At 71.8% G+C, this 56862-nt stretch carries 48 protein-coding genes and 2 tRNA genes (1 of these 50 only partly in view); 36 read left to right on the top strand and 14 right to left on the bottom strand.

The annotated features are described in order from the left end of the window. Positions 1-86 precede the first annotated feature (86 nt). The 7 genes from CBF90_RS08750 to CBF90_RS08780 all read left to right on the top strand — a co-directional run bounded on the left by CBF90_RS08750 (position 87) and on the right by CBF90_RS08780 (position 8537). Positions 87-1367 carry an ABC transporter substrate-binding protein gene (locus tag CBF90_RS08750; RefSeq protein WP_023952476.1) on the top strand — a complete coding sequence of 427 codons (1281 nt, stop codon included), beginning with the start codon at positions 87-89 and terminating at the stop codon, positions 1365-1367. Positions 1368-1433: 66 nt separating this feature from the next. After that, positions 1434-2957, top strand: coding sequence for an alpha-N-arabinofuranosidase (locus CBF90_RS08755; protein ID WP_023952475.1), 1524 nt, complete (start codon positions 1434-1436; stop codon positions 2955-2957). A gap of 185 nt (positions 2958-3142) precedes the next feature. Continuing rightward, positions 3143-4267, top strand: a complete 1125-nt coding sequence (locus CBF90_RS08760) for a Gfo/Idh/MocA family protein (protein WP_064956238.1) — start codon at positions 3143-3145, stop codon at positions 4265-4267. Positions 4268-4277: 10 nt separating this feature from the next. Beyond that, complete coding sequence (locus tag CBF90_RS08765; protein ID WP_088380397.1) at positions 4278-5480, top strand: dihydrodipicolinate synthase family protein; 1203 nt, start codon at positions 4278-4280, stop codon at positions 5478-5480. After that, positions 5477-6364, top strand: coding sequence for a sugar phosphate isomerase/epimerase (locus CBF90_RS08770; protein WP_023952472.1), 888 nt, complete (start codon positions 5477-5479; stop codon positions 6362-6364). Before CBF90_RS08765 ends, CBF90_RS08770 begins: the two co-directional genes overlap by 4 nt. A gap of 9 nt (positions 6365-6373) precedes the next feature. After that, positions 6374-7405 (top strand): LacI family DNA-binding transcriptional regulator, encoded by a 1032-nt coding sequence (locus CBF90_RS08775; RefSeq protein WP_242435634.1) that lies wholly within the window; start codon positions 6374-6376, stop codon positions 7403-7405. A 1-nt stretch (position 7406) separates the two neighbouring features. After that, the gene (locus tag CBF90_RS08780; RefSeq protein ID WP_088380399.1) at positions 7407-8537 is read left to right on the top strand and encodes a glycerate kinase; all 1131 of its coding nucleotides are present in this window, start codon (positions 7407-7409) and stop codon (positions 8535-8537) included. A 58-nt stretch (positions 8538-8595) separates the two neighbouring features. On the opposite strand, the gene CBF90_RS08785 is transcribed toward CBF90_RS08780, so the two are convergent. From CBF90_RS08785 to CBF90_RS08795, 3 genes are read right to left on the bottom strand one after another with little or no spacing between them, the layout of a single operon-like run. Further along, positions 8596-10245, bottom strand: coding sequence for a DapH/DapD/GlmU-related protein (locus CBF90_RS08785; RefSeq protein ID WP_088380400.1), 1650 nt, complete (start codon positions 10243-10245; stop codon positions 8596-8598). Then, positions 10242-11357 carry a substrate-binding domain-containing protein gene (locus CBF90_RS08790; RefSeq protein WP_088380401.1) on the bottom strand — a complete coding sequence of 372 codons (1116 nt, stop codon included), beginning with the start codon at positions 11355-11357 and terminating at the stop codon, positions 10242-10244. Before CBF90_RS08790 ends, CBF90_RS08785 begins: the two co-directional genes overlap by 4 nt. Then, the gene (locus CBF90_RS08795) at positions 11354-13237 is read right to left on the bottom strand and encodes a heparinase II/III family protein (RefSeq protein ID WP_242435635.1); all 1884 of its coding nucleotides are present in this window, start codon (positions 13235-13237) and stop codon (positions 11354-11356) included. The genes CBF90_RS08790 and CBF90_RS08795 overlap by 4 nt, the downstream gene beginning before the upstream one ends. A gap of 137 nt (positions 13238-13374) precedes the next feature. Between CBF90_RS08795 and CBF90_RS08800 the strand changes: the two genes are divergently transcribed. The 11 genes from CBF90_RS08800 to CBF90_RS08850 all read left to right on the top strand — a co-directional run bounded on the left by CBF90_RS08800 (position 13375) and on the right by CBF90_RS08850 (position 24658). Beyond that, a complete protein-coding gene (locus CBF90_RS08800; protein ID WP_242435636.1) occupies positions 13375-15393 on the top strand; it encodes a DUF2264 domain-containing protein in 2019 nt (672 codons plus the stop codon). Beyond that, entirely contained in the window at positions 15390-16673 is a 1284-nt protein-coding gene (locus CBF90_RS08805) for an ABC transporter substrate-binding protein (protein WP_023952462.1), read from the top strand. The genes CBF90_RS08800 and CBF90_RS08805 overlap by 4 nt, the downstream gene beginning before the upstream one ends. A gap of 93 nt (positions 16674-16766) precedes the next feature. Beyond that, positions 16767-17702 (top strand): carbohydrate ABC transporter permease, encoded by a 936-nt coding sequence (locus tag CBF90_RS08810; RefSeq protein ID WP_023952460.1) that lies wholly within the window; start codon positions 16767-16769, stop codon positions 17700-17702. Continuing rightward, positions 17702-18622 carry a carbohydrate ABC transporter permease gene (locus CBF90_RS08815; protein WP_023952458.1) on the top strand — a complete coding sequence of 307 codons (921 nt, stop codon included), beginning with the start codon at positions 17702-17704 and terminating at the stop codon, positions 18620-18622. The genes CBF90_RS08810 and CBF90_RS08815 overlap by 1 nt, the downstream gene beginning before the upstream one ends. A gap of 4 nt (positions 18623-18626) precedes the next feature. After that, positions 18627-19298 (top strand): DUF624 domain-containing protein, encoded by a 672-nt coding sequence (locus CBF90_RS08820; RefSeq protein ID WP_088380404.1) that lies wholly within the window; start codon positions 18627-18629, stop codon positions 19296-19298. Positions 19299-19319: 21 nt separating this feature from the next. Next, positions 19320-20534 (top strand): glycoside hydrolase family 88 protein, encoded by a 1215-nt coding sequence (locus CBF90_RS08825; RefSeq protein WP_088380405.1) that lies wholly within the window; start codon positions 19320-19322, stop codon positions 20532-20534. Beyond that, positions 20531-21403, top strand: coding sequence for a fumarylacetoacetate hydrolase family protein (locus CBF90_RS08830; RefSeq protein ID WP_088380406.1), 873 nt, complete (start codon positions 20531-20533; stop codon positions 21401-21403). The genes CBF90_RS08825 and CBF90_RS08830 overlap by 4 nt, the downstream gene beginning before the upstream one ends. Next, on the top strand, positions 21400-22164 hold the full coding sequence (gene kduD, locus CBF90_RS08835) for a 2-dehydro-3-deoxy-D-gluconate 5-dehydrogenase KduD (RefSeq protein WP_023952449.1): 765 nt from the start codon (positions 21400-21402) through the stop codon (positions 22162-22164). Before CBF90_RS08830 ends, kduD begins: the two co-directional genes overlap by 4 nt. Before the next feature lie 66 nt (positions 22165-22230). Next, on the top strand, positions 22231-23079 hold the full coding sequence (gene kduI / locus CBF90_RS08840; RefSeq protein WP_088380407.1) for a 5-dehydro-4-deoxy-D-glucuronate isomerase: 849 nt from the start codon (positions 22231-22233) through the stop codon (positions 23077-23079). An 8-nt stretch (positions 23080-23087) separates the two neighbouring features. Next, on the top strand, positions 23088-24026 hold the full coding sequence (locus CBF90_RS08845; protein ID WP_023952446.1) for a sugar kinase: 939 nt from the start codon (positions 23088-23090) through the stop codon (positions 24024-24026). After that, the gene (locus tag CBF90_RS08850; RefSeq protein ID WP_064956182.1) at positions 24023-24658 is read left to right on the top strand and encodes a bifunctional 4-hydroxy-2-oxoglutarate aldolase/2-dehydro-3-deoxy-phosphogluconate aldolase; all 636 of its coding nucleotides are present in this window, start codon (positions 24023-24025) and stop codon (positions 24656-24658) included. Before CBF90_RS08845 ends, CBF90_RS08850 begins: the two co-directional genes overlap by 4 nt. Before the next feature lie 128 nt (positions 24659-24786). On the opposite strand, the gene CBF90_RS08855 is transcribed toward CBF90_RS08850, so the two are convergent. Beyond that, positions 24787-25716, bottom strand: coding sequence for an NADP-dependent oxidoreductase (locus CBF90_RS08855; protein ID WP_088380499.1), 930 nt, complete (start codon positions 25714-25716; stop codon positions 24787-24789). Between the two features lie 94 nt (positions 25717-25810). On the opposite strand from CBF90_RS08855, the gene CBF90_RS08860 reads away from it, so the two are divergent. Beyond that, positions 25811-26305: a MarR family winged helix-turn-helix transcriptional regulator gene (locus CBF90_RS08860; RefSeq protein ID WP_064956181.1), complete on the top strand. Its 495-nt coding sequence runs from the start codon at positions 25811-25813 to the stop codon at positions 26303-26305. A 112-nt stretch (positions 26306-26417) separates the two neighbouring features. On the opposite strand, the gene pgm is transcribed toward CBF90_RS08860, so the two are convergent. After that, positions 26418-28058: a phosphoglucomutase (alpha-D-glucose-1,6-bisphosphate-dependent) gene (pgm, locus tag CBF90_RS08865; RefSeq protein ID WP_088380408.1), complete on the bottom strand. Its 1641-nt coding sequence runs from the start codon at positions 28056-28058 to the stop codon at positions 26418-26420. Positions 28059-28110: 52 nt separating this feature from the next. Beyond that, positions 28111-29037: a LysR family transcriptional regulator gene (locus CBF90_RS08870; RefSeq protein WP_088380409.1), complete on the bottom strand. Its 927-nt coding sequence runs from the start codon at positions 29035-29037 to the stop codon at positions 28111-28113. A 73-nt stretch (positions 29038-29110) separates the two neighbouring features. Here CBF90_RS08870 and CBF90_RS08875 point away from each other — a divergent pair, with 73 nt between their 5' ends. Both CBF90_RS08875 and pheA read left to right on the top strand, forming a co-directional pair. Then, a complete protein-coding gene (locus tag CBF90_RS08875; protein ID WP_088380500.1) occupies positions 29111-30007 on the top strand; it encodes an EamA family transporter in 897 nt (298 codons plus the stop codon). After that, positions 30004-30966 carry a prephenate dehydratase gene (gene pheA / locus CBF90_RS08880; RefSeq protein WP_023952439.1) on the top strand — a complete coding sequence of 321 codons (963 nt, stop codon included), beginning with the start codon at positions 30004-30006 and terminating at the stop codon, positions 30964-30966. Before CBF90_RS08875 ends, pheA begins: the two co-directional genes overlap by 4 nt. Positions 30967-31148: 182 nt before the next feature. On the opposite strand, the gene CBF90_RS08885 is transcribed toward pheA, so the two are convergent. From CBF90_RS08885 to CBF90_RS08895, 3 genes are read right to left on the bottom strand one after another with little or no spacing between them, the layout of a single operon-like run. Then, entirely contained in the window at positions 31149-32195 is a 1047-nt protein-coding gene (locus tag CBF90_RS08885) for an LLM class flavin-dependent oxidoreductase (RefSeq protein ID WP_088380410.1), read from the bottom strand. A gap of 48 nt (positions 32196-32243) precedes the next feature. Then, complete coding sequence (locus tag CBF90_RS08890) at positions 32244-33608, bottom strand: deoxyribodipyrimidine photo-lyase (protein ID WP_088380411.1); 1365 nt, start codon at positions 33606-33608, stop codon at positions 32244-32246. Between the two features lie 60 nt (positions 33609-33668). Then, complete coding sequence (locus CBF90_RS08895) at positions 33669-34859, bottom strand: diacylglycerol kinase family protein (protein ID WP_088380412.1); 1191 nt, start codon at positions 34857-34859, stop codon at positions 33669-33671. 115 nt (positions 34860-34974) lie between these two features. Between CBF90_RS08895 and serS the strand changes: the two genes are divergently transcribed. From serS to CBF90_RS08910, 3 genes are all read left to right on the top strand, one after another. Beyond that, on the top strand, positions 34975-36240 hold the full coding sequence (gene serS, locus CBF90_RS08900) for a serine--tRNA ligase (protein WP_088380413.1): 1266 nt from the start codon (positions 34975-34977) through the stop codon (positions 36238-36240). Beyond that, positions 36237-37178 carry an HAD family hydrolase gene (locus CBF90_RS08905; protein ID WP_023952434.1) on the top strand — a complete coding sequence of 314 codons (942 nt, stop codon included), beginning with the start codon at positions 36237-36239 and terminating at the stop codon, positions 37176-37178. Before serS ends, CBF90_RS08905 begins: the two co-directional genes overlap by 4 nt. Positions 37179-37226: 48 nt before the next feature. Continuing rightward, positions 37227-37314, top strand: a tRNA-Ser gene (locus CBF90_RS08910). A 37-nt stretch (positions 37315-37351) separates the two neighbouring features. Here the strand turns inward: CBF90_RS08910 and CBF90_RS08915 are convergent. Further along, a complete protein-coding gene (locus CBF90_RS08915) occupies positions 37352-39778 on the bottom strand; it encodes an acyltransferase family protein (RefSeq protein WP_088380414.1) in 2427 nt (808 codons plus the stop codon). Between the two features lie 131 nt (positions 39779-39909). Here CBF90_RS08915 and CBF90_RS18785 point away from each other — a divergent pair, with 131 nt between their 5' ends. The 5 genes from CBF90_RS18785 to CBF90_RS08935 all read left to right on the top strand — a co-directional run bounded on the left by CBF90_RS18785 (position 39910) and on the right by CBF90_RS08935 (position 44985). Next, the gene (locus tag CBF90_RS18785; RefSeq protein WP_242435637.1) at positions 39910-40671 is read left to right on the top strand and encodes a hypothetical protein; all 762 of its coding nucleotides are present in this window, start codon (positions 39910-39912) and stop codon (positions 40669-40671) included. A gap of 4 nt (positions 40672-40675) precedes the next feature. Further along, positions 40676-42316 carry a RecQ family ATP-dependent DNA helicase gene (locus CBF90_RS08920; RefSeq protein ID WP_242435638.1) on the top strand — a complete coding sequence of 547 codons (1641 nt, stop codon included), beginning with the start codon at positions 40676-40678 and terminating at the stop codon, positions 42314-42316. 273 nt (positions 42317-42589) lie between these two features. Beyond that, positions 42590-43900 carry an LCP family protein gene (locus CBF90_RS08925; protein ID WP_023952429.1) on the top strand — a complete coding sequence of 437 codons (1311 nt, stop codon included), beginning with the start codon at positions 42590-42592 and terminating at the stop codon, positions 43898-43900. A 93-nt stretch (positions 43901-43993) separates the two neighbouring features. Continuing rightward, positions 43994-44085: transfer RNA gene (locus CBF90_RS08930), tRNA-Ser, on the top strand. A 93-nt stretch (positions 44086-44178) separates the two neighbouring features. Then, entirely contained in the window at positions 44179-44985 is an 807-nt protein-coding gene (locus tag CBF90_RS08935; RefSeq protein ID WP_088380415.1) for a sugar nucleotide-binding protein, read from the top strand. 165 nt (positions 44986-45150) lie between these two features. Here the strand turns inward: CBF90_RS08935 and CBF90_RS08940 are convergent, their stop codons facing one another. Next, positions 45151-45747, bottom strand: a complete 597-nt coding sequence (locus CBF90_RS08940) for a TetR/AcrR family transcriptional regulator (RefSeq protein WP_064956233.1) — start codon at positions 45745-45747, stop codon at positions 45151-45153. Between the two features lie 62 nt (positions 45748-45809). On the opposite strand from CBF90_RS08940, the gene CBF90_RS08945 reads away from it, so the two are divergent. The 3 genes from CBF90_RS08945 (at position 45810) to CBF90_RS08955 (ending at position 49563) form a co-directional block, all read left to right on the top strand. Further along, positions 45810-47864, top strand: coding sequence for a beta-galactosidase (locus CBF90_RS08945; protein ID WP_088380416.1), 2055 nt, complete (start codon positions 45810-45812; stop codon positions 47862-47864). Positions 47865-47883: 19 nt separating this feature from the next. Beyond that, positions 47884-48858: a squalene cyclase gene (locus tag CBF90_RS08950; RefSeq protein ID WP_088380417.1), complete on the top strand. Its 975-nt coding sequence runs from the start codon at positions 47884-47886 to the stop codon at positions 48856-48858. A 72-nt stretch (positions 48859-48930) separates the two neighbouring features. After that, positions 48931-49563 carry a flavodoxin family protein gene (locus tag CBF90_RS08955; RefSeq protein WP_088380418.1) on the top strand — a complete coding sequence of 211 codons (633 nt, stop codon included), beginning with the start codon at positions 48931-48933 and terminating at the stop codon, positions 49561-49563. A gap of 7 nt (positions 49564-49570) precedes the next feature. Here CBF90_RS08955 and CBF90_RS08960 read toward each other — a convergent pair whose 3' ends face one another. Together CBF90_RS08960 and CBF90_RS08965 are read right to left on the bottom strand one after the other, a co-directional pair. Beyond that, positions 49571-50848, bottom strand: a complete 1278-nt coding sequence (locus CBF90_RS08960; protein ID WP_088380502.1) for a glycosyltransferase — start codon at positions 50846-50848, stop codon at positions 49571-49573. Then, entirely contained in the window at positions 50845-51885 is a 1041-nt protein-coding gene (locus CBF90_RS08965; RefSeq protein ID WP_064956168.1) for a hypothetical protein, read from the bottom strand. Before CBF90_RS08965 ends, CBF90_RS08960 begins: the two co-directional genes overlap by 4 nt. Before the next feature lie 114 nt (positions 51886-51999). Between CBF90_RS08965 and CBF90_RS08970 the strand changes: the two genes are divergently transcribed. The 4 genes from CBF90_RS08970 to CBF90_RS08985 are packed head-to-tail and all read left to right on the top strand — an operon-like array spanning position 52000 to position 56046. Beyond that, the gene (locus tag CBF90_RS08970) at positions 52000-53127 is read left to right on the top strand and encodes a glycosyltransferase (protein WP_242435640.1); all 1128 of its coding nucleotides are present in this window, start codon (positions 52000-52002) and stop codon (positions 53125-53127) included. Next, positions 53124-54242 (top strand): glycosyltransferase, encoded by a 1119-nt coding sequence (locus CBF90_RS08975; protein ID WP_064956167.1) that lies wholly within the window; start codon positions 53124-53126, stop codon positions 54240-54242. The genes CBF90_RS08970 and CBF90_RS08975 overlap by 4 nt, the downstream gene beginning before the upstream one ends. Further along, positions 54239-55252 carry a glycosyltransferase gene (locus CBF90_RS08980; RefSeq protein WP_088380419.1) on the top strand — a complete coding sequence of 338 codons (1014 nt, stop codon included), beginning with the start codon at positions 54239-54241 and terminating at the stop codon, positions 55250-55252. The genes CBF90_RS08975 and CBF90_RS08980 overlap by 4 nt, the downstream gene beginning before the upstream one ends. Then, complete coding sequence (locus CBF90_RS08985) at positions 55249-56046, top strand: galactosyltransferase-related protein (RefSeq protein ID WP_088380420.1); 798 nt, start codon at positions 55249-55251, stop codon at positions 56044-56046. Before CBF90_RS08980 ends, CBF90_RS08985 begins: the two co-directional genes overlap by 4 nt. On the opposite strand, the gene CBF90_RS08990 is transcribed toward CBF90_RS08985, so the two are convergent. After that, positions 56009-56862 carry the 3' portion of a glycosyltransferase family 4 protein gene (locus CBF90_RS08990; RefSeq protein ID WP_088380421.1) on the bottom strand. It continues 346 nt past the right edge of the window, so 854 of the gene's 1200 nt are visible here — the last part of the coding sequence; its start codon lies off the right edge, out of view — the gene reads right to left on this strand; the stop codon is at positions 56009-56011. The two genes, CBF90_RS08985 and CBF90_RS08990, sit on opposite strands and share 38 nt — an antisense overlap.

A 56862-nucleotide genomic window follows, 5' to 3' on the forward strand; every position in this document is an offset into this window, starting at 1 on the left:
GCCTTCATGGGAGTCCTTTCATCGGGAGCGGCCCCGCCACACCTGAGACCCGTCCCCCCGGGCCCGCTCCCGATGAAAGGACTCCCATGAAGGCCACCCGCCTGCTCGCAACCGTCGGCATCGTCGCCGCCGGTGCGCTGGCACTGACCGGATGCGGCGGTGCGCAGACGCCTCCCGCAGCCGCATTCGACCCCGACGAGAAGGTCACGCTGACCTACGCGTTCTGGGGCAACGACGATCGGGCGAAGCGCTATGACGAGCTGATCGCGGCGTTCAACGAGGAATACCCGAACATCACCGTCAACGTCAGCTTCACCGACTTCCCGAGCTACTGGGAGAAGCGGCAGACCGAGGCTGCGGGCGGGGGGCTGCCCGATGTCTTCCAGTTCTCCGACAGCTACCTGCGCCAGTACGGCGAGTCGGGCAACCTGCTCGATCTCGCGCAGGTCGCCGACCAGATCGACATGTCCACGTTCGACGAGGGGCTGCTCGGCACCGGAGCGCTGGGCGGCACCCAGTACTCGCTGCCGACCGGATACAGCCTGTGGGCGAACTTCGTCAACGACGACCTCGTCGCGCAGGCCGGGGTCGCCGCGCCCGAAGGCGGCACCGATTTCGCCGAGTTCGACGAGTGGATGGCCGAGGTCACCGAGAAGACCGGCGGCGCCGTCTACGGCGGCACGGACTACACCCAGCGCATCCAGGCGTTCGAGCTGGTGCTCCGGGCAGACGGCGGCAACCTGTACACCGACGACGGCGAGCTCGGGTTCACGAAGGACCAGCTGCGCGAGTTCTGGGAGAGCGGCGCAGGGCTGCGCGACGGTGTCGCGGTGCCGCAGCAGCGACTCGAGGAGCTCTCGCCCAAGTCGGGCTTCGGGGCCGCGCTGACCGCCAGCGAGATGAGCTGGAGCAACTTCCTCGGCGGCTATCTCGCCGACTCGGGCGCCTCGTCGATCTCGATCGTCGCGCCGCCGACGGCGAAGGAGGGCTCGAAGGACCTCTATCGCCAGGCCGGCCTGCAGGTCGCGATCTCTGCCAAGACCGAGCACCCGCAGGCAGCCGCACTGTTCCTCGACTTCGTCGTGAACTCCGAGGCGGCTGGTCAGATCTTCGGCACGACGCTCGGCTTCCCGGCATCGAGCTCGAAGCTCGCGGGCGCGACGCTCGAGGGCGCCGACAAGCAGGTCGCCGACTACATCGAGTCGGCCGCCGATCGCATCGGGGATGCCCCGCCCGTGCCCGTCGCCGGATACGGCTCGCTCGAGCAGACGTTCTGGGAGCTCGGCAAGTCGCTCGGGCTCGGAACCACGTCGGTGGACCAGGCTGTTGACCAGTTCTTCTCCGAAGCCGAGGTCGTGCTCGGCTGAGGAAGACCGCCACGTCGGGGATGCCGCGCGCGGAAGCGCGGCATCCCCGCTGACCCGAGGAATGACATGACGCCGACGAACGCCGCCATCGACCCCCGTTTCGAGATCTCCCGCATCGATCGCCGCATCTTCGGCGGCTTCGTCGAGCATCTCGGCCGTCACATCTACGACGGCATCCACGAACCGGGTCATCCGTCCGCGGATGCCGACGGTTTCCGGTCGGATGTCGTCGAGCTCGTCCGCGAGCTCGGGGTGTCGACCATCCGCTATCCCGGCGGCAACTTCGTCTCGGGATACCGGTGGGAGGACGGTGTCGGGCCGCGCGAGGAGCGGCCGCGACGTCTCGACCTCGCGTGGCACTCCACGGAGACCAACGAGGTGGGCCTGCACGAGTTCGCGCGCTGGCTCGAGCTCGTGGGCAGCGATCTCATGCTCGCCGTCAACCTCGGAACGCGGGGCACGCAGGAGGCGATCGACCTGCTCGAGTACGTCAACGCGGACGCCGACACCGCGTGGACCCGACAGCGCGTCGCGAACGGGCGGCGCGACCCGTTCGGCGTGCGGATGTGGTGTCTCGGCAACGAGATGGACGGCCCCTGGCAGCTGGGTCACCGCAACGCCGACGACTACGGCAAGCTCGCCTCGCGCACGGCCAAGGCGATGCGGATGCTCGATCCCGACGTCGAGCTCGTGGTCTGCGGCTCGTCGGGCAGCGGCATGCCGACGTTCGGATCGTGGGAGCGCACGGTGCTCGAGCACACGTTCGACGACGTCGATTTCATCTCGTGCCACTCCTACTACCAGGAGCGCTTCGGCGACGCGCAGGAGTTCCTCGCGTCGGGCGTCGACATGTCGCGCTTCATCGAGTCGGTGGTCGCCATCGCCGACGCGGTCGCGGCGACGAAGAAGAGCGACAAGCGCATCATGATCTCCTTCGACGAATGGAACGTCTGGTACCTCCACAACGACGAGGGAGGTCAGGACGACAAGCCGCGCGAGCCCGGCTGGCCCGTCGCGCCGCGCTTGCTGGAAGACCAGTACCACGCACTGGATGCGGTCGTGTTCGGCGACCTGCTCATCACGCTGCTCCAGCACAGCGACCGCGTGCGATCGGCCTCGCTCGCGCAGCTCGTGAACGTCATCGCCCCGGTCATGACCGAGCCCGGGGGTCCGGCATGGCGCCAGACGACGTTCTATCCGTTCTCGCTCACCTCGCGTCTTGCGGGGGAGCGAGCGGTGTCGGTGCCCGTCACGTCGGGTTCGTTCGAGAGCGAGCGCTTCGGCACCGTTTCGAACGTCAACGCGGTGGCCACCGTGGATGAGGGCGGCACGTCGTTGTTCGTCGTGAACCGATCGACGGTCGACGCGGAGGACCTGCGCATCGACGTGTCGGCACTCGGGGCCGCGCGGGATGCAGCGGTGTCGATCGTCGAATCGCACCTGCTGCACGACGACGACCGTTATGCCGCGAACACCCTCGACGACCCCGACCGGGTCGGCGTGGTGCCGGTGCCGGGAATCGCGGTCGAGGACGGCATCCTCTCGCTGTCCCTGCCCCCGATCTCGTGGGCGGCCATCCGGCTCGGCTGACCCGACGCAGCGTCCGCGCGCGCAGGCTTGCGCCCGCGGACGGCCGCCCTCTACAGTATGGGAAAGCGCTTACCACCCCACCGGTGAGCGGACGAAGCAAAGGAACGCCCGTGTCAGAGACGACCACCCTCAGCCCCGCGCCGGAGACGGCGACCGCCCCGCAGGTCCGCGAGATCGGCATCATCATGAACGGCGTCTCGGGCCGGATGGGCTACCGTCAGCACCTCGTCCGCTCGATCCTCGCGATCCGCGACCAGGGCGGCATCGAGCTTCCGGACGGGACCAAGGTCACCGTCAAGCCGCTCCTCGTCGGACGCAGCGAGGCGAAGCTCGCCGACCTCGCCGCCAAGCACGGCATCGAGGACTACACGACCGACCTCGACGCCGCCCTCGCCGATCCGCGCTGGGAGATCTACGCCGACTTCCTCGTCACGAAGGCCCGCGCGTCGGCGCTGCGCAAGGCGATCGCCGCCGGCAAGACGATCTACACCGAGAAGCCCACCGCCGAGTCGGTCGACGAGGCGCTCGAGCTCGCGAAGCTCGCCGCCGAGGCGGGGGTGAAGACCGGTGTCGTGCACGACAAGCTCTACCTCCCGGGCCTGCAGAAGCTGAAGCGCCTCATCGACTCGGGCTTCTTCGGCCGCATCCTCTCGGTGCGCGGCGAGTTCGGCTACTGGGTGTTCGAGGGCGACTGGCAGCCCGCGCAGCGCCCGAGCTGGAACTACCGTGCCGAAGACGGCGGCGGCATCATCGTCGACATGTTCCCGCACTGGAACTACGTGCTCGAGAATCTCTTCGGCGACGTCAAGACCGTCTACGCCCAGGCGGCCGTGCACATCGCCGACCGCTGGGACGAGAACGGCGAGCACTACACCGCCACGGCGGAGGATGCCGCCTACGGCGTCTTCGAGCTCGAGGGCGGCATCGTCGCGCAGATCAACTCGTCGTGGACGGTGCGCGTCAACCGCGACGAGCTCGTCGAGTTCCACGTCGACGGGACGCACGGCTCCGCCGTCGTGGGTCTGTTCGGCGCGAAGATCCAGCCGCGCAACGCGACCCCGAAGCCCGTGTGGAACCCCGACCTCGAAGACACGCACGATTACGACGCCGACTGGCAGAACGTGCCCACCAATGACGTCTTCCTCAACGGCTTCCGTCAGCAGTGGGAGGAGTTCCTCACCTCGTACGTGACCGAGACTCCCTACGAGTTCGACCTCCTCGCCGGTGCCCGCGGAGTGCAGCTCGCCGAAGCCGGCCTGCAGTCGAGCCGCGAGGGCCGCAAGGTCGAGCTTCCGGCTCTGAGCATCTGAGCGCCGCACGATGACCGACCTCACCCTCCTCGGCGCCGATGGCGCCGTCACCTCCGTTCCGTTGAACGATGCGCCCGGGTTCGCCCGGCCGGAGACGCCGCTGCGCAGCCGGGTCGCGTACGCGGCGGCCCACGTGGTTCCCGTCGTCTCGGCCGACAACACCCCGGGCCGGCCGGCTCAGATCGACTGGGACGCCACGCTCGGCTTCCGCCGCGCCGTCTACTCCTGGGGTCTCGGTGTGGCCGACGCGATGGACACCGCGCAGCGGAACATGGGGCTCGACGCCGCCGCGACGCGCGAGCTCATCGCCCGATCGGCCGAGGTCGCGCGCGAGGAGGGCGGCTCGGTCGTCGTCGGCGTCAACACCGATCACGTCGACGACGAGCACATCTCGCTCGATCAGGTCATCGACGCCTACAAGAGCCAGCTCGCGTTCACCGAGGAGCAGGGCGCAGGCCCGGTGCTCATGGCGTCGCGGCACCTCGCCCGCGCGGCATCTTCCGCCGACGACTACCGCCGGGTGTACCGCGAGGTGCTGGCCGCGGCATCCGGTCCGGTGGTCCTGCACTGGCTCGGCACCGCCTTCGACCCGATCCTCGCGGGCTACTTCGGCTCGCCCGATTGGCGCGCGGCATCCGACGTCCTCGTCGAGGTCATCGAAGAGAACGCCGACAGGGTCGCGGGCGTGAAGATGAGCCTGCTCGACGCCGCGTCCGAGGTGTCGGTGCGCGAGCGGCTGCCCGAGGGCGTGCGGATGTTCACCGGCGACGACTTCAACTACGTCGGCCTCATCGGCGGCGCAGACGTGCCCCGGGCGACCCAGCCCGAGCGCGACCCCGCCTCGGCGCGGCAGCACTCCGACGCGCTGCTCGGCGCCTTCGCGGCGATCACTCCGGTCGCCTCCGCCGCCATTCAGGCGCTGGACGCGGGCGACGCCGACCGCTACCTCGCGATCCTGGGGCCGACGGAAGAGCTCAGCCGGCAGGTCTTCGCGGCCCCGACGTTCTACTACAAGACCGGCGTGGCCTTCCTGTCGTGGCTCAACGGCCATCAGGCTGCGTTCCAGATGGTCGGCGGACTGCACTCGGCGCGCAGCCTGCCGCACCTCTCGCGGATCGTCGAGCTCGCGAACGCGTCGCACGCTCTCGAACAGCCGGAACTGGCCGCGGACCGCTGGCACGCGATGCTGCGTCTGAACGGAGTCCGGGCATGAGCGTCGTCGACCCGCGCCTGTCGATCAACCAGGCCACGATCAAGTACGCCGACCTCGCGACCGCGCTGCGGGTCACCGCGGATGCCGGGATCGAGGCGATCGGACTGTGGCGCGAGCCCGTGCAGGAGGTCGGTCTGACCACGGCCGCCGCCATGCTGACGGACTCGGGCCTGCGGTTCACCACACACTGCCGGGCGGGCTTCTTCACGATGCCGGAGGGTCCCGCCCGGCGCTCCTCGATCGACGACAACCGGGTCGCGATCGACGAGGCCGCCGCGCTCGCCGTCGCCGGTGCCCCCGGCTCGACGGCGATCCTCGTGCTGGTCGCGGGCGGCCTTCCCGAGGGGTCGCGCGACATCGTCGGCGCCCGGGAGCGGGTACGCGATGCGATCGGCGAGCTCGCTCCCCACGCGAAAGCGGCGGGGGTGACGCTGGCGATCGAGCCGCTGCATCCGATGTTCGCCTCCGACCGCTGCGTCGTCTCCACGCTCGGCCAGGCGCTCGACATCGCTGCCGATTTCGAGCCCGAGGTCGTCGGCGCCACCGTCGACACGTTCCACATCTTCTGGGACCCCGACGTCCTGCCCGCCATCGAGCGGGCCGGGCGCGAGGGGCGCATCGCGACGTACCAGGTGTGCGACTGGCGAACGCCGCTGCCCGAGGATGTCCTGCTCAGCCGCCACTACCCGGGCGACGGGGTCATCGACTTCGCATCGCTGACCCGGGCCGTCGAGGCGACGGGATACGACCGCGACATCGAGGTCGAGATCTTCAACGCCGACATCTGGGCCGCGGATCCCGCCGAGGTCGTGCGCCGCACCGCCGAGGCCTTCGGTGGGGCCGTGACGCCGCACCTCTCGGGCGCGCGGACCCCCACCGCATAGACTCGGCTCGTGGGACAGACGGGGATGTCGCCGCGTGGCTCGGCCACGCTGCACGATGTGGCGAGAGAAGCCGGGGTGTCGCTCGCGACCGCCTCACGGGCGCTGAACGGCTCGACCCGCAAGGTCGCCGATGCGTACCGCGAACGCGTCGAGCAGGCCGCGGCCCGTCTCGGCTACACGGCCAACCTGTCGGCCCAGGCGACCGCTCGCGGCACGTCGGCGATCGTCGCGCTGCTCGTGGCCGACATCGCCGACCCGTACTTCGGACAGCTCGCGGCGGGCGTCGCGCGCGGCGCCGATGAAGCCGGCCTCGTCGTCACCGTCGCCATCACCGAGCGCGATCCGGCGCGCGAGCTGCGGCTCGTGCGCGCCCTGCGCGGTCAGCGTCCCCGCGGCATCATCCTCGCCGCCTCGCGCACCTCGCGCGAGATGTCGGACGAGCTGAGAACCGAGCTCGACCTCATCGCCGCGAGCGGCGGCACCGTCGTCGCGCTGGGTCCCGGTGCCCCCGGCATCCGCAGCGTCGCGATCGACAACCGCGGCGGTGCGCGCGAGCTCGGCGCCGCGCTCGCCGCGCGCGGCTACCGCTCGGCCATCGTGCTCGCCGCCGCCGAGGGCGTCGTGACGAGCGACGACCGCCTCGCCGGCTTCGCCGACGGCTTCACGAGCGGCGGGGGAGCGGAGCCCCGCGTGTACCGCGGCGGCTTCAGCCGTGAGTCGGGTGCCGAGGCGATGGCAGCGGCCCTCGCCGACGGCGTCGAGCCGGGAACGGTCGTGTTCGGCATCAGCGACGTCGTGGCCATCGGAGCCCTCACCGCGGTGCGTGCGGCGGGACGCGAGCCGGGCGCCGACATCGCGCTCGCCGGCTTCGACGACATCCCGACGGGGCGCGACGTCACGCCGCCTCTGACGACCGTCCGCGTGCCTCTCCCCGACGTCGGGTACACCGCGCTCCGCGCAGCCGTCGACGCCGAGGCCGACGAGCCCGCGCTGCCCCTCGAGGTGCTCGTCCGTGAGAGCACCCCGCCGCGGAGCGCGTGACGTGACGCGCGTCGTCGTCGCGATCGACAGCTTCAAAGGGTCCATCGCGGCTGCTGAGGCTGCGCGTGAGCTCGCCGCGGGGTGGGTCTCGGCCGATGCCGGTGCCGTTGTCGAACTGCGCCCGATGGCCGACGGCGGCGAGGGCACGCTCGACGCGTTCGCCGCCGCGATCCCCGGGGCGCGGCGCATGCCCGTCACCGTCACGGGCCCCGCGGGGACACCCGTCGATGCGTCCTGGCTGCTGCTTCCCCCGACCTCCGGCGACCGGCCGGTGGCGTCGGATCGCGGCTCGGTCGGTGTCGTCGAGCTCGCGTCGACGTCAGGCATCGAATTGCTGGGCGAGGAGCGACGCGGCCTCGACGCCGACACCACCGGATTCGGCGAGGCGATCGTCGCCGCGCTCGACGCCGGCGTCGACCGCCTCGTGCTCGGCATCGGATCGAGCTCGTCGACCGACGGCGGGGCCGGGATGCTGCGCGCCCTCGGCGCCCGGTTCACGGATGCCGTCAGACGTGACGTCGTCCCCGGTGCGCGAGGCCTCGCCGACATCGCGCACGCCGACCTGTCGGGGCTCCGGCCGCTTCCCCCGGGCGGCGTCGACGTGCTCAGCGACGTGTCGAACCCGCTGCTCGGTACGCGGGGCGCTGCCGCCGTGTTCGGACCGCAGAAGGGGCTCGACGCGGCTCAGGTCGCCGCTGCCGACGCGGCGCTGAGCCGGCTCGCCGACCTCGTGCCGGATGGGGCGTCGCTCGCTGCCACGCCGGGGGCCGGAGCCGCCGGCGGCACCGGGTTCGGGTTGCTCGCGTGGGGCGCGCGCCTGAGCCCCGGCGCTCGTGAGGTCGCCGCGCTCATCGACCTCGCGGACGCCATCGCCCGCGCCGACCTCGTCATCACGGGCGAAGGGTCGTTCGACGGGCAGTCCGCGGCCGGCAAGGTACCCGCGTTCGTCGCCGAGCTCGCCGCAGGGGCCGGGGTGCCGGCCGCCCTCGTCGCGGGCCGGATCGCCGCTGACGCCGACACCGCGGCGTTCGCGTCATCCGTCTCGCTGACCGGCCTCGCGGGATCGGCCGAAGCCTCGCTCGCCGAACCCGCCCGCTGGCTCCGCGCGGCGGGCGCAGCGCTCGCCCGTTGACTCGGCCGAGTGAACGGCTTCGCCGCGAGCGCACGGCTTGCTCACGCAGGAAGGTCGTTCACTCGGCGCTTGGCCGTGCATTGAGTGAGAGATGCGAGGATGCCGCGGGCTCGGGACGGTGGACGCCGCGCGGGCGATAACCGAGAGCGTCCGAGACTCCGAGCAGGTCGGCGAGGTACCAGGCGATGGCGAGCCACATCTCGGTGCCCTGCAGCCCCGGCTCCGTCTCGGTGAGCCGGAAGCTCATTCCCGCTCCCGGCTGCCAGCCCCCGAGCACCTGGTCGAGCAGGCGCGTCGCGAGGTCCTCGACCTCGGCCCGGCGGTAGCCGGCTGCCCGCGTGAGCCAGAGCGGATGCGCGACGTCCAGCACATTGCAGGCGTCGAGTCGTGACGGGGCGAACCACCGCTCGTCGCGGGCGTGTCGCAGCACCGTGTCGATGACGGCTTCGGGATGGGGAACCGGGATGCCGTATTGCGCGAAGGTTCCGCGCGTCGCCCGGTAGAAGCCGTTGACGACGAGCAGCAGGCCGCGGTCGGCGGAAGGCCGGCCCCACATGCCGCTCGCGGCATCCGCCTGCGTCACGAGCCATCCGAAGAGGGACTCGGCCACGCCCGGCGCGATCCGGTCGCCCCGGCGCCGGGCCCACAGCAGGGCGGTGCCGATCGCATCGACCTGGTGTCCGGCGTTCCAGGGATCGGTGTCCCAAGGCAGCGCGTCGAGTCCGGCGATCAGGGACTCGGCCGTCGCTCGGGTGACGAGCCCGACAGGGTGGGCGAACTCGGACCCCAACAGGTCGAGCGCGTACCCGACGGAGAGCACGTGATAGGCCGTGTCGCCGTCGTCCCAGCCGGCGACGTCGACCGAGCCGAGCGGGGGAACGGCGCCCGTCGCCGGGTCCTGCCAGCCGCGCAGCCGATCGATCAGCTCGGACGGATCGCTGCCCGGCGGCGTCGACCCCAGCAGCAGGTCGGCGATCTCGACGGCGTCGCCCTGCGCGCGCACTGTCGGGGGAGCGCCTACCCGGTCGGCGTACAGCCCGGAGGCCGGGTCGACACAGCGGGCGAGCAGGGCGGTCGCATCGGAGCGGGCCGTTCCGGCGAATGCGGACACGCGGGCGTGCAGCCGGTTCGACTCGGGAGGCGACTCGACGGGCGGCACCCGCCAGCGCAGCAGCCGAGCGGGGTTGCCGCCGACGATCGCGCCCGCGGGCACGTCCTTCGTGACGACGGCTCCCGCGGCGAGCACAGCCGACGCGCCCACGGTGACCCCGTCGAGGACGACGACGTGCGAGCCGATCCAGACGTCGTCGCCGATGCGGATGCCGCGGCTGGTGAGCGGTTGCCGGAAGACGGGCGTCCCGGGCTCCATCGAGTGGTTGAAGCCGAGCACGGAGCTGTGCGCGCCCATCCGCACGCCGTCGCCGAAGACGACGTCGCCGCGGACGACGGTCGAGGGGTTCAGGGAGCAGTCCGCGCCGATGCGCAGGGTGCCGGTCAGGTACGCCCCCGCCGCGATGTACGAGCGGTCGCCCAGGGCGAGGCTCTCGGTGTCGAGCGCCGCGAGCTCCGAGATGAAGCACTCGTCGCCGAACGACCAGTCCGCGTGATCGTCCGCCAGCGCTGCCTGATGCTCGCGCTGACGCCGCCGGCTCTCCTCGGATGCCGTGGACCAGAAGTCCCACGGCGAGTAGTCGTGGCGGTCGATCACGCCGGGTCCTCCGCGCGCGGGGCGACGGTCGACTCGCGCACGACGAGAGTCGGGTTGAGCATCACCCGACGGGTGGGGCGACCGGGGTCGGCCATCCGGGAGACCAGCAGCTCCACCGCCGTCTCGCCGACACTGACACGCGGTGGGGCGACGGCGGTCAGGGCGGGCGTGAAGAGTTCGGCGACCTCGTCGTCGTAGGCGATGATCGACAGGTCTTCGGGCACCGAGATTCCGCGGTTGAGCGCCAGATCGACGAACGCCATCGCCTCGGGGTCCGAATGCACCAGCAGGGCGGTCACCCCGCTCCCGAGCGCGCGATCCAGCGTCGTGTCGACCGCAGCGGAGAACTCCGCGCTCGCGCGGTCGGGAAGCGTCGTCTCGATGTGCTGGGCGGGTGTGAGCCCGAGCTCTTCGCACGCGGCCTGCCACCCGGCGGCGATCTTGCGCGAGGTGGGGGAATTGCGAGAGAGCACCAGCCCGACCTTGCGGTGCCCGAGCGCCGCGAGGTGGCGCGCCGCGAGAACGGCGCCGAGGGCGTGGTCGGTCGTCACGGCCTCGACCGGAACGCCGGCGGGCTGGACGATGGCGTCGCGCTCGACCAGGACGCTCGGGGTGCCGCACTCGGCGAGCCACTGCACGACATCCTGCGAATGCGGGGTGTCGGTGTTCGGCGCGACGATCAGGCCGCGGATGTCGCCGCTCGCGACGAGACGCTCGAGGACGGGGCGCTCATCCTGCAGCTCGTACGAGGCTCCCCGCAGGTGGACTTTCAAACCGTGACGACGTGCGGCGGCCTCCATGCCCCGCACGACCCCGGGCCAGTAGAAGTTCAGCGAGGGCACGAGCACCGCGATCGACCCCGTCGAGGTCTCCGCGCCCGACGAGCCCGCCGGTGAATGGGCGTGCTGCCCGGTCGCGGGGATGGCGCCGCCGTGCACGCGCTGAAGCAGTCCCTCCTGCTCCATCTGCGCCAGATCGCGTCGCAGGGTCACGGTGGCGGCGCCGAGCTCCTCGGTCAGCTGCGAGATGCGGACGGCGCCCTCGCGCTCCATCGTCGCCAGGATGTGCGCGCGGCGTTCGGCGGCCAGCAGCGCCGGTGTGGGGTCGGTCATGGTCGCTCGTCCTCGTTCCGTTCCTGTTCTACCGTGACACGCAGCTCGGTACGACCGTCGACGTCGACGGCGAGCCGGCTGAGGCGGTCGCCCCAGACGTCGGTCAGCATCGGATCGTCGAGCTCGCGAACGACGAGGGTGTGCGGTGCGCCGGCGGGCCACGTGATCCGCACCGGGGTTGCGCCGTCGAGTGGTCTCACGCGAGCCCATCCGTCGCCGGTCGTCACCGAGCCCGCGAGGAGCAGGCGCACCTGCGTATCCGGTCCGGCGGCTTCCCAGCTGTCGTCGATCGTGACGTGTCCCGAGCGGTGGTGCGCAGCCCGGCGTCGCCACGAGCGTACCGAGCCGGCGGGGTAGGCGCCGCCGATCTCGAGATCCAGCGCGGTCATATCATCCGTTCGGACGAGAACCGGATCGGATGCCGCGAAGGCTGTGCCGTGCGGCTGTGCCGCGCCCGAGATGCGGGGCACGCTGTGCCAGTCGCTCTGCATCGTCCAGATGTCGTATCGGTCCGGGCCGAAGGTCTGCGCCGTGTAGGTCGGGCGGCCGGCATCGACGATCACGGGGACGCCGTCGGAGGCGACGATGATCGAGCCGACGTCGTTGTGGTTGTGGTTCTCGTCGTTGTGGCCGCCCTTCATCACGATGGTGAGTCCGACGGCGCTGCCCGCGTGGCCACGGGCGAGCCAGACCTGGGTGGACGGCAGCCAGACCTCGGCGGGCAGGGGGCTGGAACCGCGCGTCTCGGTCAGCCACGCGTCGTCCGTCAGGGCGCGCAGTAGGCGACCGAGCCCGGCTTCCTCGGTGGCGGGGAGATCGTTGCGGTGCTGCGCGACGGCGTGGCGGCGGGCCTCGTCGTCTCCGACGGCGCGAGCCGCCCGGTGCAGGGCGTGCCAGGGCTGATCGGCCGGGGGACGGGCCGGGCCGTCGGCGAGGTTGACGTACCACGGGCCGCCGAGGTGCGAGCGATGGGGGAACGCGACCGTCTCGCGCAGGGACTCCACCTCGGGCACCGGATCCCACGCCCCATCGGTGGCGTAGGCGAGCAGGTCGAGAGCCTCGAGCGCCCGGCACGCACCGTTCCACCAGTACGCGTATCCCTCGTCGATCGCGCCGTCTGCCGGCAGTGCGGCGACGTAGCGGTCCAGGCCCTGTGCCACCAGGGCGACGAGCTGATCGCGTTCAACGCCCTCCTCGCACAGGACGAGCCCGGCGACCAGTACGTTCCCGTGAATCCAGGGATTCCAGTTGTGGACGTGCCCGTCGAGTCCGAGCCAGTGCCAGTCGCGTCGCGAGAGGAACGGCTCGATGACGCGCGTGCGGGCCTCGTGCCGGATGCGCTGCCGCAGCCCGGGGTATCGCTCGTCGAGCCGGCGCCCGAGCACGTGATCGGTCCACGCGAGCTGTCCGACCACCTCTCCCGCGCCGAGATCGAGGAAGGGATCGGTGACGGTCGCGAGAACCGACCCACGCCGCGCATAGGTGTCATCGTGGGCGGGCCAGCACCACGTCGACTGCTCGCAGAGCAGCCAGACGCCGTCGGCGACTTCGTCGAGATATCTCGGATCGTCGTCCGACAGCGCCGCGACCACGGCCCGGCTCAGTCGTCGCTGGCGAGCGAAGACCTGTTGCTCGTATCCGTCTCGGTCGCCATCTCGATGCACGCGCGCGGCGGCACTTGCGCGGGGCTGCGGCCACGGCGCGTCGAGGTCGGCACGCGCGCGGTCGACGAGGCGGCGAGCGACGTCAGGCGAGACCCGCGCAGCCCAGCGCTCCGCCGCGGGCACGGGAAGCGCTTCGGCGGGCGGCCGGAGGCGCGCCGGGGTGCCGCCGCACGTGGTGGCGAGGGGACCGGCGAACCCAACGATGTTCCACTGCACGGGGCTCCTTTGCACAAAGTGATCAGAAACGATCATAAGGAAACGAAGAGAATCTTGCAATGATCGAAACGGGTTGCTAATCTCCGAATCGGTCGCGATCAACGATGACGACCGAGAAGCCCTTCGAAGGAGAACCGGTGACTTCCGAGCACCCGAACCCGCCCCACGGCGAGACGGTCCGAGACGCCTGGGTCGCCCGAGCCGATGCTCTGCTCGACGCCGCCCGCCGTCACGCGACGCCCGGTGCCGGCCGCATCCACTTCCCGGGTGCCGAAGGCGGCTACGGACACGCCGTCGACGGGCTCGAGGGTTTCGCACGCACCTTCCTCCTCGCCGGCTTCCGCATCGCGGGGGCACGGGGCGAGGGAGTCGACCAGATCATCGCGCACTACTCGCGCGGCATCGTCTCGGGCGTCGATCCCGAGGCGCCCGACCGGTGGGTCCGGATGGAGGAGCACGCGCAGGCCAAGGTCGAGGCGGCATCCATCGCCCTCGTCCTCGACCTCACCCGTCCCTGGATCTGGGACCGCCTCGACGCCCTCACGCAGCAGCGCGTCGTCGACTACCTCGCTCCCGTCGTCGGAGACGACACCTACCCGCAGACCAACTGGGTCTGGTTCCGCATCGTCGTGCAGACGTTCCTGCGGTCGGTCGGCGGGCCGTGGTCGACCGACGATATCGTCGCCGACCTCGCCCGTCACGACTCGTTCGTGCGCGAGGGCGGCTGGCTCTCCGACGGCGACGAGCGCTCGTACGACCATTACGTCGGCTGGGCGTTGCACGTCTATCCGATCCTGTGGGCGCGGATGACGGGCGCCGCCGACCTCGCCGGCGACCGGAATGACGCCGACGTCGCCCGCCTCGACGCGTTCCTCCACGACGCACTCGCTCTGGTCGGCGGTGACGGCTCGCCCCTCATCCAGGGCCGCAGCCTCATTTACCGTTTCGCTGCGGCCGCCCCGTTCTGGGCCGGCGTCATCGCGGACGTTCCCTCGCACAGCCCGGGACGCCTGCGCCACGCGGCCGATCGGATCGTGACGCATTTCGCCGAGCGCGGCGCACCCGACGCCGACGGCATCCTCACGATGGGCTGGCACGGCGCGTGGCGTGAGCTCGCGCAGTCGTACTCGGGCCCGGGCTCTCCCTACTGGGCGGTCAAGGGGTTCCTCGGGCTCCTGCTGCCCGCCGACCACCCTGTCTGGACCGCTCCGGCCGAGCCGTTGCCGATCGAGCAGGGCGACGTGCTGCGTGCGATCGTCTCGCCCGGCTGGATCGTGTCGGGCACCACCGCCGACGGCATCGTGCGCGTCGTCAACCACGGCACCGACCACGCGCTCCCGGGGGCACGCACGACCGACTCGCCGCTCTACGCGCGCCTGGGCTACTCCACAGCCACCTCGCCGATCGCCGACGAGCGCGGCTGGCTCGAACCCCTCGAGCAGTCGGTCGCCCTCGTCGATCGCTACGGGCGTGCGACGCATCGCACGGCGATGACCCTGCGAGACGTACGCGTCCCGGGCGGCGCGGAGGGGCACGTCGGCATCGCCGCATCGACGTGGGACGCGCATCTCGTCGACCCGGCCCCCACCGCGCACCGTCATGGATCGGGATTGGCCGGAGAGGCCCTATCCGTCGGCACCATCACGACCACCTCGATCGTCCGCGCATCGTCGGAGGTCCGCATCGTCGTCGTCGATGCGCTCGCGCCGGGGCAGGATGCCGCAACGCTGCGCCTGCGCCTCGGGGGCTGGCCGCTCTCGGGAGACGAGGTCGTCGGTGGTACCGACGACACCGGAGCCTGGGTGTCGTCGCGGGGCCGCAGCAGCGGCATCCGGGCACTCCTCCCGGCCGGCGTCGCGGGGCTGGTGTCGCGCGCCGACGCGGATCCGCTCGGCGTCCGCACCCTCGTACCCGTCATCGAGCACGAGGTGCGCGTCGGCGAGCCCGTCGCCGCCCTGCTCGACCTCGCCGGGGGAGAGCACAGCGCACCGCACGCAGCCGTCGACATCGACGGCGCCACGGTCACGGTCACCTGGCCCGATGGGGCCCGCACCGTCAGCCGTCTCATCGACTCCGAACCGCCTGCCCCGGCGCTTCGGCACCACGAGGTCCGACGTGGGATCTCGCACGCAATCGCAAAGGAGCAGCACGCATGAAGCGCAAGTTCGCAGCCGCGGCGGGAATGGCGGTCGTCGCCACCCTGTCGCTCGCCGCCTGCGGCGGGGGATCCGAGCCCGCCCAGACCGCCGACGGCCCCGTCACCCTGACCCTGTCGGGGTGGAGCCTCGACACCACTCCCGAGTTCCAGGTGCTCGCCGACGCCTTCCACGAGAAGAACCCGGACGTCACGATCGAGCTCAAGCAGTACGACGCGGCCGAATACAACACGCTGGTCACCGCCGACCTGGCGGCCGGCGTCGGACCCGACATCATCACCCAGAAAGAGGTGAAGTTCGTCACGACCTTCCAGGAGGGCGGCCAGCTCATGGACGTCTCCGACGTCGAGCTGCCCGACGGCGTCGGCGGCGCCTCGTCGTACGAGGTCGACGGCACCGCCTACGGCGTGCCCTACCGCCAGGACCGCTGGGTGCTGTTCTACAACAAGGCGCTCTTCGACGCAGCGGGGCAGGAGTATCCCGACGGCTCGTGGACGTGGGAGGACTACGACGCGGCCGCCGAGGCGATCACCACCGCGGGCGTCGCGAAGGGCGCCTACCAGCACCGCTGGCAGTCGACCGTGCAGGGCTTCGCCTCGGCGCAGGAGGACACCGACGTGCTCTCGGGCGACTACGGCTACTTCGCCGACTACTACGACCGCGTCCTCGCCCTGCAGGACGCCGGTGCGCAGGTCGACTTCAACACCTCGACGGCCAACCAGCTCACCTATCAGGGCGAGTTCGGCACGCAGAAGGCCGCGATGCTCCCGATGGGCACCTGGTACGTCGCGACCCTGATCTCGCAACAGGCCTCGGGTGAGGCCAACGACTTCGAGTGGGGCATCGCGCCGATCCCGCAGCTCGACGCGTCGACCACGGGCATGGACAACACGCCCGTGACATTCGGCGACCCGACCGGCTTCTCGATCAACGCCAACATCGACGGCGCCAAGGTGCAGGCCGCGAAGGACTTCCTGGCCTACGCCGCAAGCCTGGAAGCCGCCGAGGAGCTGGCGAAGATCGGCATCACGCCGGCCGCGTCGAACGACGCCGTGACCGAGGCGTACTTCGCCGTCGACGGCGCACCGACGGACGAGTTGTCGACGTTCGCGTGGTCGACGGGTGACGTCCACCCCGAGAACCCGACGTCGAACAAGACGGCGGCGATCCAGAACATCCTCAACGACATGCACAGCGCGATCCTGTCGGGCTCGACCCCGGTCGAGCAGGCCATCAGCGAGGCCGAGGACCGTGTCGCCAACGAGGTTGGTCTCGACTGATCCCGTGCGCCGTCGCCCCACCGACGGCGCCCCGCGGCCGGCGCGGCATCCCCGCGCCGGCCGCATCCCCCGCCGTCCTCCCCAGGAGACACCATGACCACCACCGCCGCCTCCCCGAAGGCGCGCCGCCCCGAGCCGGCGCAGCGCCGCAGGAGATCGAAGCTGACCCTGCGCAACACGCTGCTGGGCTGGAGCTTCATCCTGCCGAACTTCGTCGGATTCGCCCTGCTGACGCTCGTGCCGGTCGTCACGCTCTTCTACATGTCGCTGACGAACTGGAACATCTTCGGCACGGCGAACTGGGTGGGACTCGACAATTTCGAGCGGCTGCTCGGCGACGGGAGCTTCCGCATCTCGTTCGTCAACACCCTCTACTACGCGGCCCTGCACATCCCGCTGACGATCATCGCGTCGCTCGGTCTCGCGCTGCTGCTGAACAACAAGCTGCGGGGAGTGGCGTTCTTCCGCACCGCCGCGTTCTTCCCCTACATCACCTCGATCGTCGCGATCGCCGTGGTGTGGAACCTGCTCTTCAGCCCCGAGTACGGACCGATCAACGAGATCCTCCGCGCGATCGGCATCGCCAACCCGCCCGGGTGGCTCACCTCGTCGGAGTGGGCGATGCCCGCCGTCGTCATCGTCAGCACATGGCGCGACATGGGCTACTACATGATCCTGTTCCTCGCGGGCCTGCAGACCGTGCCGCGCGAGCTCTACGAGGCTGCTCGCATGGACGGCGCGAACGCGTGGGAGCGCTTCGTCAACGTCACGCTCCCGTGCCTGCGGCCGACGATGTTCTTCGTCACCGTGATGCTCACGATCAACTCGTTCAAGATCTTCGACCTGATCCTCGTCATGACCGAGGGCGGGCCGGGTCAGTCGACGCTCGTGATCTCGCAGTTCATCTACCGCAAGGGGTTCGAGGAGAACCAGTTCGGCTACGCCTCCGCGGCCGCTGTGGCGCTCTTCTTCCTCTGCATCCTCGTGACCATCCTCCAGTTCATCTGGAACAAGCGGAGGAACGTCTGATGACGAATCTTCTCGTACCCCAGGACGACCGCCGTGCGCTCCGCAAGATCGCCGCCGACGGCCTGCCCGAGGGCCACCGCCCCGACACCGTGTCGCCGTTGCGCCGCATCGGACGCATCGCCGGCTACATCGCGCTGATCATCGCCGCGGCGGCGCTGCTGCTGCCGTTCTTCTGGATGATCATGAGCTCGCTCAAGACGGCCAACGAGGTCTTCTCGGTGCCGATCCAGTGGATCCCCGAGGTGTTCGTCTGGCAGAACTACGTCGACATCTGGAACCAGTCGGGGATGCTGACCTGGATCCGCAACACGCTCGTGCTCGCCGTCGTCGTCACCTTCCTGCAGGTGCTGACCGGCTCGTTCGCGGCCTACGGCTTCGCCCGCATCCGCTTCCCCGGACGCGACGTGCTGTTCCTGGCCTACATCGGCACGATCGCGGTGCCGTGGCAGTCGTACATGATCCCGCAGTTCATCCTGCTGTCGAACGTCAAGGTGTCGAACACGCTGTGGGCCATCATCCTCATCCAGGCATTCGGCGCCTTCGGGGTGTTCCTCATGAAGCAGTTCTACGAGACCATCCCCGAGGAGCTGTCCGAAGCCGCGCGCCTCGACGGCCTGAGCGAGTACGGCATCTGGCGCCGCATCATGCTGCCCCTGTCGGTGCCGGCGCTCGCGAGCCTCACGCTCCTGACGTTCGTGAACACCTGGAACGACTACCTCGGTCCGCTCATCTACCTGCGCAACCCCGACCTGTGGACCATCCAGCTCGGGCTGAAGAGCTTCGTGAGCAACCTGTACGACACCAACTACGCCCTGCTGTTCGCGGGGCTGGTCATCTCGGTGGTGCCGATCGCGATCATCTTCCTGCTCGGGCAGAAGTACTTCGTCGAGGGCATCGCGACGAGCGGGATGAAGGGCTGACGCCGTGAAGCGCATCTCGCACAACACGTACGCGACCGTCTTCGGCGTCGTCTACCTCGGACTTATGACGAACCTGCTGCTGCTCGCGTCGTGCCTGCCGCTCGTGGTGCTGCTGGTCATCACCGACCCCGCGCTGTCGTGGCCGATGCTCGCCGTCGTCGCGCCGCTGTGCGCAACGGGCATCACGGCGGCGTTCGCGACTTTCCGCGCCCACGGCGAGGGCGAGAACCAGGTCGTGCGGACGTTCATCCGCAGCTGGAAGCGCTCGTGGCGCAAGGCCCTCGCGCTGGGAACGGTCGTCGTGGCCGCCCTCGTCGTCGTGCTCGTCGACGTCCGCTTCTTCGCGCCGCTGCAGGCGGGCGTCGCCGTCGTGCCCGTGCTCGGAGTGCTCACGGTGCTCCTCCTCGCGGCGGGCCTCGTCGCCTTCGCAGCCCTCGCCGAGGAGCCCGATGCGTCGCTGCGCTCGATTGCACGGGCGGCGGTCTTCCTGAGCGTGCGTCGCTGGTGGCTGAGTCTCGTGTCGCTCGCGGTGCTCGCGCTGCAGGCCGGCCTGTTCGTCGCGATGCCGGCCATCGCGATCGGCCTCACCTCGGCACCGGCCCTCTATCTCGCCTGGGCCAACGCCCGCTACCTCCTCCGTCCGGTGCTCGGCGACCCCGAACCCCAGACCGTCTGAATCCCGAAGGAACCCCTCGACATGACATCCCTCCCCGGAACCGATCTCGGCGCGCCCGCGGGCACGGCGCCCGCCGCACTCGAAGCGGCGATCGCCGATGCCCTGAGCACGCTGCGTCGCAACATCGAGACCTTCGGTCAGACGTACCCCGACGACACGACGCGCGACGACCGCTACCCGATCCGCCCTGCGGCAGGCGGGTTCCCCGCGGGGGCCAACCGCGGGTGGACGACGAGCTTCTGGCCGGGGATGATGTGGATCGCGTGGGAGATCACCGGCGACACCTTCTTCCGCGATGCCGGGCTCGCGCACGCGGCGGACTTCGCGCGGCGCCTCCGCGACGAGGACGACCTCGACACCCACGACCTGGGGTTCCTCTACAGCCTCGCCTCCGTCGCGCCCTACCGGCTCCTCGGCGACGAAGCCGCCCGTGAAACCGCCCTGGCGGCCGCCGATCACCTGATGCGCCGGTTCCTCGAACCCGCGGGCATCATCCAGGCGTGGGGCGACCTCTCCGACCCCGCGCAGCGCGGGCGCACGATCGTCGACAGCCTCATGAACATGCCGCTACTCACGTGGGCGGGTGAGCAGACCGGCGAGAAGCGCTTCGCCGATGCCGTGCGGCGCCACACGACGCAGCTGCGCACCCACATCCTGCGCGACGACGACACCACCTTCCACACGTTCTACTGGGACCCCGAGACCGGCGAGCCTCTGCGCGGCGCGACCGAGCAGGGCGCGTTCGACGACTCGTGCTGGGCGCGCGGTCAGGCGTGGGGCATCTACGGCTTCGCGATGAACCACCGTGCGACCGGCGACCCCGCCCTGCTCGACGCGTCGCGTCGCTGCGCCGAACGCTTCCTCTCGCACCTCCCGAGCGACCGGGTCCCTTTCTGGGACATGGTCTACACCGACGGTGCGGATGCGCCCCGCGACAGCTCGTCCGCGGCGATCGCGGTGTCGGGGCTGTTCGAGCTCGCCGGCGTGCTCGAGGGCGACCCGGATGCCGCCCCGGATGCCGCCGCGCGCTACCGGACGGCGGCCCATGAGATCCTCGCGTCGCTCATCGAGAATTACACGCCCGAAAGCCCCCAGGCCGCCGATGCGGTGCTCCTGCACAGCGTCTACGACCTGCCGAAGTCGGTCGGCGTCGACGAGGGCACCCTGTGGGGCGACTACTTCTACCTCGAGGCCCTCGTGCGCGCGGCGCGCCCCGACTGGAAGCCGTACTGGTGAGGCTCGTCCGTTACCGCGCGGCCCGCGCGGTCGATACCGAGGGCGCCGTCCGGTCGGGCGCCATCGTCGCGGTGGACGGTGTCGACCGCGTCGTCGACCTCGGCCCGGCCACGCTGACCGACCTGCTCGCCGCCGACCGCGACGCGCTCGACCGCGCGGCGGCGCGTGCGGACCTCGCCGATCCCGCGCTGTCGTCGGTGCGACTGGAGGCGCCCGTGCGTCCGGGAAAGATCCTCTGCCTCGGTTACAACTACCGCGGGCACGTGCCCGACGGCGTCGACCCGAGCGCCGATGATCCCGCGTTCCCCGACGTCTTCGTGAAGACCCCCAACACCCTCGGCGGGCCGACAGACCCCGTGATCGTGCCTGCGGTCGCGGACGACGTCGACTACGAAGGCGAGGTCGCCGTGGTCATCGGGCGGCGGGCCAAGGATGTCGACGAGGCGGCCGCCCTCGCGCATGTCGCCGGCTACACGATCCTCAACGACGTCTCCGACCGCTCATGGCAGCGACGGCAGAGCCAGTGGGCGCTGGGGAAGTGCTTCGACGGCTTCGCGCCGCTCGGGCCGTGGCTCGTCACGTCTGACGAGGCGGGCGACCCGCAGGACATGCTCGTCGAGGTCGTCCGCGACGGCATCGTGACCGTCTCGCAGTCCACCGCCACCACGATCTTCTCGGTCGCGCGCGTCGTGTCGTATCTCAGCAGCGTCATGACGCTCGAACCCGGCGACGTCATCTCGACCGGCACCCCGCAGAAGCTGCCCGACGCGCAGGCCGCCCATCGCCCGCTGCGTCCCGGCGACGCGGTCACCGTGCGCATCGAGCGCCTCGGCGAACTGACCACCACCTTCATCGGAGGCCCCGCATGATCCTCGACTCCTTCCGGCTGGACGGCCGCGTCGCCCTCGTCACCGGTTCCACCCGCGGCCTCGGCCAGGGCGCCGCCGTCGCGCTCGCCGAGGCCGGCGCGGACGTCGCGCTGCTCGACCGTGGTGACGCCGCCGAGACGGCGGAGGCGATCGCCGCCACCGGACGCCGCGCCCACCGCATCCGCCTCGACCTCGGCACCGCGACGCCCGAGCAGCTCGCCGACGCGGTCGCCGAGACGGTCGCCGAGCTCGGCGGCATCGACATCCTCGTCAACAACGCCGGCATCATCCGCCGCGCCGCCGCCGCCGAGCACCCGGCCACCGACTGGGACGACGTCCTCGCCGTGAACCTCGACGCCGTCTTCCACCTGTCGCAGGCCGCCGGACGCCGCATGATCACGCAGGGGTCGGGACGCATCATCAACGTCGCCTCGATGCTGTCGTTCCAGGGCGGCATCCTCGTGCCCGGCTACGCCGCCTCGAAGCACGCCGTCGCGGGACTGACCAAGGCTCTCGCGAACGAGTGGGCCGCGTCGGGCGTGACCGTCAACGCGGTCGCGCCCGGGTACATGGCGACCGACAACACCGCGCCGATCCGGGCCGACGCGGACCGCGAGGCATCGATCCTCGCCCGCATCCCCGCGGGCCGCTGGGGTACGCCCGGCGACCTGCAGGGCGCGTTCGTCTTCCTCGCCTCGGATGCCGCGGCCTACGTCACCGGCGCGATCGTGCCCGTCGACGGAGGCTGGCTCGTCCGCTGAGCCGATCTCCGGCCGCCACCGCTCCACCACCGGCATCCCGCCGACTCCGCCCCAGAAGGGAACCCCATGCAGCAGCGTTACGCGACCAACCCCGCACAGATCCCCGGCATGAGCACCGCCGACCTGCGCGAACAGTACCTCGTGCCCGAGGTGTTCGTGCCCGGTGAGATCACGGTCGTCTATACCCACCACGACCGCATCGTCCTCGGCGGCGCCGAGCCGGCCGGCCGCGAGCTGGTGCTTCCGGGCTACCCGGAGATCCGCAGCGACTACTTCCTCGAGCACCGCGAGGTGGGCATCATCAACGTCGGAGGCACCGGTACCGTGACCGCCGACGGCGAGGTCCACACGCTCGTGACGGGGGCGTGCCTGTACCTCGGCCGCGGCATCCGCGACGTCGTGTTCGCCGACGCGGGCGAGCGCGAGGAGGGCGGCGCCTCGACCGGGGCGCAGTTCTACCTGTTCTCGGCGCCCGCGCACACCGCCTACCCGGCAGCCCTCGTGTCACCGGGCGAGGGGACGGTGCGCGAGCTCGGCGACCAGGTGACGAGCAACCGCCGCACGCTCAATCAGTACATCCACGAGAACGGCGTGAAGAGCTGTCAGATCGTCATGGGCGTGACGACGCTGCACGAGGGCTCGATGTGGAACACGATGCCCGCCCACACCCACGACCGTCGCACCGAGTGCTACCTGTACTTCGACGTGCCCGAGGACGCCCGCGTCATCCACCTGCTCGGTGAGCGCGAGGAGACCCGGCACCTCGTCGTCGCCGACCGGCAGGCGATCATCTCGCCGAGCTGGTCGTTGCACTCCGGAGTGGGCACCGCGGCGTACTCGTTCATCTGGGCGATGGCGGGCGAGAACCAGGCATTCGACGACATGGATGCCGCACCCATCACGACCCTGAAGTGAGCAGGCCCGTGCGTGGGGTGCCGCATGGGGCGCTGCTGACGGCGGGCGAGACCATGGCGATGGTCGCGCCCGCGGCGGCGGAGCGCCTCGAGCACGCCGAGGTGTTCCGCATCGACGCCGGGGGAGCGGAGTCGAACGTCGCCGCGCACGCGGCCGCGCTCGGTCAGCCCGCCGCGTGGTTCTCCCGCGTCGGCGACGACGCCCTCGGCCGGCGCGTCGTGTCGCGGGTCGGTGCGCGCGGAGTCGACGTCTCGCGGGTCGTCATCGACGCCGATCACCCGACCGGCCTCTACCTGAAGGACCCCGGTCACGGCGTCGCGTACTACCGGGCGGGGTCGGCGGCCGCCCACCTCTCGGAGGCCGACGCCGACGCTCTGTCGTGGGACGGCGTCGCGCTGCTGCACGTCTCGGGCATCACGGCCGCGCTCGGCGGCACGGCCCCGGCGTTCCTGCGTCGGATCGTCGATCGCGCGCGCGGGGCGGGCGTCCCCGTGAGCGTCGACGTCAATCACCGGGCCCCGCTGTGGGGCGCCGCGGCGGCTGCCGGCCCGCTGCTCGAGCTGGCGCGGTCAGCCGACATCGTGTTCGTCGGCCGCGATGAGGCCGAGACGCTCTGGGGCGCCGCGGATGCGGATGCGGTGCGTGCCCTGCTGCCGGACGCCCCGCAGCTCATCGTCAAGGATGGTGCCGTCGGTGCCACGCTGTTCGCGCACGACGGCGTGGTCTTCGAGCCCGCTCTCGTCGTCGACGTCGTCGAGCCCGTGGGGGCCGGCGACGCCTTCGCCGGCGGCTACCTCGCCGCACTGCTGGCGGGTGCCGGCTCCGCCGCGCGTCTGCGATCCGGCCATGCGCGTGCGGCGCTCACGATGGCCACCACCGGGGACTTCCCCGACGACGCGGCGGGGTCGCCCGTCGCCGACATCCCCTTCGAAAGGACCTCCCCATGACCACGTCGCCCGTCGACCATGCGACCACCGACCAGGCCGCCGCTCTCGATGCCGTCTTCGCGGGCGCACCGCTGATGGCGATCCTTCGGGGCATGGGGCTCGAGCGCTCGGTGCGCCTCGCGACGACCGCCTGGGATCTCGGCATCGACTCCGTCGAGGTTCCGCTGCAGACCGCGGAGGATGAGCGGGCGCTGCGCGAGGTCGCGCGTCTCGGCGCCGAGCGGGGCAAGGCCGTGGGCGCCGGCACGATCCTGACGCCGGCGCAGGTCGCCGTGGCCGCCGACGCCGGCGCGGCGTACGTCGTGTCGCCGGGCCTCGACCCCGACGTCGTCCGGGCCGCCCAGGAGCGCGGCATCCCGATCCTGCCCGGCGTCGCCACGCCGAGCGAGGTGCAGCAGGCGGTCGCCCTCGGGCTGACGTGGCTGAAGGCCTTTCCCGCGCAGTGGCTCGGCGCGGACTGGTTCCGGCACATCCGCGGTCCGTTCCCCGGCGTGAGGTTCGTCGCGACCGGCGGCATGGACGCCGCCAACGCCGCCGACTTCCTCGATGCCGGGGTGCGTGTCGTCGCGGTCGGCTCCGCCCTGGAAGACGAGTCGCAGCTGCCGCGCCTGGCCGAGCTGCTCGCGCGCTGACTCGCGCGAGCGCACGGCCCCGAGCGTACGGCTTCGCCGCGAGCGCACGGCCTGCTCGCGCTCGAAGGCCGTGCACTCGGCGCTCGGCCGTGCATTGTGTGTGACGCGGGGCGGGAGCTGGGTCTGGCTCAGGGGAGGACGATGACCTTGCCCGCGATGCCGCTCTCGGCTGCCTCGGCGTGCAGCGCGGGGAGCTCGGCGAGGGGGATGCGCCGCGTGACCTCGACGGTGAGCGCGCCCTCGTCGACGAGGCGAACCAGCTCGGCGAGACGGTCGCGATCGCGGCGGACGAACACCGTCGCGGCGCGGACGCCGCGCGCCTCGTCGCCCGGGGTGGACATGAACGCCGTCGTGCTGACGACCGCCCCGCCGTCGGCGACGGCCCCGACGTAGGTCTCGAACAGCTCGGGCTCGATCGGGGCGAGGTTCAGCAGCACGTCGACCGGTCCGTCGACGGCGCCCAGCACGTCGGTCGCGGTGTGGTCGATGATGTGGTCGGCTCCGGCCGCGCGGACGGCGTCGATGCTGCGGGGGCTCGCGGTGGCGATGACGTGGATGCCGGCGCGCTTGGCGAGCTGGACGGCGTACTTTCCGACGACACCGCCGGCGCCGACGATCAGCACCCGCCGGCCCGACTCGAGGCGACCGTCGTCGAAGAGGGCCTGCCACGCGGTCAGCGCGACGGAGGGCAGCGCGGCCGCATCGGCGAGGGGAATGCTCGTCGGCGCGGCGGCCACGGCGTCGGCGGGGGCCAGCACGAACTCCGCCGCGCCGCCGTCGTGCTCCATCGGGAGGAACGCGATCACCGCATCGCCCACCGCGAGGTCAGTCACGTCCGGGCCGACCGCGTCGACGTGCCCGGAGATGTCGTACCCGGGCACGTGGGGCAGCTCGATCGGGATGGGGAGGAAGCCCGCGCGCATCCCGCCGTCCGCCGCGTTGTACGCCGACGCGGCGACGCGGATGCGCACCTGGCCCGCCGCCGGCTCGGGGCGGTCGATGTCGACGATCTCGAGGACCTCGGGGCCACCGGTCTGAGAGAACTGCACTGCATTCATGATCTGATCCTTCGCGGTCAAGTGCTTCGAATTCGAAGCGATACCGGGAACGTAACACTACTTCGAATGTGAAGCAACAGGTAGGATCGAGCTCATGACGAACGCGCCACGCTCCCTGACGTCGACGCAGCTGGAGGCCTACCTCGCCTTCACCGAGGTGGGCAGCCTGCTTCGCCCCGCCGTCGAGACGCAGCTGAAGGATGCCGGCGGCCTGAGCTACGTCCAGTTCCAGCTGCTGGCGCGGCTGAACGACGCCCCGGGTGGCACCCTGCGCATGACCGACCTCGCCGACGGCGTGGTGTACAGCCGCAGCGGGCTGACCTACCAGGCCACGCTGCTCGAGCAGCGCGGATACGTCACGCGGTCACCGTCCGTCGAGGACGAGCGCAGCACGGTGGTCACCCTGACGGGTGCGGGGCGCGAGGTGCTCGCCGCCGTGTTCCCCGGCCACATCGAGACGGTGCACCGGCTGCTGTTCGCGCCGCTGTCCGACGCGGATGCCGCGGACCTCGCGCGCATCCTCGGCAGCGTGACGACGCACCTGCGCTCGGCGCCGCCGCGTTCGGCATCCCGGCGCCGTCAGACCTGACCACCGCACTCGCCCGAGTGAACGACTTCGCCGCGAGCGTACGGCCTGCCCGCGCTCGAAGGTCGTGCACACGGCGCTCGGCCGTGCATTGGGTGCGATGCGGGGATGCCGGTCAGGCGCCGAGCGCGGCGGAGACCACGGCGCGGGCCTCGGCCTGCACCTCGGCGAGGTGCTCGGGTCCGCGCAGGCTCTCGGCGTAGAGCTTGTAGACGTCCTCGGTGCCCGAGGGGCGCGCGGCGAACCACGCGTGCTCGGTCTGCACCTTGAGGCCGCCGATCGCTGCACCGTTGCCGGGCGCGTGCGAGAGCTTCGCCGTGATGGGCTCGCCCGCCAGCTCGGTGGCCGACACGGCGTCGCCCGACAGCTTGCCGAGGGCGGCCTTCTGCTCGGGCGTGGCCGCGGCATCCACCCGCTGGTAGGCCGACGACCCGAACTCGGCCTCGAGCTCGGCATAGCGCTGCGAGGGGGTCTTGCCGGTGACGGCGAGGATCTCGGCGGCGAGCAGGCACAGCAGGATGCCGTCCTTGTCGGTGGTCCACACGCTGCCGTCCTTGCGCAGGAACGAGGCCCCCGCCGACTCCTCGCCGCCGAAGGCGACGGAGCCGTCGAGCAGGCCCGGAACGAACCACTTGAAGCCCACGGGAACCTCGAGCAGCTCGCGGCCGAGCGACGCGGCGACGCGGTCGATGATCATCGACGAGACGAGGGTCTTGCCGACCGCGGCATCCGCCGGCCAGCCGGGGCGGTTCGCGAAGAGGTAGTCGATCGCGACGGCGAGGTAGTGGTTGGGGTTCATCAGGCCCGCGTCGGGCGTCACGATGCCGTGGCGGTCGGCGTCGGCGTCGTTGCCGGTGAGGATGTCGTACTCCTCGCGGCGCGCCACGAGCGCGGCCATCGCCGAGGGCGACGACGGATCCATGCGGATCTTCTCGTCCCAGTCGAGCGTCATGAACTTCCAGGTCGGGTCGACCTCGGGGTTCACGACCGTCAGGTCGAGGCCGTAGACCTCGGCGATGAGCGCCCAGTACTCGACCGAGGCGCCGCCCAGCGGGTCGGCCCCGATGCGCACGCCCGATGCCTTGATCGCGTCGACGTCGATGATTGTGGCGAGGTCGCTCACATAGGCGTCGCGGAAGTCGTACTGGCCGAGCGCGTCGAGGTCGATGTCGGCGTGACGGGTGCGGTGCACGCCCACCAGGCCTGCGGCGATGAGCTCGTTCGCGCGGTCGGCGATCCACGAGGTCGCGTCGGTGTCGGCAGGTCCCCCGTGCGGCGGGTTGTACTTGAAGCCGCCGTCACGCGGCGGGTTGTGCGAGGGCGTCACGACGATGCCGTCGGCGCGACCCGCATCGTCGAGCGCGCGACCTCGGTTGTAGGTCAGGATCGCGTGGCTGAGCGCGGGCGTCGGCACCCACGAGTCGCGGGAGTCGACGCGCACGTCGACGCCGTTCGCGACGAGCACCTCGATGGCGCTGCGCTCGGCGGGAAGCGACAGTCCGTGCGTGTCGCGACCGAGGAAGAGGGGGCCTTCGATGCCCTGAGCCCGCCGGTAGTCGACGATCGCCTGCGTCGTGGCCAGGATGTGATCCTCGTTGAAGCTCGTCGACAGCGACGAACCGCGGTGGCCGCTCGTGCCGAACGCGACGCGCTGCCCGGGGACCGCGGCATCCGGCTTCCGGTCGTAGTAGGCGGCGATCAGCTCATCGATGTCGATGAGGTCGGATGCTTCTGCGGGCGCTCCTGCACGGCTCATGGTGCTTAGTCTGCCCGCTTCTGGCCGCGGCGGTGACGGATTGACACGGCACTCACGGCCGATCCTGCGCGTTCGCGGTGGCGAGCAGCGCAGCGAGGACTGCACGCAGCGCGGGGGAGTCGGCCTGCGAGCGCCGGTGGACCGCGGCGATGTCGCGCGTCGACGCGGGAGCCGCGGTCGGCACCGCGACGAGGTCGGGCCCGAGGTCGCCGCGTCCCAGGCGCGGCACGAGCGCGACGACGGCTCCGGTGCGGGCGAGCGCGATGTGATTCTCGAACTCCATCGACTCGTACAGCACGCGGGGTGCGCCGCCGATGCCGTCGAACAGCCGGCGCAGCCACTGGCGGCAGATGGTCGTGTCGAATGTGGCGACCCACTGCTCGCGCGCGAGGTCGGCCGGATGCAGCACGTCGCGATCGGTGAGCGGATGGTCGCGTCGGAGGATGACGTCGGCGACATCCGTGAACAGCGGAGTGACGACGAGATTCTCGGGAATCGCCAGCGCGACGCCGCCCCACTGGTGGACGATGCCGAGGTCGCGCTGGCCCGAGGCGACGAGTGCCACCGTCTCCCACGGCTCGCTCTCGCGCACGGGTAGACGCAGGTCTGGGTGGGCGTCCCCCAGCTCCACGAGCACAGGAGCCAGCAGCCCGCGCACGACGGTCGAGAAGGCGGCGAGGCGCAGCTCGCCGGTGACTCGGCCGTCGTCGTCCGCACCGACGCCGGCGTGCAGGTCGGCGCGCAGTCGCTCGAGGTCGGCGAGGATCGGCGTCGACCCGACCACGAGCTGCGTGCCGGCAGCCGTCAGGGCGACGCCGCGGCCGACGCGTTCGAGCAGTGCGACACCGGTCTCGCGCTCGAGGCGCTTGATCTGCTGCGACACCGCCGAGGGTGTGAACCCCAGAGCGGATGCCGCGGCCGCGACGCTGCCCTCCCGCGCGACGGTCCGCAGCGAGTGCACGGCATCCAGATCGATCATGAAGAAATGCTACCGATTCAGGTGGAGAAAGCATCGCTTGTCGTTGATCGTCCCGAGCGGTGGACTGAGCCTCGTGACTCGACGCGACATGATCCTGGCGGCTACGGTGGCGACGCTCTGGGGATTCAACTTCCTCGTCATCGACTGGGGCATGGCCGGCATCCCGCCCCTGCTGTTCGTGGCGATCCGGTTCGCCGCCGTCGCCGTCTTCGCGCTCGTCGTCCCGCGCCCTCGTGCCGGGTGGGGGTCGGTGATCGGGGTCGGGCTGTTCATGAGCCTCGGCCAGTTCGCGCTGCTCTACCTGTCTCTCGGGCTCGGGCTGCAGCCGGGACTCGCGGCGCTGCTGATGCAGGCGCAGGCGGTGTTCACCGTCGTCATCGCGGCCGGGGCGCTGCGGGAACGCCCCACACCGGGGCAGGTGATCGGCGTCGGTCTTGGGATCGCCGGGCTCGCGACCGTCGCCGCCGGCCGTGGGGGAGACGCTCCCGCGCTCGCCGTCGTCCTCGCGCTCGGCGCCGCGCTGTCGTGGGCCGTCGGCAACGTGATCGCCCGTCGCGCGGGCGTCGTCACCGGACGCGGGCCGCTCGGGGCCCTCTCGCTCACCGTGTGGTCTGCCCTCGTCGTGCCGGTGCCCGCGCTCGTGCTGGCGCTGGTGTTCGAGGGACCGGAAGCCATCGGCGCGGGTCTTGCCGGGTTCGGCATCCGGGCCCTGATCTCGACCGTCTACACCGCGGGCCTGTGCACCCTCGTCGGCTACGCGATCTTCAACGGACTGCTGGCACGCAACCCCTCCGCGGCTGTCGTGCCGTGGGTGCTGCTGGCGCCCGTCGTGGCGATGGCGGCGGCCGCAGCGCTGCTCGGACAGATCCCCGCGGCCGCGGAGATCGTCGGCGGAGCGGTGCTCGTGCTCGGCGTGCTCGTGACCAGCGTGCGCGTGCCGCGGGTGCGCCGGTCTAGGCTCGTTGCGTGACGCCCGAGCACGACGACCAGCCCGCCCGCCGCACCTACAGCTATCTCGGGCCGGCGGGGACCTTCACCGAGGCCGCCCTCGCCCAGGTGCCCGAGGCGCGCGACCAGATCTGGCGGTCGGTGCGCAACGTCGGCGAAGCGCTCGCGGATGTCGTGGACGGACGCTCGGATGCCGCGATGATAGCAATCGAGAACTCTGTCGACGGCGGTGTCTCGACGGCTCAGGACGCGCTGGCCACGATGCCGGGTCTGCGGATCGTCGGCGAGTACCTCGTGCCCGTGAACTTCGTGCTCGTGGCGCGGCCCGGCACGCGCATCGAGGACGTGTCGCTCATCGCCGCGCATCCGGTCGCCTATGCGCAGTGCCTGCAGTGGCTGCTGAAGACGCTGCCGGAGCATGCGCACCTGCCCGCCGCGAGCAACGTCGCCGCAGCGGTCGGCCTCATCGACGGAGTCAGCGACGCCGACGCGGCGATCGCCCCGCCCGGCATCCTCGAGCACCACGACCTCGAGCTGCTGGCATCCGACATCGGCGACAACGAGCACGCGGTCACTCGATTCGTCCTCGTGAGTCGCACCGTCGCGCCGCCGTCGCCGACGGGCGCCGACAAGACCTCGCTCATCGCGGAGCTGCCCGACGACCACCCCGGTGCACTGCTCGAGCTGCTCGAGCAGTTCTCGACCCGGGGCATCAACCTGTCGCTGATCGAGTCGCGGCCGATCGGCGATGCCCTCGGACGATACCGGTTCGTCATCGATGCCGACGGCCACGTCGCCGACGAGCGCATGGCGGATGCCCTCATGGGCGTGCGGCGCTTCAGCCCGAAGGTGCTGTTCCTCGGGTCGTATCCGCGCGCCGACCGCGCCATCGTCCGCTATCCCGAGCGGTACTCCGACGACGTCTTCGTCGAGGCGCGCGACTGGCTGCGGGCCCTGATCTCCGGCGAGCCCGAGGCCTGACCCGCCCGGCTTCCCACGCCCTGCCCGTTCCGTCGAGTCGCCACACAATGCGGATGTCGGGCCCCCCGGATCCGCCGTTTGCGGCGAGTCGACGGTGTGAGGATGCCGAGGAGGCCGGACCCGCAGTTCGTGGCGCGTCGACCGGCCGGGGGCGGCCCGGGCGGCGCCGGGACCGGGCGGGGTCAGGCGGCCAGGAGCTCCAGGGTGCGGATGCGGGCGGGAGCGGCATCCGGCTGCTCGCCGTCGTGCGCGGCCGACACCGGCGAGACCATGACCTCGTCGACGCCGTGCTGCGCGGCGAACGCGGCGAGGGCGGCCTGGGCCTCGGGGCCGGTGCCGACGAACCAGCGCGAGCGGAGCGCGTCGAGCAGGGGCGCGGCGAGGTGGTCCGAGGCCTCGGCGGCCGCGGCCTCCTCGACGGTCTCGAGCGCGATGAGCGGTCGGTTCCCACGCAGGCGTGCCATCATGCGGGCCTGCGGGAGCATGAGGGCTTCGGCCTCGGCCTCGCTGTCGGCGACGACGGCATTCGCCGTGAGGAACGTCCGCGGTGCGTCGAGAGTCTCGGACGGCCGGAACTGGTCGCGGTAGAGCCCGAGGGCACGGTCGAGGCCCTCGCCCGAGAAGTGGTTCGCGAACACGTACGGCAGGCCGAGGGCGGCGGCGAGCTGCGCGGAGTAGTCGCTTGATCCGAGCAGCCAGACGTCGGGGGGCGTCGTGGCGGCGGGCGTCGCGTGGACGTCGTACGTCCCGCCCGACGTGAACCGCACCGTCGCGCCGTCGCCGGTCACGAGGGCCAGGATGTCGCGGACGTTGTCAGGGAACCGGTCGACGTCGCTCGTCGTGCCCGACTGACGCAGCAGCTGGGTGATGACAGGATCGCTGCCCGGCGCGCGGCCGATCCCGAGGTCGACGCGTCCGGGAGCGATCGCCTCGAGCGCCGCGAACTGCTCGGCGACGACGAGGGGCGAGTGGTTGGGGAGCATGACGCCGCCGGAGCCCACCCGGATGCGGGAGGTGCGTGCTGCCGCGGCGGCGATGAGCACCGGCGGGGTCGTCGAGGCGACGGCCGGCATGTTGTGGTGCTCGGCGAACCAGTAGCGGCGGTAGCCGAGCTCGTCCGCCCGCTGCGCGACGGTCAGCGACGCCGCGATCGCCTGCGCGCTGGTCTGTCCCGTGCGCACGGGCACGAGGTCGAGCACGGACAGGGCGGGGCGGGATGCATCAGTCATATCCCCTCTGTCAACCGTGCGGCCTCCGCCGGCATTCCCGAGCCCGCGTCACCGCGCCCGCTTCACCGCCTCGTACGCCTGCAGCGCCGCCTTGCGGGTCGCGGCGAGGTCGACGATCGGCTCGCGGCCTGCGCTGTCGGGCGCCCATTGCCCGATGTACAGCCCTTTCGGGTCGAACTTCTCGGCCTGCCGCTCGGGGTTGAAGATACGGAAATAGGGCGACGCGTCGGCCCCTGACCCCGCGACCCACTGCCAGTTGAAGGCGTTGCTGGCGCCGTCGGCGTCGACGAGGGTGTCCCAGAACCACTGCTCGCCGAGTCGCCAGTCGATGAGCAGGTTCTTCGTGAGGAAGGATGCCGTGACCATCCGCACCCGGTTGTGCATGTAGCCGGTGTGCCAGAGCTCGCGCATCCCGGCATCCACCATCGGCACGCCGGTCTCGCCCTTCTCCCACGCCGTCAGGTGCGCCGGGTCGAGGGCCGGCCAGGGGAAGGCGTCGAAGCCCTTCCGCCAGTTCTTCGTCGCCAGGTCGGGGAAGTGGTACAGCGTGTGCCAGGCGAACTCGCGCCAGCCGAGCTCGGAGAGGAAACGCGAGGCGGAGGTCGCATGGGCGCCTGTCCCGCCCCCGGTCTCCACCCCGGCGTGCCAGACGGTGTGCGGGCTCAGCTCGCCCCAGCGCAGGCGTGGCGAGAGCAGCGAGGTCGCGCCCGCGCTCGGCTCGTCGCGGGCGGCGTCGTATGAGCCGAGGTCGTGGTCGAGGAACTCACGGAGGCGTGCGCGCGCCGCGACCTCGCCGGGCTGCCAGCGCTCGCGCAGACCGCCCGCCCAGTCGGGCCGGGTGGGCAGCAGCTCCCAATCGTCGAGGTCGTCGCCCGCGGGCGCCGACCGCAGGCCGGGGATCTCGCGGGGCCGGGGGAGCGGCTCGCGCGGGGCGGGCAGGTTGCGTGCCGCGTTCCAGAACGGGGTGAAGACCGAGAACGGGGTGCCGCTGCCGGTCTTGACCGTCCAGGGCTCGAACAGCACGTTGGCGGCGAACGACTCGACCTCGACGCCGTCCGAGCGGAGGCCGTCCTTCAGCTCGGTGTCGATCGCGCGCTCGGGTCCGCCGTAGCGGCGGTTCCAGTAGACGGCGCCTGCTCCGGTGTCGTCGACGAGTGACCGGACGACGGATGCCGCGGCCCCGCGGCGCAGCACGAGATGCGACCCGCGAGCGCGCAGATCATCGGCGAGCGATGCGAGCGAGTGGTGCAGCCACCACCGTGCTGCGCCGCCGAGCGGTCGGATGCCGTCGGACTCCTCGTCGAGCACGTACAGCCCGACGACGGGCTCGCCGCGGTCGATCGCAGCGCGGAGCGCGGGGTGGTCGGCCAGGCGCAGGTCGTCGCGGAACCAGACGATCGAAGGCGAGCTCATCCCGTCATCCTGTCGGGCGACCCGGGCGACGGCGAGCGGTTGACAGGGGCGGACGGGGGCTCAGTCGCCGGGCAGCGTGTGACCGGCGGGCACGGCGACGATGAGGCCCTGCGGGTCGATGCGGGTCTGCACGTGCTTCGCCTCGCCGAACTCGTCGCCGTCGAGCTGCACCGGGTGCGGCTCCTGCGGAGCGAGCGCGACGCCGCGGCCGCGCGAGTAGACGACCGCGTTGTCCTTCGTCCGCAGCGCGAGCACGCGACGACCGGCGCGGAACTTCCGCAGGAAGCTGTTGTCCCACGCGACGCGGCGCCACACGAGCAGCCAGCCCCAGAAGCCCTTCGGCTGCATGATCACGACATCGAGCTGGCCGTCGGTGATCGAGGCCTCGGGGATGAGGGCGATGCCGGCCTGCAGCGACCCGCAGTTCGCGAAGAGCACGCTCTGCACACGAGCGGCGTGCATGCGGTGTCCGTCGAGCTGATAGACGACGCGGAACGGCTTGGCGTTGACGAGCGACCGCGTCGCGCCGTCGACGTATGCGACCCAGCCGACCGATTTCTTCAGCTGCGGGTTGGTGTTGGCGATCATGGCCGCGTCGAGCCCCATGCCGCCCATGACGACGAACGCGTGCTTCTCGACCTCGCCGCTCTCGCGGGTGATCCGCGCCCAGCCGACGTCGATCGCGGTCCGGTCGCCGCTGAAGGCCGCCTCGATCATGGTCTCGGGCTCGGTGAGGGGCAGACCGAGGTTGCGCGCGAGCAGGTTGCCCGTGCCGCTCGGGACGATCGCGAGCGGGATGCCGCTGCCGCTCATCTCTCCCGACACGGCACGGACCGTACCGTCGCCGCCCGCCACGAGCACGACGTTGACGCCGGACTCGAGCGCCTGACGCGTGACGTCGTCGCCGAGGTCGTCGACCGTCGTCTCGTAGAAGAGCGGCTCCTCCCACCCGGCGGCCTCGGCGGCGCGGAGCACCTGCTCGCGCAGGGCGTCGCCGTCGACCTTGATGGGGTTGTAGACGAGGGCCGCCTTGGGATTGGGCTTCTCCGAGCCGCCCGACATCGGCTCCGTCTCGCCCTCGGGGCCCACGCGGCGTGCCTCGCCGGTCTCTCCGTCGGTCGTGTCGGGCGCGACGTCCTCGGGCTCGCGGATGACGTCGTCGGGAGCCGCCGCCTGTTCGGGGTCGGGGGTCTGTGAGGTGGGATCGTCGGAGCGCTCCCGCGGGGAGGTGTCGTCGGAGTCGGTCGCCATGGCTACACCCTAGGGGTGGCCGCCCGTGGCGGATTGCCCCTTGCGCCGGACGGCCGCGGCGGTACGGGGTGCGCTGATCCGGCTGCGCGGATGCGGGCGACCCTAGACTTGACGCGTGATCGACCTCGCATTGCTCCGTGAACAGCCCGACCTGGTGAAACTCTCGCAGGTGAAGCGCGGGAACTCGTCGGAGAGCGTGGATGACGCCATCGCCGCCGATCGCGAGCGCCGCGAGGCCATCACGACGTTCGAGCGGCTCCGCGCCGAGCAGAACGCCCACGGCAAGAAGGTCGCGCAGGCGCCGAAGGACGAGAAGGCCGCGCTCGTCGCCGAGGCCAAGCAGCTCAGCGAACGGGTCAAGCAGGCCCAGCAGGCCGTCACCGCCGCCGAGGAGGCCGCCGACGCCGCGCTCGCCCGCATCGAGAACATCGTCATCGACGACGTGCCCGCGGGCGGCGAGGCCGACTTCGTCACGCTCCGCACGCACGGCGAGCCGCCGTCGTTCGACTTCGAGCCGCTCGACCACCTCGCCCTCGGCGAGAAGCTCGGTGCGATCGATATGGAACGCGGCACGAAGGTCGCCGGCAGCCGGTTCTACTTCCTCAGCGGTATCGGCGCGCGTCTCGAGATCGCCCTCATGATGCTGGGTCTCGACCGTGCGCTCGCCGCCGGGTTCACGCCGCTGATCCCGCCGACGCTCGTGCGCCCCGAGGTCATGCGGGGCACCGGGTTCCTCGGTGAGCACGCCGCCGAGGTGTACCACCTCGAGGAGGACGACGCCTACCTCGTCGGCACGAGCGAGGTCCCGCTCGCCGGGTACCACATGGACGAGATCCTCGACCTCGAGCGCGGCGCCAAGCGCTACGCCGGATGGTCGACCTGTTACCGGCGCGAGGCCGGCTCGTACGGCAAGGACACGCGCGGCATCATCCGGGTGCACCAGTTCAACAAGCTGGAGATGTTCGTCTACACGACGCCGGCCGACGCGGCGGCCGAGCACCTGCGGCTCGTCGAGATGCAGGAGCGGATGCTGCAGGACCTCGGCCTGGCGTACCGCGTCATCGACGTCGCGGCCGGCGACCTCGGCTCGAGCGCCGCGCGCAAGTACGACATCGAGGCGTGGGTGCCCACGCAGGGGGCGTACCGCGAGCTCACCTCGACCTCGAACTGCACGACGTATCAGGCGCGTCGCCTCGACATCCGTCACCGTCCCGACGGCGGCAAGACCGAGCCGGTGGCGACCCTCAACGGCACGCTCGCGACGACCCGGTGGATCGTCGCGCTCCTTGAGACCCACCAGCGAGAGGACGGCTCGGTCGTGATCCCCGAGGTGCTGCGGCCCTACCTCGGCGGCCTCGAGGTCGCGGAGCCGATCGCATGACCGGCGCCGACGGCGGGATGACGCAGGCCCCCGACGCGCTTCCCGACGAGGGCGGCATCGAGGTCGTCGCGCCGCGCGATGCGGCCGAGATCGTCGAGGACGTCGCCGAGGTCATGCCGGCGGTCGCCGGCGCCTCGCGTCTGATGATCGTGCTCGACATCGACGGCACCGTGCTGCTCGAGGACGAGACGCTCAGTCCCGGCGTGGTGGAGGCGGTGGCCGACGCGCACGCGGCCGGTCACGAGGTGATGCTCGCGACGGGGCGCTCGTGGGAGGGGACGCACGGCATCCTCGGCTCGCTCGCGCTGAACCCCGACTACGTCGTGTGTTCGAACGGCGCCGTCATCCTCAAGCGGATCGACGACGACTTCGCCGACGTGCTCGCGTACGAGCGCTTCTTCATCGAGACGTTCGACCCGAGCGAGGTGCTCGGCCTGCTGCGTCAGCACCTGCCGCACGCCCGCTACATGGTCGAGCTGCCCGACGGGCGCCGCCTCTACACCGAGGAACTCCACGACTGGAACCTCCACGACGCCGACAAGGTCGCCTTCGCGGAGCTGTCGCAGCAGGAGGTCTGCCGCGTCGTCGTGGTCTCTCCCGACGAGACCGACTCCGACTTCGTCGAGCTCGTCGACCGCATCGGCCTGAACAAGGTGTCGTACGCGGTGGGATGGTCGGCGTGGCTCGACATCGCGCCGCAGGGCGTCGACAAGTCCACGGCGCTGGAGCGGGTCCGCACCTGGCTCGACATCGAGCCGGCCGACGTCCTCGTCATGGGGGACGGCCGTAACGACATCGGGATGTTCCGCTGGGCGCGCGAGCGCGGCGGGCGCGCGATCGCGATGGCGCAGGGCGCGACCGAGCTGCTGGCCGAGGCATCCGAGACGACCGTGTCGGTTCAGGAGGGCGGCGTCGCGGCCATCCTCCGCTCGCTCTGACCGGCGTCGCGGGCGGCTAGGATCGAAGCTCAGCGGTTCGCGCCGCTGGGAGGGTTGTCCGAGCGGCCGAAGGATCCAGTCTTGAAAACTGGTGGGCAGCAATGTCCCGTGGGTTCGAATCCCACACCCTCCGCCATAACCGCTTTCGCCTGCCCGGTTTCCGGCTCCGCGGTCTACAGCAGCCCGCGGGCGGCGAGTTCGGCGCGCAGCGCGGGCACGATGTGCTCGGCGTAGGCGACGGTCAGGTGCGTGCGGTCGTAGCGCGTGGGGATGTCGCCCGCGAAGGCGGGGCACACGAGCTCCCAGCAGGCGAACGGCAGCGAGCTCACCGCGTGATTTCCGGACGCTGCCGCCACCTGCTCGGCTGCCGACTCCATCTGACCCCACGTGCTCGAGACGCCCGCGGCGCAGCCGTACGGCGAGGCGGCGGGAGAGTAGCAGCGTCCGAGATCGGCGCCCTCCGGCGGCGGCGCCAGGTGGACGATGCGACCCGGCATCCCATAGCTGTCGGCTTCGGCCTCCTGAGCGGCGAGCAGCGCATCGGCCGACAGGTCGGCCCCGTCGGGGGTGTGCCCGAGCGTGTAGGCGTTCGACATCACGACGAGGGTCGGCGCGTCGGCGAGGATCATGGCGCGGACATCGGCCTTCCGCTGCGGGCATGCCGCCATCACGCCGGCGCCGTCGTTCTGCACGGCGACGTCGGTGAAACGGCATCCGTAGAGGCCGACCGTCGTCACGCGGATGCCGCCGTCACTGTCGTCGGCGAGCTTGCGGAACGCCGGAGCGTAGGCCATCGCGGTCGAATCGCCGACGAGATAGATGTGGACGGGGGCGTCGGAGCTGCCCGTGGAGCAGCCCGTGGCGGTCGGCGAGACATCGGGTGAGAAGCAGTCGCGCGCCGGGTTGCTCGCCGACGACCGGGTCATGACCTCGTCGAGCGAGGGATGCAGCTCGGGCCATTCCGTCGCGGTCGCGGCCGCGGCGAGCTCGGCCTGCAGGGCGGCGATCGGGTCGCCGGGGTCTGCGTCGGCCGCGTCGCTCGCGGCGTCGGCGGCACCCGCGGGCGGGAAGGCGACGAGCGATGCCGTGAGGCCGCCGAACACGTTCTGGACGACGAGCACGACGGCCAGCGCGGCGATGCCGAGCCCGGATGCCGCAAGCAGCGCCGGCGGCCCGAAGCGGGCGCGCCACGCGGCCCAGGGCGCAGATGCGTCGGACGTCGGTTCTGCGGTCGTCGTTGTCGCTGTCGCTGTCCCTGTCCCTGTCCCTGTCCCTGTCGCGTGTGCGAGTGCCGGTGCGGCTATCGGTGCGGGCACATCGTGAGGAGCAAGGTCCGCTGAGTCAGGACGGGGCATACCCGGGTAGTAGCGCGTCCCGGGAGTCCAGCCCGCGGGGCGGGTGCTGAGCGCGCGCGGCGCCGGGGCCGGCGCGGCATCCCGAACCGGCGTCGCAGGGCGCTCCGCAGCGGGCACCGGCGCGGCGGCGGCATCCTCGCGCGCCGTTTCCGTCGTTTCGCCGCCGACCGACCGCTCGTACGGCGCGAATCGGAAGGGCCGCTCGACGAGGTGGTACGAGGCGACGGCGAGGACGGCCGTGATCGCGAGCACGAGCACCGTCGTGGCCTCCCGGGCGGGCAGCAGAACGGCGGCGAACACGATGACCGGGAAGTGCCAGAGGTACAGCGAGTACGACACGTCGCCCGCGAAGACGCTCACCGGGTTCGTCAGCGGGAAGAGGTGCCGATGCCGCGGGTCGCCGGGCACGCCGCCCGCGAGCACGAGTGCCGTGGCGACCACGGGCAGGGCGGCCCACGGAGCCGGGAACCCGCCCGCCGCGGGATCGATGACGGCGAACGCCACGACGAGGCTTCCGACACCGACCCACGACGCGAGTCCGCCGATGACGGGCGGGATGCGGCGCAGCAGCGGCACCATCGCGGCGATGAGCGCCCCGATCGCCAGCTCCCACGCGCGGGTGAAGGTGGAGAAGTAGGCCGCGACGGCGGCATCCGCGCTTTGCAGCATCGCCCACGCGAACGAGGTGGCGACGACGGCTGCCGCGAGCGTCGCCGCGGCCGCGGCCGCCGCGGCGCCGCGTCGCCGGGCGGCGGGCAGAAGCGAGACCGCCAGCAGGAGCAGCAGCGGCCACGTGAGGTAGAACTGCTCCTCGACCGCGAGCGACCAGAAGTGCTGGAGCGGTGAGACGGCGTCGTCGGCGTGAAAGTAATCGGTGCCGACCGCGGTGAATCGCCAGTTGGCGGCGAAGCCCGCCGACCACAGCGCGTCGACGAGCGTCTGCTCGGCGCGGGGACGATTGAAGACGACGAAGGCGCTCGCCGCCGTGGCGAGGAGCACGACGACCGCGAGAGGCAGGATGCGGCGGGCGCGCCGACCGGCGAAGGCGGCGAGGCGGATGCCGCCCGTGAGCTGCACCTCGCGCAGCAGAGCCCCGGTGATGAGGAAGCCGGAGACGACGAAGAACACGTCGACCCCGACGAACCCGCCGCGTGGCCAGCCGACGGCGTGCGCGCCGATGACCGCGAGGACGGCGAGAGCCCGAAGGCCCTGGATGTCGCGTCGCGGCGTCGGGTGGGGGAGCATCGGGCTGTTCACATGGCGTCCGGGAGGGCGCCACCGAGTGTAGTGGGAGCGGTCTCACTGCGGCGATAGCGCATCGAGATCTCAGCGCAACCCCTGTGCGCGAGCAGCAGGGAACCCGCTTCGCTGGCGCGATGAGAGCTCTTCCTCGTGCGCCTTTCGCCCGCGTGGCCGGGACGCTGCTCCGCGGATTCTTCGGCGCTCTGCTGGTTCTGCGCCGGCCGCGCCCGATCCACGTCCGCGGGACGATGCTCAGCGGCACGATCCGCTGGGTCGGCCCGGATCGTCGGTCCGGGGTCTCGTGGATAGACGATCCGCCGGTCGCCGGTGAGACGCCCGTGGTCGCTCGCCTGTCGCGATCACTCGGACTCCCGGACGCTCTGCCCGACATCTTCGGGCTCGCGCTCCGCATCCCCGGTGACCCCGAGTCTCCGGGGGACGGCGCGGCCGACATCGAGTTCGCCTCGACCGGGCGGGGCGTGCCGCTGCGCTACGCGCTGCTGCCCCTGCGCCGGCCCGACCGCGCGCGTTTCGGCATCCTGCTGCCCTACCGCGGACGCCGGGGCCCGGTGCTGCTCTCGGCGACGACCGTGGACGGCGGCCCGGATGCCGCGGACTGGCGTCTCGTGCTGTCGTTCGCCTCGCCGTTCGGCCCCTGGCGCCCGTTCGCGCTCGTGCGGCTGCGCCGTGCCGCGTGGCCGGATGGTCAGCCCCGATTCGACGCCGGACGACGGGTGCTGCCCGGCGCGCGCGTCTACCCCTGGGTGCGTGCGTTGCGCCAGCCGTCGTACGACCGCGTCCAGCGTCGCGGGCTGCAGCCCGCTGACGACGCGCCTTCCACACCGGGGGCGCCGGCGCAAGCGGCGTGCACGGTCGCGGCGGGCGCGATGGACTGAGCCGGTGCAGCCCGACGAGATCGCCCGTGTCGCCCGAGAGTCCTTCGGCATCGAGGAGCTGCGCCCGCAGCAGCTCGACGCCATCGAGGCGGCCGTCGCCGGGCGAGACGTGCTGGTCGTCTGGGCGACGGGGGCCGGGAAGTCGGCCGTCTACCAGGTCGCCGCGGCCCTCCGGCCCGGACTGACCGCGATCGTCTCGCCCCTCATCGCGCTGCAGGAGGATCAGCTCGCGCGCATCGAGGAGGCGCCCGATGCGCCCGACGGCGTCGCCCTGAACTCGAGCCGGGGCGTGCGCGCCCAGCGCGAGGCCTGGGACGCGATCCGTTCGGGAGAGGCCTCGTACGTCCTGCTCGCGCCCGAACAGCTCGCGAAGGACGACGTCGTCGCCGAGCTCGCCGAGGCGGGGGTGTCGCTGCTGGTCGTGGACGAGGCGCACTGCATCGCAGCCTGGGGGCACGACTTCCGCCCCGACTACCTCATGTTGGGCGAGGTCTCCGAGCGTCTGGGGCGTCCGCCGATCCTCGCGATGACCGCGACGGCCACGAGCCCCGTCCGCACCGAGATCATCGAGCGGCTCGGGATGGACGACCCGGCGATCCTCGTGGGCGATGTCGACCGGCCGAACATCGAGCTGAACGTCCGCCGTCATGCCGAGAAGTCGGGCAAGCGCGAGGCCGTGATCGACGAGGTGGCGGAGCTGCCGGGGCCCGGGCTGCTGTACACCGCCACCCGGCGGGGCGCCGAGGAGTACGCCGAGGCGCTGCAGGAACGCGGCGTCAACGCCGTCGCGTACCACGCCGGTCTGTCGGCGAAGGAGCGCAACGGGGTGCACGAGGCATTCCACGACGGCGAGGTCGAGGTCGTGGTCGCCACCTCGGCCTTCGGGATGGGGATCGACAAGGCCGATGTGCGCTTCGTCGTGCACGCCGACATCCCCGACTCGATCGACGCCTACTATCAGGAGCTCGGTCGCGCCGGCCGCGACGGCGAGCCCGCGACGGCGACGCTGCACTACCGGCCCGAAGATCTGTCGCTGCGACGTTTCTTCGCGGCGTCGGCCCCGAAGCGCGGCGAGCTCAAGCGACTCGTCGACGCCATCGCCGGCGCGACGCGGTCGCGTGCCGAGATCGCCGCGGCCGGCGGGCTGTCGGCCCGTCGCGTCACCGCCCTGCTCACCGTGCTCGTGGATGCGGGTGCCGTGCGTACGAGTCGCGCCGGTGTGGCACTGCGGCGGGGGATGACCGTCGAGCATGCGGTCGACGCTGCGCTGGAGAGGTCGGCGGAGCGCGAGCGCATCGACGCCTCCCGCATCGAGATGCTCCGCAGCTACGCCGAGACCCGTCGGTGCCGGCGGGCGACGCTGCTCGGGTACTTCGGGCAGGACTACGTCGAGCCGTGCGAGAACTGCGACACGTGCGCGGCATCCGCGAACGACCGCTCGGCTCGCGACGAAGGGCCGGGGAGACAGGGCGACCACACCGACGGGCCCTTCCACGTCGACGACATCGTCCGCCACCACGAGTGGGGTGAGGGGACGGTCATGGCGGTGGAGGACGACCGGGTGACCGTGTTCTTCGAATCGCAGGGGTACAAGGTGCTCGCCACAGACCTGGTGGCTGAGCGCGGCCTGCTCGAACCTGCCTGATCTTCGCCCGCTGCTCGCCCCTGGGAGTGCTTACCAGTCTCGTTCCATTCCGGCCGGTTCGCCGTTCGCGGCTCGTTAGCGTGCAGGTGAGTGAAACGAGCATGTCGGGGCGGTGGCGGCTGAATGGGGGGCGTCGCCGCCTCGCATGTCCGCGGCGCTCACAGAGTTTCCAGACATCCGTCCCTATGATGAGTCGGTCACCCGGGAGTGCCTGCGCGACGCGAAGAGCGTGCACCCGAACGCACTCCTCGCCGGCTCGTCGAGAGGACACCCGTGAGCGCACGTTCCGATGCGAAGGCGTCGCGGCGCCGTCGTCGTCCCGTCGCCCGGCACGGCCAGCTGCGGTCGCCGAACCCGCTGACCCAGATCCTGGCGGTGCTCGGCGTCATGGTCGCCGTCGTCGTCGTGAGCGGTGTCGCCATCGGCGGTTTCTACGTGTGGAACGCCACCCAGGTCGTGGCCGACGCGGGCGTCTCGATCGGCGACGACGACTCGCAGCTCCCCCCGACGATCGGCGAGATCGAGGGCGGCGTGAACATGCTCGTGGTCGGCACCGACTCGTGCGAGGGAGCGAACGCTGAACTATCGGGTGCCTGTCAGGCGAAGGACACCGACGGTGAGCGCAACGATGTGACGATGCTCGTGCACATCAGCGACGAGCCGCGACGCGTGACCGTCATCTCTTTCCCGCGCGACATGATCGTCCCGATCCCCGCCTGCACCGGCGAGGACGGCACCCAGTACTCCGCGATGAGCGCTCAGATGCTCAACGTCTCGTACATGTACGGCGGCCTCGCGTGCTCGGTCAGCACGATCGAAGAGCTGACGGGCATCGACATCCAGTTCGCCGCCGCGACCCGATGGACCGGCGTCATCAACATGTCCGACGCGATCGGCGGCGTCGACGTCTGCGTGTCGGATGACATCAACGACTCCCACACGGGCCTGAGCCTCGCGAAGGGCAATCACACTCTGCAAGGCACCGAGGCTCTGCAATTCCTGCGCACGCGGTACGCGATCGGCGACGGGTCCGACCTCGGGCGGATCTCGAACCAGCAGCAGTTCATGAGCTCGATGGTGCGCAAGCTGCAGTCCGACGGCGTGCTCGGCAATCCGACGGCGCTGCTCAACCTCGCCACCACCGCAGTCGACCAGGTCGCCAGCGGACAGATCAAGCTGAGCTCGTCGCTGTCGAGCCCGCAGCGGATGGTGCAGATCGCCCTCGCCATGCGCAGCGTGCCCTACGAGGACATCGTCTTCGTGCAGTACCCCACCGCGTACGTCGACGGCGGGCTGCGCGTCCGGCCCGTCGAGAGCGCCGCGAAGGTGCTGTTCGACGCGCTCGCCGCGAACCAGCCCGTGCAGCTGAGCGGATCGACGAGCGACGGCTACGGCACCGAGGTCGTCGGCGAGGCGGCTCCTCCCGCGCCTGCTCCGACCGACTCCGCAGCGCCCGCCGACCCGGCGGCGACGCCGGATGCGCCCGCGACGGAGGCGCCCGAAGCGGGCGCGCCGGTCGTGCTGCCGGATTCGGTCACGGGCCAGACGGCGGCGCAGGTGACCTGCACCGTCAGTGCGCGCTGAGACGGGGCGCCTTCACGGCCTTCGATTCGGAGCCTGGGGAAGTCCGGGCTATGATTGCCGGGTGCATCCGCGCCGTCTCGCGTCGGATGCCGTGGAGACGTCGCATAGTCAGGCCTAGTGCACCACCCTGCTAAGGTGGAGTCCCCGTAAGGGGACCGAGGGTTCAAATCCCTCCGTCTCCGCCACGATAAAAGCCCCGGTCCGCCGGGGCTTTTTCGTTTCCGGCTGCGTCTCGATGCGGCGGCCCCGGCCCGGGCGCGCCCTGGGAGGATGGGGATATGACTGCTCGACGTACGCTCCTGGTCGGATCCGGCAAGGTCGCCACTCGCCTCGGCGAGAGCCTCGTCGATGCGGGGCAGGAGGTCGTCGCGATCCGGCGGAGCGCCGGCGGCATCCGGCCTGCGTTCACGCCGATCGTCGCCGACCTGGCAGCGTCCCTCGACACGACGTTGCCCGCGGTCGACGCGATGGTCGTCACGCTTCCGCCGGGGGATGACCCCGGCTTCTACCGCGCCGCGCTTCAGCGGATCGCGCAGGCCCTCCCGAAGCAGCCCGAGCGCACCGTCTTCGTGTCGTCGACGCGGGTCTTCGAGGGGTCGGGTCCGGAGCGCGCTCTCGACGAGGATGACGAGCCTCGGCCCACGAGTATGCGGGGCGAACAGCTCGTCGACGGCGAGCGTGCGGCGCGCGAACTGTTCGACGCGATCATCGTGCGGCCGGCGGGGATCTACGGGCCCGGGCGCGAGCGGCTGATCCGGCAGGTTCTCGCGGGCGAGCCGGTCGACTACGACCGCCGCACCAACCGCATCCACGAGGGCGACCTCGTCCGCGCGATCGCGCAGCTGCTCGACGCGGACGCGCCGCCCGCGCTCCTGCACGGCGTCGACCGGCGACCCGCGACCCTCGGCGAGGTGGTCGAGTTCATCGCGGATCGCCTCGGGGTCGCCGCACCGCCGCGCGCGGAGGTCATGCCCGACGCCGACCGCGGCAAGGTGCTCGACGGCTCGCGCCTCGCGGCGATGCTCGACTTCACGTTCCCGACGTTCGTCGAGGGCTACGGGCGCATGATCGCCGATCGAGGCTGATCGCCGCGCCCAGCGGCGGCGATTCTGCCGTCGGAGCCGATACAGCCGTCGGACCGGTGGTGCTGGTGTCGCCTGCGGCGGGGGCCGAGGCCACATCAGCCCCGCCAGCCCCGCCAGTCCGACGAATGTATCGGCTCGAGCGCGGCGCGCTCAGGCGCGGCGTGCTCAGCGGCGAGGGCGCAGCAGGCCGGTGAGCAGCAGGCGCATCGCGGCGACGGGATCGGTGTCGTCGGTCAGCCAGCGGATCTGGATGCCCTCCCAGCCGCTGATCACGAGGTCGGCGAGGGCTCGCGGGTCGTCGTCCGCCTCGAGTCGGCCGCGGGCGCGGTCGTCGGCGATCGCCGCGGCATAGGTCTCGGTGACCGCTCGGTAGCGCTCGAGCAGCCAGGCGTGCGCCTCGTGCTCGGGGTGCGTCGCCTCGGCCGACACGATCGAGAACATGCGGACGAGCTCGCGCCGCGCGAGGTTGCGCTCGACGATGGCGAGCACGCTCGGGATGAACCCGTCGCGGGCCGCGCGCGCGGGGAAGTCGGTGTCGGCGGCATCCTCCTGCTCGAGGACGGCCGCCAGCAGCGAGACCTTCGTGGGGAAGTGGTGCATCACGGTGGTGAGACTCAGATCGAGCTGCTTGGCGATCTGGCGGAGCGACCCGCCGCGGTAGCCGTGGGTGCCGAACACGACGGTCGCCGACGCCACGATCTCCGCACGCCGGGCCGCGCTCTTCGCGTACGGCCCGCGGGGGTGAGCGGCATCGGAGGGCATGACCCGAGCGTAGAACACCTCAATCCCGTGCATCTGCACGTGTTTCGGTCTAGGCTGATCGCATGGCAACGGATGACACGACCTACCGCTGGGTGAAGGACGGGGCGCTCGGCCCGGGACGGATGCGCTACGGCGCCGACTACAACCCGGAGCAGTGGCCGCGCGAGGTGTGGGACGAGGACGTCCGGCTCATGCGCGAGGCCGGGGTCAACATCGTCTCGCTCGGGATCTTCTCGTGGGCGCTGCTCGAGCCGCGTCCCGGCGAATGGGATTTCGGATGGCTCGACGAGGTCATCGATCTGCTCCACGCCAACGGCATCGACGTCGACCTCGCCACGGCGACCGCGTCGCCGCCGCCGTGGCTCGCGAAGCGGCATCCCGAGATCCTGCCGCAGACGATCGACGGAACGACCCTCTGGCCGGGGTCGCGCCAGCACTGGCGGCCGACGTCGCCGGTCTTCCGCGAGTACGCGCTGCGGCTGACCCGCGCCCTGGCCGAGCGCTACGCCGACCACCCCGCCCTCGTCGCCTGGCACATCTCGAACGAGCTCGGCTGCCACAACCTGTACGACTTCTCGGATGACGCCGCCCGGGCCTTCCGGGTGTGGCTGCAGGAGCGCTACACGACCCTCGACGCGCTCAACGAGGCCTGGGGCACGGCGTTCTGGTCGCAGCACTACGAGGAATGGGACGAGATCCTGCCGCCGCGCGCCGCGCCGACGCAGCGCAACCCCGGACAGCAGCTCGACTTCGAGCGCTTCTCGTCGGATGCCGTTCGCGACCACCTCCGTGCCGAGAACGCGGTGCTGGCCGAAGTGACTCCCGGCGTCCCGCGCACGACGAACTTCATGGTCGCCCAGAACGTCCGCGACATCGACTACCCCTCGTGGGTCGGCGACGTCGACTTCGTCTCGAACGACCACTACCTGCGCCCGGGCGAGCTCGGGCGCGACGACCTGTCGTTCTGGTCGAACCTCACCGGCAACATCGCCGGCGGCCGGCCGTGGTTCCTCATGGAGCACGCGCCGAGCGCGGTGAACTGGCGTGCGGTCAACCCACCCAAGCGCCCCGGCGAGCTCGTCCGCGACGCCCTCACCCATGTCGGGCACGGGGCCGACGCGGTCTGCTACTTCCAGTGGCGGCAGTCCCGTGCCGGGGGCGAGCGCTACCACTCCGGCATGGTCCCGCACGCCGGCGCCGACAGTCGGGTGTTCCGTGATGTCGTCGACCTCGGTTCGCAGCTGCGCGACCTCGCACCCGTGACCGGCAGTCGGCGCGAGCGGGCTCGTGTGGCGCTGGTGTTCGACTACGAGTCGTGGTGGGTCAGCGGCCGCGACTCGCACCCCGCCGAGTCGCCCGCCTATGACGACGAGACACTGCTGTGGTACCGGGCGCTCCTCGACCTCGGGGTCCGCGTCGACGTCGTGCCCGTCGCCGCCGACCTCGACGACTACGAGGTCGTCGTCGCGCCGATGCTCCACGTCGTCCCGGCGGCGCTGCGCGAGCGCCTGACCGCCTTCGTCGGCGGCGGTGGTCACCTCGTGACGACCTACTTCTCGGGCGTGGTCGACGAGAACGACCGGGTGTGGCTCGGCGGTTACCCGGGCGCGCTGCGCGACCTGCTCGGCATCACGATCGAGGAGTTCGTGCCGATGCTGCCGGGGGAGACGGCATCCCTCGCATCCGGCACGGTCGTCCGCGACTGGAGCGAGCGCATCGCTCGCGTCGAACCGGATGTCGAGGTGCTCGACTTTTACGCGGGCGGCGATCTCGACGGCGCCCCGGCCATCACTCGGCGCCGCAGCGCCCACGACAGCGGCGGCAGCGCGACGTACGTGTCGGCTGCGATCGGTCGGCCCGGTGCGGCGGACGTCATGCGGCGCCTGGCCGGCGACATCCCGGCGCTCGCGGCAGACGCCCTCGCGGCCGACGGCGACGTCGACGTGATCGTCCGTCGCCACGAGGGCGGACGTTACGTGTTCCTCGCGAACCGCACCGACGACGAGGTGGTCGTGGCCGCAGCGGGTGACCTGCTCGCGGGCGCCGCCGAGCGCGGTTCCGCGGATGCCGTGACGATCGCTCCCCGCGGGGTCGCCGTGCTCGCGCAGGAGGGCTGACCCGCGCGACAATGACCGCATGACCGACACGGACGGCACGCTGGCGTGGCTTCTGGACACCGACCCGTCGCTGCGCTGGCAGGTGGAGCGCGACCTCGCCGGCGCTCCGCCGTCGGTGTGGCAGGCCACGCGCGCCCGCGTCGCGACCGAGGGCAACGGGGCGCGCCTCCTGCGGGAGCAGGGCGACGACGGCCAGTGGGAGGGCGGAGCCTACTTCCCCGCGGGGTTCTTCGACAGCCCGGAGGCCCGCGCGCCGGGTCAGCCCTGGACGGCGACCACCTGGACCCTGAAGGATCTGCGCGAGTGGGGTCTGGATGCCGCCGTCCTCGGCGACACCGCGGAACGGCTCCGGCGCAACAGCCGGTGGGAGTACGACGACCTGCCGTACTGGGACGGTGAGATCGACGTCTGCATCAATTCCTTCACGCTCGCTACGGGCGCCTGGCTCGGCGTCGACATGAGCGGACTGGCGCGGTGGTTCCGCGATCATCAGCTGACCGACGGCGGGTGGAACTGCGAGGCGGAGGAGGGCCGGTCGACCCGCGGGTCGTTCCACTCGACGCTCAACGCCCTGCGCGGCATGCTCGCGTGGGAGCAGATCACCGACGACACGGCCCTCCGTGAGAGCCGGCACCGCGGTGAGGAGTACCTGCTGTCGCGGCGGCTGGCCTTCCGCGCCTCGACCGGCGAGCCCGTGGGTGACTTCGTGACGGAGTTCGTCTATCCCAACCGCCACCGCTACAGCGTCCTCGCAGCCCTCGACCACTTCCGCGCCGCCGCGCTCCTCGAGGGCGTCGCGCCCGACCCGCGGCTGGCGCAGGCCGTCGACATGGTTCGGAATGCTCGCTCCGCCGACGGCACATGGCATCAGGGGACGCCGCTGGCGGGACGCGTCTGGTTCGACATCGATGTCGCCCGGGGTGAGCCGTCGCCCTGGCTGACGATGATCGCCCTGCGCGTGCTGCGGTGGTGGGATGCCGCCGTTCCGGCCTGACGCGGTCCTGTCAACGGCCTGTCGTCCGTCACGGATCGTCGCCGACGATGGCGGCAGACGAAAGGACTCGCCATGACGACAGACTCGCCAGCTTCCGACGCCCCGCTTCGCGTCGTCGCCCTCAACTGCACCCTGAAGCCCGCACCCGCTGAGTCGAGCACGCAGCTCATGCTGCAGCAGGTGCTCGACGCCCTCGCCGGGCATGGTGCCGCGGGTACGCAGGTGCGTATCGCCGACCTGAACATCGCGCCCGGCGTCGAGACCGACATGGGGGAGGGCGACGAGTGGCCCTCCGTTCGTGAGCAGATCCTCGCCGCAGACATCCTGGTCGTCGGGACGCCCATCTGGATGGGGCACGCCTCGAGTCTCGCGCAGCGCGTCCTCGAGCGCCTGGACGCCGAACTCTCCGAGACGGACGATGCCGGTCGGCCGATCCTCTTCGACCGCGTCGCCGTGGTGGCCGTGGTCGGCAACGAGGACGGCGCGCACAAGGCCACCGCAGACCTGTTCCAGGGGTTGAACGATGTCGGGTTCACGATTCCCGCCCAGGGCGGTACGTACTGGAACGGCGAGGCGATGCAGACGGTCGATTTCAAGGATCTCGAGAAGACCCCCGACCCGGTCGCCTCGACGACGGCGACACTCGCCCGCAACGCGGCGCACCTCGCCCGCGTGCTGCGCGCGGCCCGCTACCCCGCGGAGTGAGCGCCGGTCATCCCCAGCCGCCGAGGTAGGCGGCGAGGTCCGGCTCGTCGGTGACGACGCGGATCGCCGCTGTCGTCACCGACGCCGTCGGGAAGAGATCGTCGCGGTGCCAGCGCTCGCTCCGGGTGCGGGCGCGCGTCGACGTCATCCGCACCAGTGGCTCGCCGTCGGGGGAGCGCAGCGTCACCTCGCCGAGCGCCTCGTCGCCCATCCGCGCCAGCGACGCGGCGAGGACGTCGGCGTCGGCGTCGACGCGGACCGGGCGCAGCAGCTCGACGACGACCCGGACCCGGTCGAAGGCGGCATCCGGCTCGGAGTCCTCGGCGAGGACTGCGGCGCGGTTCGAGGCGGGGCCGAGCGCCGCGAGGGTGCTGTCGAGGGCGAGGAACCGCTGCCCGGCGCTCGCGTGCGGCGGCGCGATGATCGCGATGTCGGGGTGGGTGGGCCGGAGGCCCCGGCCCGCGGATCCGGCGACGGGGATGAGGTCGCTCAGCCGGATGGCCTCGGCATTGCGGCGTGCGACAGCGCCTTCGTCGCGTCCGGCGGCATCCGGGCCGTCGTGCCAGGCGACGGCCGCGGGCACGTGGGCGAGCAGCGCGCCGCGCAGCCACGCGCGATAGGTCCACTCCCAGTCCTCCCCGCCGTACGACGTGAACGACTCGTCGAATCCGCCCGTCGCATCGAACAGCATCCGCGAGCACGCGATGACGGCCCCGATGACGTACCGGTAGCTGCGGTCGTCGGCGTGGAGGAGGTTCGCGGTCCGGCGATACTCCGCCGCGAGCCAGTCCGGCTCGGGCAGAGCCCTGCGCGCCGCCTCCTCGGCGAGCCGGGTGGCGTCGACGTCGCGCAGGTCGGCGTGCCGGCGGCGCCCGACCGTGAGGCAGTCCGGCGCGAGTGCGGGCAGCCGGGTCAGCTCACGGATGAAGGCGGGTTCGGGTGCCGTATCGGCGTCGAGGAACACGAGCACGTCGCCGCGTGCCGCAGCCGCTCCGAGATTGCGGACGGCCGCGAGCCGGAAGCCCCGGTCCTCGTGGTGGACGAGCTCGACCCCGTCCGGAACGGAGGGCGGCTCGGGCGAGCCGTCGTCGGCGACGATGATCTGCAGCAGCTCGGCCGGGTGATCCTGCGACCGCAGCGCGGCGAGCGTGCGCGCGAGCTGTTCGGGCTGGCGGTAGTGGGCGACGATGACCGACACGAGCGGCGGTTGTTCGGGCCACCGCCCGTCGAGGAGATCCCACCGGTTCGCCGGGAGCGGCATGCCGGCGGGGCTGTCTGCCGTCATCGCGGCATCCCGCGCCACCACGCGAGGTACGACCCGGCCGCGTCGGCGAGATCCGGATGCAGCGGGTGCCCCGGCACGAGGCGCGTCGAGGCCGGATCTTCCCAGGCGGCGGCGAGCATGCCGGTCAGCTCCGCCGGGTCGAACAGGGTCGCGGTGCCGGGTCGCAGACGGTCCATCTCGTCGCTGTAGCGCGAGCGGACGACCAGCGGGCGGCGGCCCGCCTCGATCCAGTCGAGCATCGACCGCGACGCCGACACGTGCTCGTGGGCGGCGACCGGGATGCCGGGTTCGCGCAGCCGCCGGGCGAACTCCTCGTCGCCGAGGAACCCGGTGATCTCGAAGCGACCGCCGAGATCGGCCGCCAGGCGTTCGAGTGCGGCGACATCGCCGTCATGGCCCGGCGACGCGGCGCCCAGCGCGCGGACGACCGCTTCGCCGACCGGCCGTCCCGACGCCCGCAGGGCGTCCACGGCGGCGGTCGCGGCGCGCACGGCGGGCTCGTGCCCCTTTCCGGGGTAGACGAAGCCGGCGATGAGCACGACGAGATCTGCCGAGGTGGTGGGTTCGCCGGTCTCGGGGGCGGCGGCGACGCGGGTTCCCAGCGGGATCACCCGGGGGCGCAGGTCGTCGCCCAGGTGCTCGGACACCAGCAGCCGTTCGTGATCGCTGTTGACGGCCACGGCGTCGGCTGCGGCGAAGAAGCGGCGATACGCGGCGACCCGGCGGTCGTACTTCGTGCCGTCGGAGGGCTGCGGCAGGTCATGCAGCGTGAGCGTCAGCCGGCAGGCGCCGGCGAGCGTCTCGACCGCGTCTGCGGCGGCTTCGAGGCTCGTTCCGAGCAGGCGGTCCGTCGCGTGCAGGTGCACGCGCTCGCCGGGGGCGATCGCCGCCAGCGCGGCACCGAGGTCGGTCACCTCGACGGTGCGGAGGGCCGGGTCGAGCCGGTGGGCGGCCCGGGCGATGTCGGCACCGTAGTCGGTCACGCCGTGTCCGGCGGGGCCCCAGACCAGGCACAGGGGAGGGGGGTCGGCGGGCATCCGGTCATCGTTACCGGTCGCCTGTGGTTCGCGCAAGTGCGAGGCGCCGGCGTGTCCGCTCGGCTAGCGTCCGACTCGGGTCGCCCCTTCTCGGCGGCTCCAGCAAGGAGATTCGTGACCATCGTGACCGCGAGCGTGCCCCGGGACGGGATGTCCGGTGCACCCGACGTGCGCGTCGTGGCAGTGCCTGCGGGGCATCCGTACGTGCGGCGTGTGACGGATGCCGCGGGCATCGAGGTTCTGCCCGACCCGCCGGTGCCCGGCGCGGCCGAGGGCGTCTGGTGGCCTCCCGTGGCGCTCGACCCCGACTGGATCCGCCGCAACGCCGACGACGCCGATATCCTGCACGTCCATTTCGGCACCGAGTCTTTCCCCGCCGGTCACCTGACGGCGTGCGTCGAGGCAGCACACGCGGCGGGATGGGCCGTCGTGTTCACCGTGCACGACCTGACGCATCCGCAGCTGACCGACCAGAGCCCCTATGCCGCGCAGCTCGACGAGCTCGTACCGCGGGCCGACGCTCTCGTGACTCTGACCCCGGGAGCAGCCGCCGAGGTACGCGAGCGCTGGGGGCGGGATGCGGCCGTGCTGCCGCACCCCGCGATCCTGCACGAGGGCGAGAGCCCGTCCATCGTGGCGGTGAGCGAGGACCTCCGGATCGGGATGCACCTGAAGGACCTGCGCCCCGGCACCGACGGGCCCACGAGCGCGCGGACGCTCATCGCCGCGGTCGAGCGGCTCCGAGACGAAGGCCATCACGCCGTCGCCGAGATCCGGATGCACCGGTCGGTCCGCGATCAGGGCGCCCGCGACGAGGTCCGTGCGGCCGTGGCCGGACACCCGTATGCGGTCCTCGTCGAGCAGGGCCGGTTGCCCGACGCCGCGTTGAACACCGCGCTCGGCGGGCTCGACGTGTGCGTGCTGCCCTACCGGTTCGGCAGCCACTCGGGGTGGCTCGAGCTGTGCTGGGACCTGGGGGTGCCCGTCGCCGTCCCCGACGTCGGCCACTTCGCCGATCAGCACGACGACGCCTCGACAGCGAGCTTCCGCCCGGGCGACATCGAGACGCTCACAGCGGCACTGCGCTCACTGCTGTCGTGCGATGACGCGGCACGGCCCGGGTCGATCGCGCGAGCCGAGCTGACGGAGCGGCGCCGCGCCCGTCGCCGGGAGCAGGATGCCGCGACGGCGGAGGCGCACGCCGCGCTGTACCGCCGGCTCCGCAGCGAGCGTGTCTCGTGACGGGGCGTTCGCTGCGCATCGCGGTGATCGCGCCGCTTCGGTTCCCGATCCGCAGGCCTCACGCCGGCGGACTCGAAGCCGCCGTCTGGTCGGAGATCGAGGCTCTGCGCGCGCGAGGCCACGAGGTGACCGTCGTCGCGGTGACCGGGTCGGACCACGTCGAGCCCGGCAGCGTCTGGGAGATGCCCGAACTGGGCTGGGATGCCGACGCGGTGCGTACCGACAAGACGTACCCGCCCGCGTACGAGACGCTCAGCGTGCCGATGCTCCGGCGCGCGCTCGAGACCATCGGCGCGCGGGCCGCCGACTTCGACGTGATCTCGAACCATTGCCTGCACGCCCTCCCGCTGCAGCTCGCGCCGCAGCTGGGCGTGCCGATGGTCACGACCCTGCACACGCCCGTGGACGACGACTTCGTGCGCGCGCACCGCGCCGCCGCGGGCCGCGGCAGCGCGTTCCTCTCGGTCAGCGAGCACACCCGCCGCGAATGGCAGCACGCGGGGGTCGCCTCGACCCTGCTGGCCAACGGCGTGGACCCGCGCGTCTGGACCGGCGGCCCGGGCGGCGACGACCTCGTCTGGTTCGGCCGCATCGTCCCCGAGAAGGCCCCGCACCTGGCGGTGGCCGTCGCGCGGGCGCTGGGGCGACGCCTCACGATCGCGGGTCGCGTCGGCGATCGCGCGTACGCCGACGAGGTGCTCGGCCCGCTGCTCGGTGACGGCGTGACCGTCGTCGGCGAGCTCACGCCCCTCGAGCTCGCCGACCTCGTCGGCCGATCGGCGGTCGCGCTGGCCACTCCGGCGTGGGCGGAGCCGTTCGGACTCGTCGGGCCCGAGGCCCTCATGTGCGGGACCTCCGTGGTCGGCTTCGCCGTGGGCGGGGTGCCCGAGATCGCCGCGGCCAGCATCGGCATGCGGCTCGTGACCGCGGGGGACGTCGTCGCGATGGCGGATGCGGTCGAGGAGATGTGGGAGCAGGCTCGCGATCCGCGCTTCCGCCGCGCGGTCCGCGCCCGCGCGGTCGAACGCTTCTCGCTCGATGCGCGCACGACGGCTCTCGAGGAGATCTTCGCGTCGCTGAGCACGGAGGCCGCCCCCGCCGAGCTGCCGGCATGACCGGGCGCATCGGCTGGTACGTGCATCACCACGGCCAGGGGCACCTGACCCGGATGCGGGCGATCGCCCCCCACCTCGATGCCGACGTCGTCTGCTTCAGCTCGCTGCCCGTTCCCGCCGATCTGCCCGCGAACGTCTCCTGGGTCGAGCTCGCGCGCGACGATCAGCCCGCGCCCGCCATCCCCGCCGACGACCCGACGGCCGGCGGGATGCTGCACTGGGCCCCGCTGCGCCACGCCGGCCACCGCTCCCGGCTCGCGGTCATCGCGGCGGCGGTCGCGGCCGGCGACATCGAGGCGTTCGTCGTCGACGTCTCGGCCGAGGTCACGCTCTTCCTCCGGCTCCTCGGTGTGCCCGTGGTGATCATCACGCAGCCCGGTGACCGCGTCGACGAGCCCCACCGGCTGGCCTTCCTGGCCGCGCGGCGGATCATCGCGCCGTGGCCGGAGGAGATCTACGCGCCGGAGCACCTGACCGCCCTCGGCGATCGCGTCGCATTCGTCGGCGGGATCTCGCGGTTCGCTGGCCGTGACCGGCCCGCGCAGCCGCGCGGTGACGAGGTCGTCCTCCTCGGCGGTGGCGGCGGGGCCGACGTCTCCGCCGCCGACATCGCCGCCGCCGAGCGCGCGTCGAGACGCCCCTGGCGCGTGCTCGGCGCCGGTTCCGGAGCGTGGACCGCCGATCCCTGGGACGCGGTCACGACGGCATCCGTCGTCGTGTCGTGGTGCGGCCAGAACGCCGTCGCCGATCTCGCCGCCGCCGGTGCCCCGGCCGTCGTCATCCCGCAGGAGCGTCCCTTCGCCGAGCAGCGTGCGACGGCGTCGGCACTGGGGCGATCCGGGCTCGCCGTCGCCCTGACAGCCTGGCCGGAGCCCGAGCGCTGGCCCGAGCTGCTCGCATGCGCATCGGCGCGCGGCGGTGACGGGTGGGAGGCATGGCGCACCGATGGCGCCGCCCAGCGGGCAGCGGCCGTCATCCGTGCCGAGGCGGTCCCGGGAGGACGAGCATGAGCGACATCGCGATCGTGACGCTGTGCTCGGCGCCACGCCTGGCCCACCTGCGCAACCAGCTGCGCGCGACGGCCGGCACCCCGCGGGTGGTCGTCTGGATCGGCGACGACGACGCTCCCGCGCTCGACGCCGAGTCCGTCGTGCATGTTCCGCCGGGGCCCGCCGGTCTGCGGCTCGCAGCGGCCCGAAACGCGGGCGCGCGTGCGGCGGAGGCGCTGGGGGCACGCTTGCTCGTCTTCCTCGACGCCGACTGCATCCCGGGTCGCGATCTCGTCGAACGGTACCGCGACGCGGCGGCGCAGCACCCCGATGCGGTCCTGTGCGGACCGGTGACGTACCTCCCCGCGGGGGCCGCGCTCGATGCGGCATCCCTCCGCGCGGCCACCGCGCCCCACGCGGCGCGCCCGGCCCCGCCCCCGGGTGTCCTGCAGCGCGCCGCGGCGGAGGAGTATCCGCTGTTCTGGTCGCTGTCGTTCGCGACCACGCCGGCCGTGTGGCGGGCCATCGGCGGCTTCGACGAGCAGTACGAGGGATACGGGGGCGAAGACACCGACTTCGCGTTCTCACTTCGCCGGGCGTCGGTCCCGATGATCTGGGTGGGCGGCGCCGATGCCTATCACCAGCATCACGAGACCTCGTCACCGCCCTGGCAGCACCTCGACGACATCTTGCGCAACGGCCGCCGATTCGCGCGGAAGTGGGGCGAGTGGCCCATGACGGGGTGGCTCGAGGCCTTCGAGCGAGCCGGGGCCGTCGTCAGAGAGGACGACGGCTGGCGTCGAGCCTCGGCCTGACCGCACCGGTGAGGAGCTCGGTTGCGGCGGCGAGCAGGTCGCGGGCGACGGGATCGGGGGCGAAGTCCGCCACCTGTGCGCGGGCGTGCTCGGCGAGCGTCCGAGCCCACGCCGGATGCCGCACCGCGACGGTGATGGCTGCGGCGAGACGTTCCGGGTCGGCGGGCGGTACGGACTGGCAGTCCTGCCCGTCGGTGCAGAACTCGTCGAATCCGCTCCCGGAGGTGACCACCAGGGGAGTGCCGATCGTCTTGACCTCCAGGGCGACGTTGCCGAACCCCTCCCAGCGCGAGGGGCAGATGACGACGTCCGCGCGGGCGATGGCCCCGTAGATCTCGTCGCCCGGCACGTGCCCGAGCCAGATCACCCGGTCGCGCGCCGACGGAGGCAGCATCTCGAGGAGCGCGGAACGCGTCGGCTCGTAGCGGGCGTCGCCGCCGGCGCCGGCGAGCACGAGCCACGCACGCGGGACATCCTGGTGAACCCGTCCGAAGGCCGCGAATGCGTCTTCGACTCCCTTGCGGCGCTCGGACCGGCCGAGGAAGAGGACGATCGGTGCGTCGTCCTGGGGCCAGCCCGTCGGCACCTCGGCGCGCGCTGCCGCCGCGGCGACGGCATCGACGTCGATGCAGTTGCGCACGATGCGGGCCGGGGGCAGCCCGGGGTAGAGGTCGCTCGTGCGGTCGAGCATCGCGCGGGAGATGGCGATGAGGCCGGTCGACCGGTACAGCTGACGTCGCTCGGCGGCAGCCTGCCGTGCGCGCACGATCCGCTGCCCGATGGGCAGGTCGGCCGCCGCGAACCCGGAGACCTGGT

This window comes from Microbacterium sp. AISO3 (assembly GCF_002204305.1).
GTDB lineage: Bacteria > Actinomycetota > Actinomycetes > Actinomycetales > Microbacteriaceae > Microbacterium > Microbacterium arborescens.

Coding starts and splice junctions, on each gene's coding strand:
- CBF90_RS08890 (WP_088380411.1), bottom strand. CDS start 33,608: ATGAGCTCGCCTTCGATCGTCTGGTTCCGCGACGACCTGCGCCTGGCC.
- CBF90_RS08895 (WP_088380412.1), bottom strand. CDS start 34,859: ATGGCGACCGACTCCGACGACACCTCCCCGCGGGAGCGCTCCGACGAT.
- CBF90_RS08870 (WP_088380409.1), bottom strand. CDS start 29,037: ATGATCGATCTGGATGCCGTGCACTCGCTGCGGACCGTCGCGCGGGAG.
- CBF90_RS08765 (WP_088380397.1), top strand. CDS start 4,278: ATGACCGACCTCACCCTCCTCGGCGCCGATGGCGCCGTCACCTCCGTT.
- CBF90_RS08935 (WP_088380415.1), top strand. CDS start 44,179: ATGACTGCTCGACGTACGCTCCTGGTCGGATCCGGCAAGGTCGCCACT.
- CBF90_RS08985 (WP_088380420.1), top strand. CDS start 55,249: ATGAGCGACATCGCGATCGTGACGCTGTGCTCGGCGCCACGCCTGGCC.
- CBF90_RS08790 (WP_088380401.1), bottom strand. CDS start 11,357: ATGACCGACCCCACACCGGCGCTGCTGGCCGCCGAACGCCGCGCGCAC.
- CBF90_RS08860 (WP_064956181.1), top strand. CDS start 25,811: ATGACGAACGCGCCACGCTCCCTGACGTCGACGCAGCTGGAGGCCTAC.
- CBF90_RS08885 (WP_088380410.1), bottom strand. CDS start 32,195: ATGACTGATGCATCCCGCCCCGCCCTGTCCGTGCTCGACCTCGTGCCC.
- CBF90_RS08950 (WP_088380417.1), top strand. CDS start 47,884: ATGACCGACACGGACGGCACGCTGGCGTGGCTTCTGGACACCGACCCG.
- pgm (WP_088380408.1), bottom strand. CDS start 28,058: ATGAGCCGTGCAGGAGCGCCCGCAGAAGCATCCGACCTCATCGACATC.
- CBF90_RS08815 (WP_023952458.1), top strand. CDS start 17,702: ATGACGAATCTTCTCGTACCCCAGGACGACCGCCGTGCGCTCCGCAAG.
- CBF90_RS08955 (WP_088380418.1), top strand. CDS start 48,931: ATGACGACAGACTCGCCAGCTTCCGACGCCCCGCTTCGCGTCGTCGCC.
- CBF90_RS08855 (WP_088380499.1), bottom strand. CDS start 25,716: ATGAATGCAGTGCAGTTCTCTCAGACCGGTGGCCCCGAGGTCCTCGAG.
- CBF90_RS08805 (WP_023952462.1), top strand. CDS start 15,390: ATGAAGCGCAAGTTCGCAGCCGCGGCGGGAATGGCGGTCGTCGCCACC.
- CBF90_RS08960 (WP_088380502.1), bottom strand. CDS start 50,848: ATGACGGCAGACAGCCCCGCCGGCATGCCGCTCCCGGCGAACCGGTGG.
- CBF90_RS08750 (WP_023952476.1), top strand. CDS start 87: ATGAAGGCCACCCGCCTGCTCGCAACCGTCGGCATCGTCGCCGCCGGT.
- CBF90_RS08905 (WP_023952434.1), top strand. CDS start 36,237: ATGACCGGCGCCGACGGCGGGATGACGCAGGCCCCCGACGCGCTTCCC.
- CBF90_RS18785 (WP_242435637.1), top strand. CDS start 39,910: ATGAGAGCTCTTCCTCGTGCGCCTTTCGCCCGCGTGGCCGGGACGCTG.
- CBF90_RS08980 (WP_088380419.1), top strand. CDS start 54,239: ATGACCGGGCGCATCGGCTGGTACGTGCATCACCACGGCCAGGGGCAC.
- kduI (WP_088380407.1), top strand. CDS start 22,231: ATGCAGCAGCGTTACGCGACCAACCCCGCACAGATCCCCGGCATGAGC.
- CBF90_RS08810 (WP_023952460.1), top strand. CDS start 16,767: ATGACCACCACCGCCGCCTCCCCGAAGGCGCGCCGCCCCGAGCCGGCG.
- CBF90_RS08945 (WP_088380416.1), top strand. CDS start 45,810: ATGGCAACGGATGACACGACCTACCGCTGGGTGAAGGACGGGGCGCTC.
- CBF90_RS08760 (WP_064956238.1), top strand. CDS start 3,143: ATGAACGGCGTCTCGGGCCGGATGGGCTACCGTCAGCACCTCGTCCGC.
- CBF90_RS08965 (WP_064956168.1), bottom strand. CDS start 51,885: ATGCCCGCCGACCCCCCTCCCCTGTGCCTGGTCTGGGGCCCCGCCGGA.
- CBF90_RS08850 (WP_064956182.1), top strand. CDS start 24,023: ATGACCACGTCGCCCGTCGACCATGCGACCACCGACCAGGCCGCCGCT.
- CBF90_RS08755 (WP_023952475.1), top strand. CDS start 1,434: ATGACGCCGACGAACGCCGCCATCGACCCCCGTTTCGAGATCTCCCGC.
- CBF90_RS08940 (WP_064956233.1), bottom strand. CDS start 45,747: ATGCCCTCCGATGCCGCTCACCCCCGCGGGCCGTACGCGAAGAGCGCG.
- CBF90_RS08915 (WP_088380414.1), bottom strand. CDS start 39,778: ATGCTCCCCCACCCGACGCCGCGACGCGACATCCAGGGCCTTCGGGCT.
- kduD (WP_023952449.1), top strand. CDS start 21,400: ATGATCCTCGACTCCTTCCGGCTGGACGGCCGCGTCGCCCTCGTCACC.
- CBF90_RS08825 (WP_088380405.1), top strand. CDS start 19,320: ATGACATCCCTCCCCGGAACCGATCTCGGCGCGCCCGCGGGCACGGCG.
- CBF90_RS08770 (WP_023952472.1), top strand. CDS start 5,477: ATGAGCGTCGTCGACCCGCGCCTGTCGATCAACCAGGCCACGATCAAG.